Below are 54,971 nucleotides of genomic sequence, written 5' to 3'. Positions count from 1 at the left end.
CCCCCGGTGAGACGCATGTCGACGGCACGTTCGGTGCAGGGGGCTATACCCGCGCGATGCTCGGGCGGGGTGCCAAGGTCATCGCCTTCGACCGCGATCCCGATGCCATCGCCAATGGTCAGGCACTGGTTGCGGCCGAGTCGGGGCTGACCCTGGTCCACCGCGAATTTTCAGGTTTGGATCAGGCGCTCGACGCGCGCGTTGACGGTGTGGTGCTGGATATCGGGGTATCCTCGATGCAACTCGACCAGGCAGAGCGCGGCTTTTCCTTCCAGGGTGACGGTCCGCTCGACATGCGCATGGCGCAGGCGGGCGAGTCGGCGGCGGATTTCCTCAACACCGCCGACGAAGCCGCCATCGCCGACGTCCTCTATCATTATGGCGAGGAGCCGCGTTCGCGCCGCGTGGCGCAGGCGATCGTCGCCGCGCGCCCGCTGACCCGCACGGGCGAGCTTGCCGCCGTCGTCCGGCGTGCGCTCGGGTATCGCCCGCATGACAAGAAGGACCCGGCGACCCGGACCTTCCAGGCGATCCGCATCCATGTGAACCGCGAACTGGACGAGCTGGCCGACGGGCTGGCGGCAGCCGAGCGCGCGCTGAAGCCGGGTGGTCGCCTTGCGGTGGTGACTTTCCACAGTCTGGAAGATCGCATGGTCAAGCGCTTCTTCCGCGAGCGCGCCGGGCAGATGCCGGGCGGATCGCGCCACCTGCCCGAACAGGCGGCGGCGCGCGCACCCAGCTTTGCGCATGTCGGCAAGGCGGTGCGGGCCGGGGAGGTCGAGCTGGCCCGCAATCCGCGCGCGCGATCGGCGACGCTGCGTTTTGCGACACGTACGGAATCTCCCGCCTGGTCGGCGGGGAAGGGAAGGGCGCCGGGGGGCGAGTTGAGTCAGGAGTTGGGCGTATGACGGCGGCGTATCGGTTAAAGGGGATCGGGTGGTTCGGGAGCTGCGTCGCAGTCGTCCTGGGCTTTTACCTGGTGTCCTTGCAGGTGGCGGCGGAGCGCAAGAAGCTCGACGACGTCAACGTCCGCATTCAGACCGCCGAGCGCGACATCCGCGCGCTGGAGACCGAGTTCGACACTCGCGCCAACCTGGTCCAGCTGGAAAAGTGGAATGGCGATACGCTGGCGCTGACCGCCCCGATCGCGGGCCAGTTCGTGGGTGACGAGGCACAGCTCGCCTCGCTCGACGTGACGCGCGGCCCCGCAACCGGCGCGGTGCAGACCGCCGCCCTGCTGGTCCCCTCCCAGCCTGCTCCGGTCGTGCCCCTGCCGGATGCCGCCCCGACCCAGACCGCTGCCGCCGCCAAGCCCAACGCACCCGCCCCCGTCGTGCGCCTCGCCAAGGTCGACCTGCCCAAGCCTCAGGTCGTGAAGGCCGTGTCCGAGCGTGTCGTCGCCACCAAGACGCCCAAGCCCGCCCCGATCGCCACGGTGCGCACCGCCGCCGCCGTCGCCAAGGTCCGGCCGGAAGCCGTGGCGATGCTCGACCGCCAGCTGCTTTCCGACACGACGCTGGGTGACATTCTGAAAGGCGCCAAGTCCGAATCGCGGCGGCGGCGTTGAGCGTCCTGGTCGCGCGTCCCGCCGGAACGCAGCGTACCGCCGGCCAGCGCCACGCGCTGGTCGCGACGACGCATATGCGTCTGATGATGCTGATGATGCTGTTCGGCGCGGCCGTGCTGGTCGTGATCGGACGGTTGATGCTGCTGGCCGTGTTTGCCGGACCCGCCGATGCGGCCGCGCGGACCGCGACGTTGGCGGCGCGGGGCGATATCGTCGACCGCAACGGCGCGCCGCTCGCTCGCACGATCGACAGCTGGACGATCGCGGTCCACCCGAAAAAGCTGATCGGCGATCCGATGGAGATCGCCGCGCGCCTCGCCGCGCTGATGCCCGATCGCGGCGATCAGGCCTGGTTCTACAACCAGCTGACCCGCAAGGCGAATTTCGTCTATCTGCAGCGCCGCGCCAGCCCGACGCTGGTCGAGCAGGTCAACGCCATCGGCGAGCCCGGGCTGGTCTTCGACCGTGAGACGCAGCGGCTGTATCCGCAATCCTCGCTCGCCGCCCATGCCCTGGGCTTCCTGTCGACCGACGGGCACGGGATGAGCGGTATGGAGCGCGTGCTCGACCAGCGGCTGCTCGATCCGGCGCAATCGGGCAAGCCCGTCGCCCTGTCGATCGATACCCGCGCCCAGGCCGCGCTGGAGAGCGAACTCGGCCGGGCGATGAACACCTTCTCCGCGCGGGGCGGTGGCGGCATCATCCTGGACGTCCACACCGGCGAAGTGATCGCGATGGTCTCGCTGCCCACCTTCAACCCCAACCGGGTCGGCATGGCGGGCACCGAGGAGCTGCGCAACATCACGACGCAGAGCGTGTTCGAGCTGGGTTCGACCTTCAAGCCGATTACCATGGCCGTCGCGATGGAGAATGGTGTCGTCACCTCGATGGCCCGGCGCTTCGATGCAACCCACCCGCTGAAGGTCGGCGGCTATACGATCCATGACGAACAGGGCGATCCGAAGCGTTGGCTGAACATGGCCGAGACGCTGATCTATTCGTCCAACATCGCCACCGCGCGGATCGCCGACGAGATCGGGCCGCAGCGGATGCAGGCCATGTTCAAGAAGCTGGGCTTCGATACCAAGCCGGATATCGAGCTTCGCGAAAAGGGCCGTCCGCTGCTGCCGACCTATTGGGCGCGCACGACGACGATGACAACCGCTTATGGTCACGGCATTGCGGTGACGCCGCTGCATCTGGCGTCGGCCTATGCCGCGTTGGTCAATGGCGGCATCTGGCGTCCGGCGACGTTGATGAAGGTCGCGCCGGGTCATGCGGCGGCCGGCCGGCGGGTCATCAGCGAGGCGACCAGCTACAAGATGCGGCAGATGTTGCGCCTGATCGTGATGCGCGGCACGGGTCGCAAGGGCGATGCGCCGGGCTACCGCGTCGGCGGCAAGACGGGCACCGCCGAGGCGGCGGTGGCGGGCGGCTATGATCGGTCGCGCAACGTCGCTACCTTTGCGGCGGCGTTCCCGATGGATGCGCCCCGCTATGTGGTTCTGGCGATGCTCGACTCGCCAAAGGGTACGAAGGAGACCGGTGGGTGGAAGACCGCAGCCTGGAACGCCGCGCCCGTGGTCGGGCGGACGATCACGCGGGTCGGCGCGATGCTGGGCGTCGTGCCGGACGCGAACAAGGATATCGACGAGTCGGACATCCTGCCGACCCTGTGGCAGGATCCGAAGTCGCCGCCGGTGGATGGACGATGAGGCGCGCGGCATGAAGCTGAACCAACTGACCACAGATATTCAGGGCGAGGGCGGTGACGCCCTCGTCTCCGGTTTCGCGATCGACCATCGCAAGGTCGCGCCCGGCACCATTTTCGGCGCGTTCCAGGGCGCGCGGGTGAATGGCGAAGACTTTATCGCCGATGCGGTGCGCAGCGGTGCGGTGGCGGTCGTCGCGCGACCGGGCGTGACGGTCGAGGGCGCGGTCCACATCGCCTCGGACGAACCGCGTGCGACCTTCGCTCGGCTGGCGGCGGCGTTCTTCGCGCCCTTCCCGGCGACGGCGGTGGCGGTGACCGGCACCAATGGCAAGACCTCCACGGTCGAGATGACGCGCCAGCTCTGGCGCATGGCGGGGCATCACGCCGCCTCGATCGGGACGCTGGGCGTCACCACCGCCGACGAGCGGACCTATACCGGCCTGACCACGCCCGATGTCGTGACCTTCCTGTCCAACGTCGCCGGGCTCGCGCGCGAGGGCGTGACGCATCTGGCGTTCGAGGCGTCGAGCCACGGCCTGACCCAGTATCGCACCGAAGGGCTGGAGGTGTCGGCGGCGGCCTTTACCAACCTGTCGCGGGATCACCTCGACTATCATGGCGATATGGGCGCCTATCTCGCGGCCAAGATGCGACTTTTCTCCGAGGTGTTGTCGCCGGACGGCACGGCGGTCGTCTGGGCGGATGACGTCGAGAGCGGCCGTGTCATCGATCTGGCCCGTGCGCGCGGCAACAAGCTGGTGACGGTCGGCACGCGCGGATCGACCCTGAAGCTGGTCGAACGGCATCCGACCCTGCTGGGGCAGGGGCTGGTGATCGAAGACGAGCACGGCGTCACCCACAAGGTGCAGCTGCCGCTGATCGGTGCCTATCAGGCGGCCAATGCGCTGGTATCGGCCGGGCTGGTACTGGCGACCGGTGGGGATATCGCCACCACCATTGCGAACCTCGCCCGGTTGCAGCCGGTGCGCGGGCGGCTGGAGCGTGCCGCGATCGCGAAGAACGGCGCGCCCGTCTATGTCGACTATGCCCACACGCCCGATGCGATCGAGGCGGCCATTGCCGCGCTCAAGCCCCATGCGGGCGGGCGGCTGATCGCGGTGCTGGGCGCAGGCGGTGACCGCGATCCGGGCAAGCGCGAGGCGATGGGGCAAGTCGCCTCGATGCACGCCGACCGGGTGATCGTGACCGACGACAACCCCCGGACCGAGGACCCGGCCGCCATCCGTGCGCAGGTGATGCGCGGCGCAACAGGCGCGGTCGAGATCGGCGACCGTCGCGCCGCCATTGCGGCGGCCATCGCCGAGGCGGGCGAACAGGACATCGTGCTGATCGCGGGCAAGGGGCATGAACAGGGGCAGATCGTCGGCGATCTCGTCCTGCCCTTCGACGACGTGACCGTCGCGCGGGAATGTGCGGCATGAGCAGTCACGCGACGACCAAGACGCCCTCGGGGGCGCAAACGGAAACTTCGCAGCCGGAAGCGCCCGCACGGCCGCGCCCCAAGCTGTCGCTGCATTATGGGGCCAAGCCGCCCGAGGCGCGGAAATGAGCCTGTGGACCGCGCAGGAGATCGCGGCCGCGACCGGCGGCACGGCCTCTGCCGACTTCGCCGTATCGGGCGTCACCTTTGATAGTCGTGAGGTCGGCCCCGGCGACCTGTTCATCGCCATGACCGGCGAAGCGACCGATGGGCACCGTTTCCTCGATCAGGCCTTTGCACAGGGCGCGGCGGGCGCGCTGGTCAGCAATGCGACCGATCATCCCCATGTCCGTGTCGCCGACAGCTTTCGCGCGCTGGAGGATCTGGGCCGGGCCAGCCGCGCCCGCACCGACGCGACGATCATCGGCGTCACCGGTTCGGTCGGCAAGACCAGCGCGAAGGAAGCGCTCTACGCCGCGCTCGAACGTGGTTGGCGCGGGAGCGTGCACCGCTCGGTCAAGAGCTACAACAATCATACCGGCGTGCCGCTCAGCCTCGCACGGATGCCCCGCGACGTGCGGGCTGGCGTGTTCGAGATGGGCATGAACCATGCGGGCGAGCTGTCCGCGCTGACCGCGATGGTGCGTCCGCACATCGCCATCGTCACCGCCATCGCGCCCGCGCACACCGAATTCTTCCCCGACGAGTCCGCCATCGCCGACGCCAAGGGCGAAATCTTCCAGGGGCTCCAGCCCGGCGGCACGGCGATCGTGCCCTATGACAGCCCGCACCGCGAGCGCCTGATCGCCGCCGCCAAACCCTATGCCGAGCGGATCGTGACCTTCGGCTTCGACCCCGCCGCCGATGTCCGCGCGGTCGAGGCAATGCGCGGCCCCCAGGGCGGGAGTTTCGTGACCGCAAGACTGGGCGACAAGGAACTGAACTTCACCCTGTCGCAGCCGGGGCAGCATTGGGTGTCCAATGCCCTGGCCGTGCTGGCCGCCGTCGATGCAGCGGGCGGCGATTTGGGGCTGGCCGGACTGGCGCTGGCCGAGCTGGGTGGGCTTGCCGGGCGCGGTGCGCGGTTCCGGGCCGCGAATGGCGCGCTGGTGATCGACGAGAGCTACAACGCCAATCCCGTCTCGATGCGCGCGACACTGGCCGTGCTGGCCGAGGAGCCGGGGCGCCATGTCGCGGTGCTGGGCGAGATGCGCGAGCTGGGCGAGGACTCGGCCGACTATCACGCCGGACTGGCCGAGCCGATCCTGGCGGCGCGCGTCGAAAAGGCGCTGCTCGTCGGCGAATCGATGGCACCCTTGGCCACTGCGCTTGAGGGGCGGGTCGATTTCGTCCATGTGGCGGATGCGAAGGCCGCGCGCGAGGCGCTGGCCGCTATCATCGCACCCGATGACGTGGTGCTGATCAAGGGGTCGAACGGGGTTGGGCTGTCGCGTGTCGTGGCGGCCCTGCGCGGCGATACCCCAACGGGCGGGGCGTGAGTTAGATGCTGTACTGGATCGCGGAGCATCTCGGTTTTCCGGGGCTTCTCAATCTCATCCGTTACCAGTCGTTCCGCACCGGCGCGACGGTGGCGACCGCTTTGTTCATCGGCCTGATCATCGGGCCGCGCTTCATCGGCTGGCTGCGCGTCCGCCAAGGCAAGGGACAGCCGATCCGCGCCGACGGGCCGCAGACCCACCTCGCGAAGCGCGGCACACCGACCATGGGCGGGCTGATGATCCTGACCAGCATGACGCTGTCCATCCTGATCTGGATGAACGTTTTCAACCCGTTCGTCTGGGCGTGCCTGTTCGTGACGCTGGGGTTCGGCGCGATCGGGTTCCTTGACGACTATGACAAGGTGCGGAAGGCCTCGACGGCGGGCGTGTCGGGCAAGACCCGGCTGCTGCTGGAGTTCGCCATTGCGGGCGTCGCGGCGTGGATCATCATGGGGCAGAACGGGCCGCATCTGTACCTGCCCTTCACCTCGCGCATGTATATCGACCTGGGCTATTTCTATCCGCTGTTCGCCGCCTTCACGATTGTCGCGTTCGGCAATGCGGTGAACCTGACCGACGGGCTGGACGGCCTGGCAACCATGCCGGTCATCATCGCCAGCGTCGCGTTCATGGTCATCGTGTATCTGGCAGGTAACGTGAAGTTCGCCGATTATCTGGGCATTCCGCATGTGCCAGGTGCGGGCGAGCTGGCGATCTTCTGCGGCGCGGTGGTCGGCGCTGGCCTCGCCTTCCTGTGGTTCAACGCACCCCCGGCGGCGGTGTTCATGGGCGACACCGGCAGCCTCGCGCTGGGCGGCGCGCTGGGCACTATCGCGGTCGTCGCGCATCACGAGATCGTGCTGGGCATCATCGGCGGCCTGTTCGTGGTCGAGGCGATGTCGGTCATCATCCAGGTCTTCTTCTACAAGCGGACCGGCAAGCGCGTATTCCGCATGGCGCCGATCCACCATCATTTCGAACAGCTCGGCTGGTCGGAGCCTACGGTTGTGATCCGCTTCTGGATCATCGCCTTCGTGCTGGCGCTGGCGGGCCTGTCGACGTTGAAGCTGCGATGATCGTCGCCAGCGACTGGGCGGGGAAACGTTACGCGGTGCTGGGGCTTGCACGCTCCGGCGCCGCGACCGTTTCGGCGCTGCTGGAAGGCGGGGCGAGCGTGGTGGCGTGGGACAGCGATCCCGCTAAGCGCGAGGCCTTTGTCGCGCATGGCCGGCTCAGCATCGTGCCGCTCGACGATTTGTCCGGTTTCGACGCGCTGGTCGTATCGCCGGGCGTGCCGCTCAACACCCATCCGCTTGCCGCCGCCGCGCGGGCGGCGGGGGTGCCGGTCATCGGCGACATCGAACTCTTCGCCCAAGCGCGCAAAGACCTGCCGCCGCACAAGGTCGTCGGCATCACCGGCACCAACGGCAAGTCGACCACGACCGCGCTCGTCCACCACATTTTGAAGACGGCGGGCGTGCCGACCCTGATGGGCGGCAATATCGGCCTGCCGATTCTGGGGCAGGAGCCGCTGCCCGAGGGCGGGGTCTATGTGCTGGAGCTGTCCAGCTATCAGATCGACCTGACGCAGAGCCTGGATTGCGACGTTGCGGTGCTCCTCAACATCACGCCCGACCATCTCGACCGTTATGATGACTTTTCGGGCTATGCGGCGTCCAAGGCACGGCTGTTTGCGATGCAGTCCGCTGGGCATGTCGCGGTCGTCGGCACGGGCGATGAGGCCTCGGCCCATATCGCGCAAGGGCTCGCCGGGAGGACCGACGATCTCGTAACCATCGCCGCCAGCGGGATCGACCAGAGCCGCTGGCCCGCGCTGCAAGGCCCTCACAATGCGCAGAACGCGCAGGCCGCCATCGCCGTGGCGCGAGCGCTGGGTATTGGCGAGGATGTGATCGAGGCGGGCCTTGCCAGCTATGCCAGCCTGCCGCACCGGATGCAGCATGTCGCGACCCGGAACGGCGTGGCCTTCGTCAACGACTCCAAGGCGACCAACTCCGAATCCACTGCACCCGCGCTCGCGGCTTTCCCGCGCGTCCACTGGATCGTCGGCGGCAAGCGCAAGGGCGACGACCTCGACGCCTGCGCCGCGCATCTGGATCACGTCGTCGCAGCCTATACCATCGGCGAGGCAGCCCCGCTGTTCTTCGACCTGCTGAAGGACAAGGTCCCCGTGGTCGAGCAGTCGGGCACGCTGGAGGCGGCCGTCGCCCATGCCGCCGCCGCCGCGCAGCCTGGCGATACGGTCCTGTTATCCCCTGCCTGCGCCAGCTTCGACCAGTTCCGCGACTACGAAGCGCGGGGCGAAGCATTCCGCGTCGCCGTGGAGGCGCTGGCATGAGTGATCGCGCAACCAAGACCCCGCGCCCCGGCCTGATCGGATCGATGAAGGGCCGGGGCGGGCGTGGCGATCGCTCGCCCCTCGGCACCTGGTTCTGGGATATCGACCGGGTGCTGCTGCTGCTCACTTTGTTCCTGATCGCGATCGGCCTGATCGCGGTCGCTGCTGCCAGTCCCGCCACGGCGATGCGCTATTCGGGCGAGCACCGGAAGTTCGCGCCGCTTTATTATTTCTGGCGACAGGTGATGTGGGTCGGCGTGTCGCTGCCCGTGTTGTTCGTCGTCTCGATGTTGCCCGTCGTCACCGCACGGCGCATGGCGGTGCTGGGGACGGGGGTGCTGATCGCGATCCTGGCGGTCACGCCCTTTATCGGGGTGGAGATCAACGGCGCGCGACGCTGGATCGGATTCGGTTTTGCCCAGTTCCAGCCGTCCGAGTTTCTGAAGCCGATGTTCGTCGTGACGACCGCCTGGCTGCTGTCGCTCAAGGCCAGGGAGCGTGACCTGCCGGCCACGCTGATCACCATGGGGCTGACCGGGCTGGTCGCGGGGCTGCTGATGATGCAGCCCGATTTCGGTCAGACAATCGTGTTCTGCGTCATCTGGGCAGCGTTGCTGATGATCTCCGGCACGCCGATGCGGATCTTGCTGGGGCTGGCGGCGATGGTGCCGGTGGGCCTGACCGCAGCCTATATGTTCTATGGCGTGGCGCGCAGCCGCATCAACGCGTTCCTTTTCCCCGATGTCGATGGCGAGGGTGCGGCCGACCATTTTCAGGTCAATGCCGCGCACAATACGCTGACGGCAGGCGGCTGGACGGGCACGGGGCCGGGCGGTGGCTCGGCCAAGTTCGGCCTGCCCGAGGCGCATACCGACTATATCTTCTCGGTGATCGGCGAGGAGTTCGGGCTGATCGCCTGCTCGATCATCGCGCTCGTCTTCCTGGCGATCGTCGTGCGCGTGTTCGTGAAGCTGCTTGACGAACAGGACGAGTTCAAGCTCTACGCCGCCTCCGGGCTGGCGGTGCAGTTCGGCGCGCAGGCGCTGATCTCGATGGCGGTGAACACGGGCCTTGCCCCGTCCAAGGGGATGACCCTGCCGTTCATCAGCTATGGCGGCTCGTCGATGATCGCGCTGTCGATCGGGATGGGGTTGTTGCTGGCATTCACCCGGCGCAATCCGTTCCTGACGCGCAGCCCCTATGTAGTCAGGTGGAGCGGGCAATGAGCCGTCACTTCGTCCTCGCCGCCGGGGGAACCGGCGGTCACATGGTTCCCGCTGCTGCGCTCGCGGCCGAGTTGACCCGGCGCGGCCACCGCGTCGCCTTGGTGTCCGATGCGCGCGGCGTGCGCTTTCCGGGGCTGTTCGAGGATATCCAGACGCATGTGCTGCCCGCCGGGCGCTTTGCGGGCGGGCCGGTCGGCTGGGCGAAAGCGCTGCGCGAGATGTGGCGCGGCCGGGCGATGGCGCGCGAACTCTACAAGACGTTCCGCCCAGCGGCGGTGATCGGTTTCGGCGGTTATCCGGCGATGCCCGCTTTGCTGGCGGCGTTTGCGGAGGGCATTCCGACCGCCATCCACGAGCAAAATGCGGTGCTCGGCCGGGTCAACCGGCTGGTGGCGGGCAAGGTCGATGCGATCGCGCTGTCCTATGAGGATACGCAGCGGCTGAGCGGCAAGCATGCGGCCAAGACCCGGCTGATCGGCAATCCGGTACGCGACCAGGTGCTGGCGCTTCGCGCGCGGCCCTATCCGCTGCTGGAGGAGGACGGCATCTTCCGCGTCCTCGTCACCGGCGGCAGCCAGGGCGCCAGCATCCTCAGCCAGGTCGTGCCCGATGGCCTCGCCATGCTGCCCGTCACCTTCCGGCGGCGCTTACAGGTGACGCATCAGGCGCGGATCGAGGATATCGATGCGGTGCGCTCCAAATATGCCGAGCATGAGATTCCGGCCGAACTCGCCACCTATCTGCCCGACCTGCCCGAGCAGCTCGCCTGGGCGCATCTGGTGATCGCGCGGGCGGGCGCCTCGACGCTGGCCGAGCTGACGGTCGCGGGTCGCCCGGCGATCCTGGTGCCGCTGCCATCGGCGACCGACGATCACCAGACGGTGAACGCGCGCGAGATGACAAAGGCGGGCGGCGCGCGGACCATCGTGCAGGGTGACTTCACGCCCGTAGAACTCGCCAAGCAGATGCAGAAGCTGGGTCTCGACCCGGCGGCGCTGGAGAATGCGGCGGGCCGCGCACGGAACTGCGGACGGCCCGAAGCGGCGAGCGATCTGGCCGATCTGGTCGAGAGCCTCGATTCGCCGCGTATGGTGTTGCCGGTCGGCAAGGCACAGAGGAAAACCAATTTGGCGGGAGCAGGCGCATGAAGGGCGTCGCCACGGATATCGGCACGATCCACTTCGTCGGCATCGGCGGTATCGGTATGTCGGGTATTGCCGAGGTGATGAAGAATCTCGGCTATCGGGTGCAGGGCTCCGACGTGGCCGAGGGCTATGTGGTGCAGGGCCTGCGCGACAAGGGCATTCCGGTCGCTATCGGCCATGCAGCGGACAATCTGGGCGATGCGGCGGTCGTCGTCACCTCGACCGCGATCACCCGGTCGAACCCCGAAGTCGAAGCCGCACTAGAACGCCGCATTCCGGTGGTGCGCCGGGCGGAGATGCTCGCCGAGCTGATGCGGCTGAAGTCCACCGTCGCGGTGGCAGGCACGCATGGAAAGACGACGACGACCTCGATGGTCGCGGCGCTGCTGGATGCGGGCGGGGTGGACCCGACCGTCATCAATGGCGGCATCATCAACAGCTATGGCTCGAACGCGCGCCTGGGTGCCTCCGACTGGATGGTCGTGGAGGCTGATGAGAGCGACGGCAGCTTCCTGCGCCTCGACGGCACGATCGCGGTCGTGACCAATATCGATCCCGAGCATCTCGACCATTATGGCTCGTTCGACCGGGTGAAGGACGCGTTCGTCGAGTTCGTCGAGAATGTGCCCTTTTACGGTGCGGCGTTGCTCTGCCTCGACCACCCGGAGGTGCAGAACATCCTGCCGCGCGTCCGCGACCGGCGCGTCGTGACCTATGGCTTTTCGGCCCAGGCGGACGTGCGCGGCGTCAACGTCACGCCGATCCCCGGCGGCAACCGGTTCGAGGCGATCATCCGCCATCGCGACGGCTCCAGCCGGTCGATCGAGGGGATCGAGTTGCCCATGCCCGGCCGTCACAATGTCCAGAATGCGTTGGCCGCGATCGGCGTGGCGCTGGAGCTGGGCATCGAGGATGCGACCATCCAACAGGGCTTTAGCCAGTTCGGCGGGGTCAAGCGCCGCTTCACCAAGGTCGGCGAGATCGCGGTCGATGGCGGCACGGCGACCGTCATCGACGATTACGGCCATCACCCGGTCGAGATCCGCGCGGTGCTGGCCGCCGCCCGCGAAGGCGCGCGCGGTCGCGTGATCGCGGTGGTGCAGCCGCACCGCTTCACCCGGCTCGGCAATCTGATGGAGGAGTTCCAGACCGCCTTCAACGACGCTGACCGCGTGCTGGTGACGCCGGTCTTCGCGGCGGGCGAGCAGCCGATCGAAGGCGTCGACGCCGACGCGCTGGTGGAGGGGCTGAAGCGGCGCGGGCATCGCTCGACCGCAACCGTGGCCGACGCCGATGCGCTGGCCGAGGAACTGGCGGGTTCGATCCGTGCGGACGACATGATCGTCTGCCTGGGCGCGGGTGACATCACCAAATGGGCGGCGGGTCTGGCGAGTGCGATCGAGGCGCGCCGATGAACCTGCCTGACACCGCCGGCCGATTGACGCACGCCGCGCCGCTGGCGCCGCTCGTGTGGTTCAAGGCGGGCGGACCGGCTGAATATCTGCTGGAGCCTAAGGACACCGATGACCTGTCGGCGTTCTTGCGGGCGCTCGGGGTCGACACGCCCGTCATGGCGCTGGGGCTCGGATCCAATCTGATCGTGCGCGACGGCGGCGTGCCAGGCGTCGTAATCCGTCTCGGCAAGCCGTTCAGCTATGCGCGGGCAGGGGAGGGGCACCTCATCACCTGTGGCGGCGGCACGTCGGGCATCCTCGTCTCGTCCAACGCGCGCGATGCGGGCATCGGCGGGCTGGAGTTTCTGCGCTCGATCCCCGGCACGGTCGGCGGCTTCGTGCGGATGAACGGCGGCGCCTATGGCCGCGAAGTGGCGGACGTGCTGGTCTCCTCCACGGTCGTCCGGCGGGACGGCACGGTCGAGACGTTGGGCGTCGCCGATCTGGAATATACCTATCGTCACTCCAACCTGACCGACGGAACGGTGGTGGTCGAAGCGACCTTCCGGGGCCATGCCGCCGAACCCGCCGACATCCAGGCCGAGATGGACCGCATCGCCGCCGCGCGTGAGGCGTCGCAACCGCTGCGCTCCAAGACCGGTGGCTCGACCTTCAAGAATCCCGACGGCCACAAGGCCTGGGCGCTGGTCGATGCGGCGGGCTGTCGCGGGCTGACCCTGGGCGACGCGCAGGTGTCGGAAAAGCATTGCAATTTCCTGCTCAACCTCGGCAACGCCACGGCGGCGGAGATCGAGGCGTTGGGCGAGGAAGTCCGGACGAAGGTGAAGGCGCAGTCAGGCGTTTGCCTCGAATGGGAAATACAAAGAGTGGGAATCGCGAAGTGACCGACAATCTGCATATCGCGGTTCTGATGGGCGGCTGGTCGGCGGAGCGGCCGGTGTCGTTGATGTCCGGTGCAGGCGTCGCCGACGCGCTGGAGCGGAACGGCCACCGCGTCACCCGGATCGACATGGACCGCGATCTGGCGGCCAAGCTGGTCGAAACCAAGCCCGATATCGTCTTCAACGCGCTGCACGGTTCGCCCGGCGAGGACGGCACGGTGCAGGGGATGCTCGACCTGATGGGCATTCCGTACACCCATTCGGGCCTCGCCACCTCGGTCATCGCGATCGACAAGGTATTGACCAAGCAGGCGCTGATGCCACACGGCATCCCCATGCCCGGCGGTCGCATCGTGAAGTCGGAGGATCTGTTCGCCGCCGACCCGCTCCCGCGCCCCTATGTGCTCAAGCCCGTTAACGAAGGCTCCTCGGTCGGCGTCGCGATCGTCACCGAGACCAGCAATCACGGCAACCCGATCGCGCGCGATGCCGCCGGTCCTTGGGCCGAGTTCGAGGAATTGCTGGCCGAACCCTATATCCGGGGTCGCGAGCTGACCACCGCCGTCCTCGGCAACCGTGCGCTGGGCGTGACCGAGTTGAAACCCAAGAATGGCTGGTACGACTTCGACGCGAAATATACCGACGGCCTGACCGAGCACGTCTGCCCTGCGCAGATTCCCGACGACATTGCCGAGGCGTGCAAGTCGCTGGCACTCGAAGCGCATCGGATCCTGGGCTGTCGCGGGGCGTCGCGCTCCGATTTCCGCTGGGATGACGAGCGCGGCGTCGATGGCCTCTTCCTGCTGGAGGTCAACACCCAGCCGGGTATGACTCCGCTCAGCCTCGTCCCCGAACAGGGCCGCCATGTCGGCATGGATTACGACACGCTGGTCCAGGCGATCGTCGACGAGGCGCTGGACTGGTACCGGGCCAATCCGACCGAGCGGGAACGCGCGGGTTGAGCCGCACGATCAAGCGCGGCCCCCCACCGCGCCGTCCGGCCCCGCGGCGCCGCCAGCCGGTGAAGCGCGTCACGCTGGCGCAGCGCCTGCTGGCCAAGGTGCCGGTCAGCGAAGAGACGATCAAGAAGGCCGTCACCTGGACGATCCTGGGCGGCGCGGGCGCGGCGGTGCTGGCGGTCGCGACCTATGTCGGCGTGCCCGGCATGATCGGCACTGCGATCGCCGAGCAGGCGGGCCATGCCGGTTTCCGTGTCCAGCAGATCGAGGTGACGGGCCTGAAGCGCATGGACCGGATGACCGTCTATGCCGTCGCGCTCGACCAGCAGAGCCGGGCGATGCCGCTGGTCAATCTGGAGGATGTTCGCGGCAAGCTGCTCCGCTATGGTTGGATCAAGGACGCGCATGTCTCGCGCCGCCTGCCCGACACGCTGCTGGTCGATATCGAGGAACGCAGCCCGGCGGCGGTGTGGCAGGACAATGGCCAACTGACCCTGATCGACGCGAGCGGCGTGCTGCTGGAGCCGGTACGGCCCGAGGCGATGCCCGACCTGCCGCTGATCATCGGGCCGGGCGCGAATTTGCAGGAGCCCGCTTATCAGGCGCTGCTCTCTGCTGCGCCTGCGCTGAAACCCCGCGTGAAGGCGGCGACCTGGATCGGCAATCGCCGCTGGGACCTGACCTTCGACAGCGGCGAGACGCTGGCGCTGCCCGAGGATGGGGCAGGGGCCGCGCTTATGAAGTTTGCCGCCATGGACGGCTCACGGCCGCTGCTCGGGCGCGGCTGGCTGCGCTTTGATATGCGCGACCCCACGAAGCTGGTTGCGCGGAAGCCCGGTTTGAATCAGAATCATGCGCTGGCCGAACCGGCGCAGGCCGGAGGAGGCACCGGGCCGGAGGGCAACGCCACAGAGGCGTCCGGCACTGGCGAATCACAGGGGTAGGACCATGGCGAAAATTGCGCCCGAAGGGCTGATCACCGCCCTGGACATCGGATCGTCCAAGGTGTCCGCGCTGATCGCCCGGAAGGGCGATGGCGGCGAACTGATCGTGCTGGGCACCGGCCAGCGCGAAAGCCGGGGCGTCAAGCGCGGCTATATCGCCGATATGGGCGCGACCGAGGCGGCGGTGCGCGAGGCGGTCGAACAGGCCGAGCGCATCGCGGGGCTGAACATCGAGAATGTCTGGGTCGGCTTCTCGGCCGGGGGGCTGGTGTCCGACGTGGCCGAGGTCGAGTTCGAGCTGGGCGGCCACCGCGTCGAACAGGGCGATATCGACGCGCTGCTGGCGGCCGGGCGTAACTCGATCGATCCGCAGGGGCGCATGGTGCTGCACGCGCAGCCCGCGCTCTATACGCTAGACGGGCTGACGGGCGTGAAGAAGCCGCTGGGGCTCTATGCCGACCGGCTGGGCGTGCACATCCATGTCGTGGCCGCTGACGGATCGCCGGTGCGCAACCTCGACCTGTGCGTCCGGTCGGCACATCTGGAGGTCAAGTCGATCATCGCGGCTCCCGTGGCGACGGGGCTGGCCTGTCTGTCCGACGAGGAGCGCGAGCTGGGCGTCGCGCTGGTCGAGATGGGGGCGGGGATCACCAATGTCTCGCTGTTCGCGGGTGGGATGCTGGTCGGGCTCTGCTCGCTGCCGATGGGCGCGGCGGACATCACCGACGATGTTGCCTCGGCCTTCGGGACGCGGCGGCAGATGGCCGAGCGGATGAAGTGCTTCCACGGATCGGCCAATGCGTCGCCGCGCGACAATCACGACATGATCCAGGTCACGCCGATCTCGGCCGAGGATGGCGGCGACACGATGCAGATTACCAAGGCGCAGCTGATCGGCGTGATCCGCCAGCGGCTGGAGCATCAGATGGGCGAGATTCGCAAGGCGCTCCAGCATCTGAAGTTCGAGGGGCCGGTTGGGCGTCAGGTCGTGCTGACCGGCGGCGGGGCGGAGCTGAAGGGCATTGCCGATTATGCGCAGCAGGCGCTCGGTCGATCGGTGCGGATCGGGCGACCGCGCGGGCTGACCGGCCTGCCCGATGCGCATGGCGGCCCGGCTTTCGCGACGCTGGCGGGTCTGGCTTTCTATGCCGCGACCGATCCCATCGACCTGCGGACGATCGCACCGACGAACCAGGCGGTGCACCGGCCCAGCGGCATGGGACTGTTCCGGCGGCTGATTCAGGCCGCAAAAGCAAATTATTAGGGAAAAGCGCGGCGCATCTGACGCTTTTCGGTTGGCACTTGGCACAGGTCTGGTGCACTAACGGTTAATTCAGGGGCCCGGTCTTTGCGTACCGACCGGGAACGGCGGAGTAGAATTGGGATGAGCATCGAATTCATCGCACCCGAGGTCGACGAGCTGACGCCGCGTATTGCGGTGATCGGTGTCGGCGGTGCCGGCGGCAATGCGATCGCGAACATGATGCGCGCCGAGGTACAGGGCGTGGATTTCCTCGTCGCCAATACCGACGCGCAGGCATTGAAGCAGTCGATCGCGCCGCAGCGTATCCAGCTGGGCGCGAAGATCACGCAGGGGCTGGGCGCGGGCAGCCGTCCCGAGATCGGTCGCGCCGCCGCCGAAGAGACGATCGACGATCTGTCGCGTCTGCTTGAGGGCAGCCACATGTGCTTCATCGCGGCGGGCATGGGCGGCGGCACCGGCACCGGTGCGGCCCCGGTCATCGCCAAGGCGGCGCGCGACATGGGCATCCTGACCGTTGGCGTCGTGACCAAGCCCTTCGCCTTTGAGGGCAATCGTCGCGCCAAGTCGGCCGATGGCGGCATCGAAGAGCTTCAGAAGTACGTCGACACCCTTATCGTCATCCCCAATCAGAACCTGTTCCTGATCGCCAACGCCAACACGACCTTCAAGGAAGCGTTCGCGATGGCGGACGAGGTGCTGCAGCAGGGCGTGCGCGGCATCACCGACCTGATGGTCATGCCGGGCCTCATCAACCTCGACTTCGCCGACGTCCGCTCGGTGATGCAGGAGATGGGCAAGGCGATGATGGGCACCGGTGAAGCCACCGGCGACAATCGCGCGATCGAGGCGGCGCAGAAGGCGATCGCCAACCCGCTGCTCGACGGCGTGTCGATGCAGGGGGCCAAGGGCGTCATCATCTCGATCACCGGCGGCGACGATATGCGCCTGCTCGAGGTCGACGAGGCGGCGAACCATATCCGCGAACTGGTCGACCCGGACGCGAACATCATCTGGGGATCGGCCTTCAATCCCGAGCTGGAAGGCCGCATCCGCGTGTCGGTCGTCGCGACCGGCATCGATGCCGACCTCAAGGTCGCACCGTCCCCGTCGGAGGCGAATCGCAGCAGCGGCTTCAGCATGGGTGGCATGGCGCGCAAGAGCGACGATACGCCCAGCTATCGCCCCAGCGAACCGGCCCCCGCTCCGCAGGCGAGCGTGACGCCCGCCGCGCCGGTCGAACAGCCTGCTCCGGCCGCGCCCGTCGCGGCCCCGGTGACTTCGACCGTCAGCGCGACGATCACCACGCCCATCGCCAAGCCTGCTCCGGCCCCCGCGCCGGCGGCTCCGGTCGCCGATGACGAGCTGGTGCTTGGTGCCGACACGATCGTCCCCGCTCCCCCGGCCCAGTCCGCCCCGGCCGCTGCGGTCGAACCGGCTCCGGGCAGCGAGGAAGCGCGTCGTCGCTGGCTCGCCCCGGGCAGCGAAGCCGGTGAAGCCCCCGCACAGCCTGCGCCGCGCGTGAAGCTGGGCGGTACGCTGTTCGAGCGTATGTCGAATGCCGCACGCGGTGCGTCGCGCGACGACGCCGCGCAGGGTGGTACGGACTCGTCGCTCGACATTCCGCGCTTCCTGCATCGCCAGAACAATCAGTAATCGCTTCGCCCGGTATTCCGGGTGACGGCTGGACAAGAGGCCCGCGCGAGACGCTCGCGCGGGCCTTTTTGTGTCCTGCCGGTGGGGGATTTGGCTTTTCACGCGAAGCCGCGATGACGCGAAGATTTGCTGGCGCGGAGGTGTCTTGCTTGCCGCGTCAACGGACCTGTCACCTCAACCGATGAATAGGTTAAAAGCGTTGCTCCGCATTTTGATGCTCCGCGCCTCCGCGTGAAACAAGGATCTAAGCGGGGCTGTCATCCTGCTGCAAAACAAGGAGGATGGCTCGCGCAGAGGCGCGGAGGACGCAGAGGAGAAGGTGGGCGTAGGAGCTTGCCCAATTTAAGCGATCTGCCGCAACGGCTTGGCCAAGCTGCAAAGTCTCTGCGCCCTCTGCGCCTCTGCGCGAACAAAATTGGCATCCTCGCGGCGTCGCTCGAACCAATGCAACCAATACCCTCGATCCTGTTGGTCGACCGTCCAGAGCGCTCGGGCGCGTGGGATGTGCGAGGGCCATTGCCGTGCGCGCCGAAACACGCTTTATGAGCCACGGTCCCATGACGTTCGCATTCTTTCCCCGCGCTTCGCTGGCGCTCGCCCTGGCCCTTGCGGCCGCACCCATGCCCCTGTTCGCGCAAGAGGTGGTTCAGCCGCTTCCCGGCACGACCGACGCCGACAAGCTGGGCGATGTGATGCGCCGCGTCGCGCAGAACCCGCGCAATGTCGATGCGCTGGTCGAGGCGGCGGATCTGTCCATTCACCTCGACGATCTGTCGGGCGCGGCATCGCTGCTCGCGCGGGCGGAAAAGGTCGATCCGCGCGACCCGCGCGTGAAGGCGGGCATGGGGTCGATCCTGGTCCGCTCCGAGCGGCCGGGCGAAGCGCTTCGCTATTTCTCGCAGGCCGAGGCAGCGGGGCTGCCTGCCGCGAAGTTCGCAGGGGATCGTGGCCTGGCCTATGACCTGATCGGCGATCAGGCGCGGGCGCAGCGCGACTATCGGCTGGCGCTGGCCAACGGTGCCAGTGACGAGATCGTGCGCCGTTATGCCCTGTCGCTCGGCATTTCGGGCCGCAAGGACCAGGCGCTGGAACAGCTCGACCCGCTGCTCCGCAAGACCGACCGCGCCGCGTGGCGCGCGCGTGCCTTCATCCTGGCGATGGGTGGCGACCTGCCCGAGGCGACGCGCATCGCCTCGACGATGATGCCGCCGCAACTGGCGCAGGGGCTGCAACCCTTTTTCCAGCGCTTGCCGACGCTGCCCGCGATCGACCGCGCCTTTGCCGTGCATTTCGGCGAGACGCGCGCCACGCCCGAGCGGCTGGCCGATGCGCGACTGGCGCCGAACCTGCCGCCGCTGACGCCCGAGGCGCCGGTCGCGCTCGCATCTGCAACGCCGGTGACGGTGCCGACGACCCAGCCCGTGCGCGAGGATCGTCGTCGCGGCAGTCGCCAGCCGATGCGGGAGAATCGGGGCGTCGCCCTGGCCGCGGCCGTACCGCAGTCCGGCGTCCGTACGCCGATCCCGACGACCGTGACGCCTGCCCCCGTGGCGAGCGCCCCCACCCAGATGGCGAGCGCAGTCCCCGTGCCTGCAACGACCCCGCGCGTGGTCGCGGCGACCTTGCCGACGCGGACGGCGCAGCCGCAACCCGGCTTCAGCAGCACGCTGCCTGCCACGACGCCGGTGCCGGACACCCGCGCGCCGGTCGCCATGGCTTCCACCGCGCCGGTGCCGATGGTGCAGCCGCTGCCCACCGCGTCCCAGCCATCGCCTGCCGCCACGACGGCGATGGTCCAGCCTTTGCCGTCGACCGCGCCCGTCCAGACGGTTCAGGCCGAGCCGAGCCCCGCACCGGTCGCGACCACGCCGCCGCCGACCGCCCTGGCGATGGTCCAGCCGGTGCCGAGCCAGACGGCCGAACCCGCGCCGGTTGCGCCTGCACCCCGCGCCACGCGCTCCGGCGGACGTCGGCCCTCGCTGGCGGCGGCGCATGCGGTGCGAGAGGACTCGATCCTCGCCCGTATCGTCGCCAACCTGTCGATCCCGGCCTCCGAACTGGGCGTGGAGGGCCCCGAGCGTCCCGTTGTGGTCGCGGCGGCCACCCCGGTCACGACCGGCTCGCAGCGGGTGCTGGCCGAAGCGCGCGCCAAGGCCGAGCGGGATCATGAGGCGCGCGAAAAGGCGGCCGAAACGATCGAGCCGAAAAAGACGGAGCCCAAGGCTCCGACCGCCGCCGAGCGCAAGGCCGCCGCCGCCAAGCTGGCCGCCGAGAAAAAGGCTGCTGCTGCTAAAAAGGCGGAGGCTGCGGAGAAGGCGCTCGCCGCCAAGGAAGCGCTGGAGGAAAAGAAGCGCGCCAAGGCGAACCCCGAGCGAATCTGGGTCCAGGTCGCGGGCGGCGCGAACGAGGATGACCTGCCCAAGGCCTGGGCCGCGACAAAGGCGAAGGCGCCTGAGCTGTTTGCAGGCCACAAGGGGTATAAGACCCCGCTGCGCGCGACCCACCGCGTTCTGACCGGTCCGTTCAAGACCGATGCGGAGGCCCGCGCCTTCGTCAACCAGCTGGCCAAGAAGGGCATCTCCGCCTTCCCGGTGACCAGCGATGCCGGGCAGTCGGTGACTCGGCTCGACGCCAAGTGAGCCGTTTCGCCCCCTGGGCGTCCTATCCCGAACACAGCCGGGGGCGTCGCCATGACGAGGCGACGGCATTGGCGCGCGGGCCGCGCGACGCATTCCAGCGTGACCGCGACCGGATCATCCATTCGATCAGCTTTCGACGGCTGCGGCACAAGACCCAGGTCTTCATGGCCCCCGATGGCGACCATTTCCGTGTCCGCCTGACCCACAGCCTGGAGGTCGCGCAGATCGGCCGCACCATCGCGCGGACGCTGGGGCTGAACGAGGACCTGACCGAGGCGCTGTGCCTGGCGCATGATATCGGCCATCCGCCCTTCGGCCATGCGGGCGAGGACGCGCTGAAGGCCGCGCTGTCGGACCATGGCGGCTTCGATCACAACGGCCATACGCTGCGCACCCTCACCGAGATCGAGCGGCCCTATCCGCGCTGGGACGGATTGAACCTCAGCTGGGAAACGCTGGAGGGATTGGCCAAGCATAATGGGCCGATCCGCCATCCCGGCTGGGCGCTGGGCGAGGCGGATGCGGGTTTTCCGCTCGACCTGGACAGCCATGCCTCGCTGGAGGCGCAGGTCGCGGCGCTGGCCGATGATATCGCCTACGACAATCACGACATCGATGACGGCCTTCGCGCCGGGTTATTGACGCTGGATCAGCTGCTGGAAGTGCCGCTGGTCGCGCGTGGCTGGGACGCAGCGCGGGCACAATTTCCAGAGGTCGCCCCGAAGCGGCTGGCTAGCGAGCTTATCCGGTCGCAAATCGGGGTGATGGTCAACGATCTGGTGGCCGAAACCCGGACCCGCATTGCCGAGAGTGGGGTAGGGGATGTCGCTGATGTCCGCGGCGCAGGTCGCGCCTTGGTCGGCTTTTCGGATGCGATGCGGGTGGAGGAGCGCGATCTGAAGCGCTTCATGTACGCCAACCTTTATCATCACCCGCGCCAGCTGGCGGCGGCGGATGCGGCGCATGGGATCGTCCAGGGCCTGTTTACCGCCTATCGCGCGGACCCTTCGCAACTCCCAGAGGAATGGCGTGAGCGTTTGCCGGAAGAGGAGCCTGCGCGCAGTCGGCACATCGCCGATTTTATCGCGGGCATGACCGATCGCTATGCGATCCGCTGCTACCGCGATCTGCTGGGGAATATCGACCTGCCGGAAGGGTTTTAAGACCCCTCCGGCAGGATCGGCATGGATCAGGCCTTCAAGGCTTTCGCCATGTTGAGATGGGCGGTCACGGTCGGGATCAGGCCGGTCGCGAACGTCTTGAGCGGCGCGGAGTCGCCGGTCGCCGCATACGCCTTCAGCGTGTCGAGCGTCTGCTGATGCCCGGCGGTCTGTTCGGCGATATAGGCTTCGTCGAACGCCTTGCCGGTCAGGCCCTTCAACTGGTCCAGCTTCTGCTGCTGCTCGGCATTGAGCGTGGGATCGGGCGTGATAGCCGGGCTGGCCGATCCGGCCGCCGTCTTCAGCTTCGCGGTCGAGGCGGTGTGCGCCTCGATCATCTTGGCGGCATAGGCCTTAACCGAGGCGGATGCGCCCTTCGTGGCGGCGAGCTTCGAGGTTTCGATCTCGAAGGCGTCGCTGGCCGCCGCCGCATTGGCGAAGCTCTGCGCCGCACTGGTTGCGACCGGCGTCGGCGAGGCGGTCGCCATATCGTTGGTCACCATCATATTGTCGGCGGTCGTGGCCTGGTTCGTCTCACCGCTTCGGTTACAGCCCGCCAGCGCGAGAAGGGCGGAGGTCGCTAGGATAGTCGCTCTGATCGTCATGTCGTTGAACCCCTGACAGAAAACGCAACCCTGCATAAGCGCGTCGGGTCGACGGACGTTCCCGCCAAGTGCCAGCCGATGGGACCCGAACGGCCATCGCATCGTTGGTCCGGCATCCCGCCGCCCGGCGGATCAAGAAGGGAAGCGACGCAAATGAGCATCTTCGGCAATATTCTGGGCAAGATCTTCCATCACGGTGCCGCCAAGCCGGCGCCGTCCACGATCCAGGCCGACCCGAGCCCTCAGCCTGCGCCCGCCGCACCGCAGCCTGCGCCGCAACAGGCCGCCCCCGTGGCCGAAGCCGCACCCGCCCCGCAGGCGGTCGATGTCGGTGCGGTGCTTAGCGAAATGGCGGCGATGAAGAATGGCGGCGGCAATTATCAGAGTTCGATCGTCGATCTGCTGAAGCTGCTGGACCTGGATTCCAGCCTGACCGCGCGCAAGGAACTGGCCGACGAACTGGGCGTCCATGCGGGCGAGGATGGCTCGGCCGAGCAGAATATCGCGCTTCACAAGGCGGTGATGGATAAGCTTGCCGAAAATGGCGGCATCGTGCCGGACAGCCTCCGACAGTAAGGCGGCGCGTCAATGCAAAACGGCCCGCATGTCCCCCTCGGACATGCGGGCCGTCCCACCGAACAACGTGTCGGTTAGCGGGCGCTGGTTTCGACGCCCGCGCCCAGCGCGCCACGCGCCTGGTCGGTAGTGAACGAGACTTCGGTGTTGCCGGTCGTGCCGGTCACGCGGTGGCCCTTGACCACGAAGCGGAACGGCTCGCCGCCCGGATAGCGGTGGCCCTGGATCACGGCGCGGCCGTTGTCGTTGATCCGGGTATAGACATAGGTGCTGCCTTCATGGACGAAGCTCTGCTCGCCCTCGGCGGCGATGGCCCCGATGGTCGGAATGGCGGTGGCGGCAATGGCGGCCAGGATCAGAATGGTCTTGCGCATGATCGAAACTCCCGCGTGATGGCGTTGAGCCGGATCAGGTCCTCTCGCGCCGTTTTCGACGCTATAACTTTCGTATACGGATTTATTGCGCTGCAGCATGGCCCGCAACTGCAAAGGCGTTTGGCTAGATTGCATTCCATGCAATCGTCCGGCGTTGCGGATCAGGCATGATTTGAAGCGAGCGCCCGATTTCGCTAGAGCGCCACGCTTTGCTACCCCGATCGGACGATGTGATGACCCTCTACACCCGCTTTGCCGCGCATATCGACGCGGCGCTGGACACGCTGGTCGCCGCCGGCACGCTGCCCGGCGGGCTGGATCGCCGCAACGTGACAGTCGAACCGCCGCGCGATGCCAGTCACGGTGACCTCGCCACCAATGCCGCCATGGTGCTGGCCAAGCCCGCAGGCACCAATCCGCGCGCCCTGGCCGAGGCGATCGCGGCGGAGCTGGGCAAGCTGGACGAAGTGGACAGCGTGTCGGTCGCGGGGCCGGGCTTCCTCAACATGCGGCTGACCGATGCGGCGTGGCGCGACGAGCTGGCCGCCATTCCGCAGGCGGGGGCCGATTATGGCCGCTCGACGCGGGGGCAGGGCGTCACCGTCAATATCGAATATGTCTCGGCCAATCCGACCGGGCCGATGCACATGGGCCATTGCCGCGGCGCGGTGGTGGGCGATGCGCTCGCCACCCTGCTGGAATTTGCGGGGCACAAGGTCATCCGCGAATATTATGTCAACGATGCGGGCGGGCAGGTCGACGTCCTCGCCCGCTCGGCCCATCTGCGCTACCGCGAGGCGCTGGGCGCGACGATCGAAATTCCGGAGGGCCTGTATCCGGGTGAATATCTGAAGCCGATCGGCGCGGAACTCGCGGCCGAATATGGCGACAAATATGTCGACGCGCCCGAAAGCGAGTGGCTGGTCCTGTTCCGCACCCGCGCGGTGGCGGCGATGATGGCGATGATCCGCGAGGATCTGGCGCTGCTCGGCATCCATCACGACCTGTTCTCTTCCGAAGCCGAGCTGCAAGCGGCGGGCAAGCCCGAAGCGGCCGAGGCCGAGCTGCGCTCGCGCGGGCTGGTCTATGACGGCGTGCTGGAAGCGCCCAAGGGCGAGACGCCCGAGGATTGGGAGCCGGTCGAGCTGCCCTTGTTCCGCTCCAGCCAGTTCGGCGACGACCAGGATCGCCCGATCAAGAAGTCGAACGGCGCCTGGACCTATTTCGGCGCCGACCTGGCCTATCACTATCAGAAGGCCCAGACCGCCGATCAGCTGATCGATATCTGGGGCGCCGACCATGCGGGCACCGTCAAGCGCATCGTCGCGGCGGTCGAGGCGCTGACCGGCGGCAAGACCAAGTTCGACGTGAAGCTCGTCCAGATGGTCCGCCTGCTGCGTGGTGGCGAGCCGGTGAAGATGTCGAAGCGCGCAGGCAATTTCGTCACCCTGGCCGATGTCGTTCGCGAAGTCGGCAAGGATGTGGTGCGCTTCACCATGCTGACCCGTCGCTCGGACGCGCAGATGGATTTCGACTTCGCCAAGGTGGTCGAGGCGTCGAAGGACAATCCGGTCTTCTATGTCCAATACGCCCATGCCCGCATCGCCTCGCTCAAGCGGCGTGCGGCCGAGGCAGGGATCGCAGAGGGCTCTGCCGACCTGTCGCTGCTCGACGCCGAGGATCTGGCGCTGGTGCAGCTGGCCGCGCAGTTCCCGCGTATCGTCGAGACGGCGGCGGCGGCGCGTGAGCCGCACCGAATCGCCTTTTATCTCTATGACCTGGCGGCGGCCTTCCATGCGGCCTGGAATGTCGGCAACGATCGCCCCGATCGTCGCTTCCTGATCGCGGAGAATGCCGAGGTGACGCGTGCCCGTCTTTTCCTCAGCGACGGGATCGGGCAAATCATTCGTAACGGTTTGGCGCTCATGGGTGTCGAAGCGGTTTCGGAGATGAAGTGATGGCGAACGATATGGATCTGGGGCGTGGATACGACCAGCAGGAGGAGGATCGGCTCCCCTGGCTGGAAACCGTCGAAGCCGACGAACCCGAAGGTGTCGGCATCGGCAAGGTCGTGGCGCTCGTCATCGTCGGCCTGGCCATCCTCGCCTTTATCGGCTTCGGTCTCTACAAATGGCAGGCGCATCAGGCGGCGGCGGACGGCGACGGCGCGGTGATCGCTGCGCCCGAGGGCGATTACAAGGTGCGCCCGGCCGATCCGGGTGGCCTGAAGGTCAAGGGCGAGGGCAACACCGCCATCGCGACCAGCGCGGGCAAGCCCGGCGGCACCGGCGCGATCGACCTGCGTGCCGTGCCCGAAGCGCCGATGAACGGCACCCGCGTCGTCCAGAAGCCCAGCGACGCCGGTGGTGGCCGCAACGCCGTGGCGCAGGTCCCCGAATCGGGCGGCAAGCTGGTCGCGCCCGCGCCGGTCACCGCCGCGCGGGCGCCCGCCGCCGCGCCGAGCGCCAGTGGCGCAATGGTGCAGCTGGGTGCCTATCCCAGCGAGTCCTCGGCCAATGCCGCTTGGGATCGCTTCTCGAAGCGCTTTTCCTATGTGGGCGCGCTGGGCAAAGTGGTGCAGCCCGTCGCGTCGAACGGCAAGACGCTCTACCGCCTGCGCGTGAACGCCGGTTCGGCCAACCAAGCCGCTGATATCTGCGGCCGCCTGCGCGTGGCGGGCGAGAGCTGCTTCGTCGCCAGCTGATCGATCAGGCCCCCTGCTCGCCGTGGCGGGCAGGGGGTGGAGTATCTCGTCCATGATTCCCGTCATTTTCGGCCTGTCGGGCCCGGTGCTGACCCCCGATGAGCGGGCGTTCTTCGCCTCGGTCGAACCGGCGGGCTATATCCTGTTCAAGCGCAACATCGTCGACCGGGCGCAGGTGCGCGCGCTGACCGACAGCTTGCGGGAGTTGGCGGGGCGGGATGACCTGGCGATCCTGATCGACCAGGAGGGTGGCCGCGTCGCCCGGATGGGGCCGCCCGAATGGTCCGCTTTCCCGGCCGGGCCCGTCTTTGCCAAGCTCTATGAGACCGCGCCGATGTCGGCGATCCAGGCGATGCGCGCCAATGGCCAGGCGCTGGGCCTGATGCTGCGCGAGGTCGGCATCACCGTCGATTGCGCGCCGTTGCTCGACGTGGCGCAAGAGGGCACGACCGAGGCCATCGCCTGCCGCGCTTATGGTGCCGAGCCGATGCAGGTCGCCGCGCTCGGCCGGGCGATGCTGGAGGGACTGGCGGCGGCGGGCGTGGTCGGCGTGGTCAAGCACATGCCGGGCCATGGCCGCGCGCTGGTCGATTCGCACCATCTGCTGCCGACCGTCACGGCCAGCGAGGCGGAGCTGGCGGTCGATCTCGAACCCTTCCGCACTCTCGCGAACGCGCCGATGGGCATGACCAGCCATATCGTCTTCGAGGCGTGGGACGCCGAGCGCCCCGCGACCCTGTCGCCCGTGGTGATCGACCGGATCATTCGCGGCGCGATCGGCTTTGACGGCCTGTTGATGACCGACGACATCGACATGAAGGCGCTCAGCGGTACGGCAGGCGAGAAGGCGGCGGGGGCACTGGCGGCGGGATGCGACCTCGTCCTCGACTGCTGGGCGCGGATGGACGAGATGGTCGAGATTGCCGGGCGGGTGCCCCCGATCAGCGACGCGGCCCGCGACCGCCTAGACCGCGCGATGGCGAGTGTGGGGGCAGGCGAGGGGCACTTCGCCGAGCTGATCGCCCGCCGCGACGCGCTGCTGGCGCTGGTTGGCTAAGCGCCCTACCGACCGCTGCTTCGCGATGGTCGAGGAGTAAGGCAGACCTGCCATGCCTCCTTTCACGCCCCGTCGACACGTTCGCGGCCGGAAAGATGGCCCGTCCCGTCTCGCCAGAACCCCATATCGCCGCTAAGCTTGCCTGCGATGACGGGGGAACAGCTGACGCTCGATCTGGATGGGTGGGAAGGACCGCTGGACGTGTTGCTGTCGCTGGCGCGGTCGCAAAAGGTCGACCTGCGCCAGATTTCGATCCTGGCCCTGGTCGAGCAATATCTGCGTTTCATCGACCGGGCGGACCGGATGCAGCTGGAGCTGGCGGCCGATTATCTGGTGATGGCGGCGTGGCTGGCCTATCTCAAATCCTCGCTGCTGTTGCCACGCCAACCCGATGAGGAGCCGGACCCCGAGGATATGGCGCTGCGCCTGCAACTCCGGCTGGAGCGGCTGGCGGCGATGCGCGAAGCGGGCGCGCGGTTGATGGCGCGCGACCGGCTGGGCCGCGACGTCTTTCCGCGTGGCGCGCCCGAGGGGTTGGCGGTGCAGCGCAAGGCCTTGTGGCAGGCGGAGCTTTATGACCTGATCGCCGCTTATGGCCGGATCAACGCCCGCACGCGGCCGGTGATGCACGTCGTTGCCGATCGTCAGGTCATGACGCTGGAGGCGGCGCTGGAGCGGGTGTCGATGCTGGTCGGCAGCCGGATCGACTGGTCGGCGATCGAGACCTTCCTGCCCGATGGCAGCGAACGGCTGCGGCGTTCGGCGCTGGCGTCGAGTTTCCTGGCGGTGCTGGAACTGGCGCGCCAGGGCAAGGTCGAGCTGCGCCAAGCCGCGCCTTTCGCTCCGCTGATGATCCGCCAGCCGCTATGAGCGAAATGGACCCGACCGTCCGCGCGGTGGAGGCCGTGCTGTTCGCCTCGCCCGAACCGATGAGCGTGGATTCGATCCGTGCCCATGTCGGGGTGGGCAAGGGCGCCAGCGACATCCGCACCGCGCTGGAGACGCTGGAGGCCGAGTATCGCGGGCGGGGCATCGCGTTGGTCCGGCGCGGCGACCGCTGGCATTTCCAGACCGCGCCCGATCTCGCCCATCTGCTCCGCCGCGACCGCGAGGAAGCGCGACGCCTGTCCCGCGCAGGCATCGAGACGCTGGCGATCATCGCCTATCACGAACCGGTCAGCCGCGCCGAGATCGAGGCGATTCGCGGCGTCGCCATTTCCAAGGGCACGCTGGACGTTCTGATGGAGGCGGGATGGGTACGCCCGGCCGGGCGGCGCGAGGTGCCGGGGCGACCGCTCATCTATGCGACGACGCCCGCGTTCCTCCAGCATTTCGGGCTGACCAGCAGGCGCGACCTGCCGGGCATCGAGGATTTGCGCGCGGCGGGGCTGCTCGATCCGGTCGATCTGGCGCTGGAGCGCATGGAAGAAGAGGAAGAGCGGGAGGGGGCGGCCGATCGCGGCGAGGGCGATTGAGCGCTTTCCTTTGCGTCACGGCCGCGTCACAATGGTCCGTCACGGCTCCTTATCCCCAATTGGGGGCCGGATCGCATCGCCGACACCATTGCCGCTGGCGATGCCAAGGCCTAGATAGACAGACAAATTCCAGGAGACGTGCCATGGGCAGCTTCAGCCCGATCCATCTTGTCGTCCTCGCGATCGTCGCGATCCTTCTGCTCGGCGGCGGCCGTTTCTCCAGCCTGATGGGTGACGTGGCCAAGGGCGTGAAGAACTTCAAGAAGGGCATGGCCGAAGAGGACGAGACGCCCGCCAAGCCTTCACCGCGTATCGAGGCGCAGAAGTCGGCCGAGCCCGCCTTCGACCGTGACGGCGAGCGCGTGCGCGACGATCGCTGATCCGGCCCGTCTAGACCCAGTACCGGACCTCCATGTTCAACATCGATTCCAGCGAGTTCTTGCTGGTCGCCATCGTCGCGCTCGTCGTGATCGGTCCCAAGGACCTGCCCAAGGCGATGCGCGTCGTCGGCTATTGGGTGGGCAAGGCGCGCGGCGTCACGCGCCAGTTCCGCCAGGGCTTCGACAATATGGTCCGCGAGGCCGAGCTGGAGGAAATGGAAAAGCGCTGGGCGGCGGAGAATGAGCGCATCATGCGCGAGCATGCCGCCGATGCACCGCCGGTCACGCCGACCGATGGCGCGCATCCCGTGCCGCCTGCGCTCCCCGACCCGGCCCATCCGGCCGTGACGGCCGATACTCCGCATCCCGATCATCATCCGGCCGACCACCAGCCGGACACCCATGCGGATCATAGCGACCAGCCGGTCATGGTCGAAAAGCCGGTGGTCGCGCCCGCACCGTCGACCGAGCATCCCCATCGCGGGACCGAGGGGGCGGTGTCGTGAGCGAACATGACGAGATCGACGCCAGCCGCGCGCCCCTTCTCGAACATCTGATCGAGCTGCGCCGCCGGCTGCTCTACTGCATCGTCGCCATCGCGCTGGCCTTTGGCGTGTCGATGTATTTTTCGGAGTCGATCTTCGGCTTCCTCGCCAAGCCGCTGCTGAAGGCGGGGCAGGGCACGCTGGTCTATACCCAGATCTTCGAGGCGTTTTTCGTCCAGGTGAAGGTATCGTTCTTCGCCGCGATGATGATTTCCTTCCCGGTGATCGCCAACCAGCTGTGGCAGTTCGTCGCGCCGGGGCTGTACCGCAAGGAAAAGAAGGCGCTGCTGCCTTTCCTGCTGGCGACGCCGGTGCTGTTCCTGATGGGCGCGGCGATGGCCTATTACATAGCCATCCCGATGGCGCTGCACTTCCTGCTGGGCTTTGACGGCATGGTGGGCGGCGTGAAGCGCGAGGCGCTGCCCGCGATCGGCAATTACCTGTCCTTCGTCATGCAGTTCCTGTTCGCCTTCGGCCTGGCCTTCCTGCTGCCGGTGCTGCTGATGCTGCTGGAACGGGCGGGCATCGTCACCCGCAAGCAGCTGATTGCCTCGCGGCGCTATGCCATCGTCGCAGCGACCGCCATTGCGGCGGTGCTGACCCCGCCGGACCTGATGTCGCAGGTGCTGCTCGCGGTGCCGCTGATCATCCTTTACGAGCTGGCCATCATCGGCATCTGGTTCACCGAACGCTCCCGCGCCAAGCAGGCGGCGATCGAGGAGGACGAGGACGCCGAAGCGGCGGCCTGATAGGGATTCCGGTTCTGTGAAAGGGGGCTCCGGCGGTCGCCGGGGCTCCCTTTTTCCTGGGAGCGACGTCGAGGTCCGAAAACTGCTTCCAGAACAGAAAAGGGCCCCGGCGGATACCGCCGGAGCCCTTTTGCGTGTCAGCCGGGTGAAGGGCTTACTTCGACTTGTCTGCCGTCTTGGCAACAGTGTTGCCAGCCGAGCTGACATCCTTGCCCATGCCTTCGACGGTGTTGCAGGCGCTGACCAGCAGTGCACCAGCGACGATCGCCAGACCCATCAGCTTACGCATTCTCTGTCTCCTCTGTGAAAACCTTGACGGCCCAATGCGCCAGCACTGCATTCGTTCCGGCCGTGTCACGGCCGGGCGTGCGCGAGTGGCGAAAAAGATTAAGGCCTGGAAGCGTCACCGGGGGGGGGAGGGTGGACGCTTCCAGGCCTATGGCTTGGACAGCGAGAGCGGGGGGGCATAAGTTCGCTATCCGAAGAGCAGAACACGCTGCAAAGGCAGGGGTTCCCGCCTTTTCCCGCCTCTCGCGAATCTTTTTTCGATTCAGTCGCGCCCGACGATCGGCACCGCGATTTCATAGGCGCCGGTGAGCGGATCATGGTGCAACGGCGCGCGAAGCTGGCGGGCCAGGCCTTCCATCACCCGGCCGTACCGCTTGCTGATCAGATGGCGCGATTCGTCCGTCTCGACCAGCGCGCGCGAGACGACACGCACGACCGCGCGACCTTCCTGCTCGGCGGGCTTGATCGCCACGCGGATCTGCGCGGCGGGATCGCAATTCATAGCCAACTCGATCGTCTCGGTGACCAGGAAGGCCACGGCGACCGCGACGTCCTGATTGACGAGCAACGGCGCGACGTCGAGCGAGATGCCGATCCCGGCGGCGTTCTCGGGCGCGGTGGCGCGGATGTTCGCGGCCAGCTCGCCGATCATGGTGCGCAGGTTCAGTCCGCGATTTTCCTCCAGCTCGGCGAAGTGGTGGCGATGGACCACCGCCAAGGCATCGACCCGTCGCTGGATCGAGGAATAGGCGGCCATCGCCTCCGGACCCGTCGCGCCGCGCGCATGGAAATTGATCAGGCTGGAGATGACCTGAAGATTGTTCTTGACCCGGTGATGGACTTCCCGGGTCAGCTTGGTCTGGCGCACCAGCCCTTCGGCTAGTCCCGCCTCGTGGGTGGCGACGGTACGGGTGATCGCCTCGAACGTATCGGTCAGGTCACGGATTTCCTGCGCCGGCGCCGCCTCGACCCGCGAGATGTCGAGCACCTCGCCCGGTTGATAGGCCGCGACCAGTCCACGCAGCTGGCGCAGCGGCCGGATCAGCAGCCGGTCTACGATGAACCATCCGAGCACGACCGCCGCCAGCCACATCAGCAGCGGCAACGCCAGCGCGACGATCAGCGACGAAGTGATCGGTGCGCTGGGCGTCGACGTGCGCAGGACCAGCCCGGCGATGCCGAGTTCCGTCCGCATCGACTTCTTCCGCTCCAGCGGGCCCTGGCGGACCAGCGAATGGAGGGGCAGCAACTCGCCATCGAGTTCCAGCACCGATTCGATCGTGCTGGCGGGCGGATGCTGATCGACCAGTGATTGCAGGAAGGGCAGCGGGAAGAAGGCACGGGCCTGCGCCCGGCCGTCCTGGCTCGACACCGACAGGACGAGACCCCGGCCGGGCAGGATATCGGCACCGATTGGCGATCCGTCGCTGGCCACCGGCAGCGCGGCGGGCAGGGGATCGCCGCACAGCGTCTTGCCCGCGCGATCGGTGATCAGGAAGCGCGCGCCGGTCAGCGATTGCTGCGCGAACACGCCCTGCGCCCGCGCGCAGCTCGGCATGTCGAGGGGGTCCTGACCCATTGCACGCACCGCGACGCGCAGCGCGGTCATGTCGCCCATCAGCTCGGTGGCGATGGCGCGGGCATCCTCATTGGCGGCGATGCGCAGGCGGCCGCTGGCCTCGCTATCGGCGAGGCGGGTCGTTTGCAATGTGGCAAAGACCGCGATGGCGGCCAGGATGAACAAGGTGCTTCCCAGCACCAGAACGAGCTTCGCGCCCGTCGCGAGACGCGGCGGGGCGGGACGGAGGCGTTCGAGCGCCTCGACGTCATCGGGGAGAAGAGTGGCCATGCGGCCGGACGTCAGCCCAGCTTGCTGAGAAGATCAAGCATCTCGTCGGGGATCTTTTCGTCGACGGTCTTTTGATACGCCTGGCGAAGCGCCGAGCCCGCATCCTTCTCACCACCTTTTTGCGGTGAGGTGGACGGCGTCTTCTTCGTCTTGTTGCCCAAACTCAAAATATCCCCCTGCAGGACCCACTAGCGGGGCAACCGACGCAATGGCGACCCGTGGCGTCGCCGGTCGGCCTGACGCCCAGAGCCTATAGTTGATGTGGCGATGAAACCAAATTCGATCTGGTTGGTTCCCGATGCGATACGAAAAATCCGTGAGTCCCGCATTCGTGGCGTGGCGGACGGGGTTTTCGTGAAACGGCATTGAAAACAGACGCGGGGGCCAGCACATCAGCTGTCCGCCAATACCTCAGGGAGTGATCATTACCCATGTCGCTTGGACAGCAGCTTGCGCCCCATCTTCCCTTCCTGCGGCGCTATGGCCGGGCCCTGACCGGCAGCCAGATGCACGGCGACAAATATGTCCGCGCCACGCTGGAGGCGATCGTCGCGGCCCCGGACCAGTTTCCGCGTGATGTCGATCCCCGCCTGGGCCTGTACCGCATGTTCCAGGGCATCTGGTCGTCGGCCAATTACGATGAATTGGACAATGACGGTACGGATGCCGATGGCAACGAAGGCGTGGCGCGCGCCCGCCTCGCGCGGATGACGCCGCTGTCGCGTCAGGCGCTGCTGCTGACCGCGATGGAAGGCTTCACGCCCGAAGACGCGGCCTATCTGATCGATGTCGAGCCCAGCGAGGTCGAAAATCTCGTTTCCGAGGCGCTGGCCGAGATCGAGAAGCAGACCCGCGCCCGCGTGCTGATCATCGAGGACGAGCCGATCATCGCGATGGATATCGAGACGATCGTGCGTGACCTGGGCCATGAAGTGACCGGCGTCGCCGTCACTCGTGATGAAGCCGTGGCGCTGGCCATGGAGGATCGTCCCGGCCTGGTGCTGGCCGACATCCAACTGGCCGATGACAGCTCGGGCATCGATGCGGTCAAGGATATCCTGGCCGAGTTCGAGGTGCCCGTGATCTTCATCACCGCCTTCCCCGAGCGCCTGCTGACCGGCGAGCGGCCCGAGCCGACCTTCCTGATCACCAAGCCGTTCCAGCGTTCGACCGTGAAGGCGGCGATCAGCCAGGCGTTGTTCTTCGATCAGAGCACGGTCCCGGCGGAGTAACGGCCGGCCAAAAGCGAGGGCCGATAAAGCGTATCGGTTACGGACCCAAAACGGTTGATAGACGTTGAGGATGACATGGCTGACCCTGATGAACCGATCCATGTCTCCAAAGAGGATGTAAGGGCAGGTTCTACGCCGCATGTTACGCGGTATGTCCTGCCCATATCCTTGGTTCTCGTGATCGTGATCTTCGCCTATCTGGTGTTGCGCTGACACGGTAAGGGTTTGATTTGGCCTTGGCATGGCTGGCAATTCTGTGCCAGCCACCCTATGTTTCGAGGCGGTCGCGGGTTCGACCGTTTCCGATGATCGGATTTTCATGACGCAGCCACTAACGCGGGACGAGATTGAGGACGATGCGGCCGAAGCGCCCGTCGAACACGTCGCGCTGGATGATTCCGAGTTCAAGACGGAACTGGCACGCGTGATCCCCCATCTGCGCGCCTTTGGTCGTTCTCTTTCGGGTAGCCGCGATCTGGCCGACGATCTGGTGCAGGAAACGCTGCTCAAGGCATGGGCCGCGCGCAAGCGGTTCCAGGCGGGCACCAACATGCGGGCCTGGACCTTCATCATCCTGCGCAACCTCTATCTGTCGCAGATGCGTCGTGCGCGCTTCAAGGGCGAGTGGGACGACTTGGTCGCCGACCGCATTCTGGCGGCTCCGGCCAGCCAGGATCGCCATGTCGAACTGGGCGATATGCAGCGCGCTCTGATGCACCTGCCACAGCCACAGCGCGAGGCACTGATCCTGGTCGGTGCTGGCGGCTTTGCCTATGAAGAGGCGGCCGAAATCTGCAACGTGGCAGTGGGTACGATCAAGAGCCGCGTGGCTCGTGGCCGTGTCGCGCTCGAGACCATCCTGAACGAAGGGTCGCTGCCCTCGCGGCGTTTGCATGAGACTGACAGCAGCAAGACCGCGCTCGACACGATCATGGGTGATGTCGATCAGTTGAGCGGCGGGCGTTAACGCAAGGTCCCCGTCGTCGAGCGGTCGCTGCGTTCTTCCGGACGTGGCGGCCGTTTTTTTATCGGCGATCAAGATTGCGGCACGGTCTGGCCGATCGGTAGCGCCGCGTAGCCCAGCGACGGCAAAACTCTTCTAGCCTTGCCTGTTCGATCGGATTGTTCAGCTCGGCCCTAGCGGCGATCCGGCTATCGACGCCCATAGTAGGCTAGACCAATGGATCATGCGCTTCCTGTCCAAAATCTGGGCGGAGAAAAACTGCTCAAATTCTATAGTTCCAAGCGCTTCAGCACGGTCAGTCCCTCAGTGCCGATGAACCGGCTCATCCAACCGAGCAAGCAACCGCACCCAATGATCGGGTAGCCTTATCGGCTCCGAAAAGGCCGAACGCAACGCGCCGCCGATATCGTCCGTGCGGGTCGGCGCGCGGACGATGCGGATATCGCTGATCGTCGGTTCGGTGCTCATCATACCAACATAACTGTGCAGGTCTTGACAAGTTGCAAAAATTCTGAAGCGGCAATGTTAATCCTATGGAAAGCCTTTTGTGCAGGGGCCTAGCGCGCGATACAAGCACGGCCATGAACGCTCCGTCCTCCCCGCTGTCCGATGCCGTGGCGCGTGCGCGTCGGCATTCGTCCTTTCTCGCCATGATCCTGGACCGGGAGCCGGATATCGAGGCACAGGCGCTGGCGGGGCATCTTGTCGAGCCGCAGCCGTTGGAGGCGGACTTGCCGGTCGGCGTCGCGCTGCGCCGTGAACGCCGCGCACTGGCCTTGACCGTGGCGCTGGGCGATCTGGCCGGGATTTATGATCTGACCCAGGTCACCCACCGGCTGACCGACTTTGCCGACCGCGCGCTGACCCGGGCAATTCATGCCGCGATCGAGGAGCGTACACCGGGCGCCGAGCCGGTCGGTTTCGCCGCGATTGCGCTCGGCAAACAGGGCAGTCGCGAACTCAACTATTCGTCGGATATCGATCCCATCCTGATCTTCGACCCCGACATCCTGCCCCGCCGCCCGCGCGAGGAGCCCGAGGATGCGGCGGTGCGGATCGGCAAGCGGGTGGTCGAACTGCTCCAGGCGCGCGACGGAGAGGGCTATGTGCTGCGCGTCGACCTGCGCCTGCGCCCGTCGCCCGAAGCCACGCCGATCACGATCCCGGTCGAGGGGGCCATCGCCTATTATGAAAGCCAGGCGCTGACCTGGGAGCGGGCGGCGTTCATCCGGGCGCGGGCGGCGGCGGGGGATCTGGCGCTCGGCCAGCGTTTCCTCGATGCGATCCGACCGTTCGTCTGGCGGCGCGCGCTTGACTTTGGCGCGGTCGGTGAGATTCGCGACTTGACCCGTCGCATCCGCGATCATCATGCGCAGGGTCAGGCGATGGGCCCCGGCTATGACCTGAAGCGCGGGCGCGGCGGCATTCGTGAGATCGAGTTCTTCGCGCAAATCCATCAGCTGATCCATGGCGGTCGCGACCCCGCTCTTCGGGTGCCCGCCACGCGTGATGCGCTGGCGGCGCTGGCCGAGGCCGGGCGGATCGATCCGGGCGAGGGGCAGATTTTGTCCGACGCCTATGTCCTGCTGCGCACGATCGAGCACCGGGTGCAGATGATCGACGACCGCCAGACCCATCAACTGCCGCTGGGGGAGGGGACGACGCGGGTCGCGCAGTTGCACGGCCTGACCGATGGCGATGCGCTGGTCGGGCTGCTGGCGCCGGTGACCGCGCGGGTCGGGGCGCTGTACGACGCGCTCGATGCCGATGAGCGGCCGCGCCTGCCGCATGATCCGGTGCTGCTGAACGAGCGACTGGCGGCGGCGGGCCTGCGCGATGTCGAGGCGGCGGCGCGGCGGATCGCGGCGTGGCGTGGCGGCGATTATGCCGCGCTGCGCAGCCCGGCGGCGCGCGAGGCGCTGGACGCGGTGCTGCCCACTCTGGTCGAGGCGTTGGCCGAAGCGCCCGACCCGGATGCCGCACTGTTGAAGCTCGATTCGCTGTTCGAGCGGATGACGAGCGCGATCAACATCTTCCGCCTGCTGGAGGCGCGGCCGGGGCTGGCCAGTCTGACCGTCGCGATCCTCAGCCATGCCGCGCCGCTCGCCACCGAACTGGCGCGGCGGCCCGCCTTGCTCGATGGGCTGATTGACGCCTCGGCGTTCGAGCCGCTGCCTGCGGTCAAGTTCCTCGAACGCGCAATGCGGGGCGGCGAGACGGGGCAGGATTATCAGGATCGGCTCGATCATGTTCGCCGTGTCGTCGGCGAGTTGCGGTTCGCCCTGGGCGCGCAGATCGTCGCGGGGCGCGCCGATCCGCTGGAGGTGGCGGGGGGATACGCACGCGTCGCGGAGGCGGCGGTCGGCGTGCTGGCGCAGGCGACGGTGGACGAATTCGTCGCGGCGCATGGCCGGGTTCCCGGCAGCGAGCTGGTCATCCTGGCGCTGGGGCGGATGGGCGGCGCGGCGTTGACCCACGCCTCCGACCTCGATCTCGTCTATCTGTTCACCGGCGATTTTTCCGCCGAGTCCGATGGTCCCAAGCCATTGGGCGCAACGCTTTATTACAACCGGCTGGCGCAGCGGGTGACGGCGGCGCTATCGGTGCCGACCCAGGCGGGGCCGCTCTATCCGGTCGACACGCGGTTGCGGCCGTCGGGCACGCAGGGGCCGCTGGTCGTCTCGGTCGAGAGTTTTGCGCGCTATCAACGCGAAGACGCCTGGACCTGGGAGCATATGGCTTTGACCCGTGCGCGGCCCATCTACGGCTCGGCGGCGGCGCGGGAGGCGGTGGCAGCGATCGTCGCCGATGTGCTGAACGGGAACCGACCCGATCGCGACGTGGCGACCGAAGCGGGCGAGATGCGCGCCGAGATGGCACGGCACAAACCGCCGCAGGGGCCGCTCGACGTAAAGCTGCTGCCCGGCGGGCTGGTCGATCTGGAGTTTGCGGTGCACCGGGCGCAGCTGGTCCATCGTGCGGGCTTCGACCCCGATCTGGGCCGGGCGATCGGGCAACTGGTCGCAGGCAGGCTGCTGCCGCCGACGATGGCGGAAGCGCATGACGTGCTGACCCGCGCACTGGTCGCCTTTCGCCTGCTGGTGCCGGATGGGCAGGAGCCGCCCGAGCCAACCCGGCCGTTGATCGCGCGCGCGATGGGGCTGCCCGACTGGACGGCAGTGGTTGCCACGCTGGAGGCGACGCGGCAGGAGGTCGCCCAGGTCTGGAAAGGAGAATAGGCGATGGAACAGGGTGATGCGATTCCGGCGGTGACGGTGAAGACCGCGCAGGACGAGCCGCTGGCGCTGGGCGATCTGTCCGGGCCGCTGGTCGTCTATTTCTATCCCAAGGACGACACGAGCGGCTGCACGCGCGAGGCGCAGGACTTCACCGCGCTGGCCGGGGAGTTCACCGATGCGGGCGTACGGGTGATCGGCATCTCGAAGGACAGCCCGGCCAAGCACCGCAAGTTCAGCGAGAAGCATGCGCTGACCGTCGAGCTGGTCAGCGACGAAGAGGGCGCGGCGTGCGAGGCGTTCGGCGTCTGGGGCGAGAAGCAGCTCTACGGCAAGACCTATATGGGGATCGAGCGGGCGACCTTCCTGTTCGGCCGCGACGGCACGCTCGCCAGGAGCTGGCGCAAGGTGAAGGTTCCCGGTCACGCGCAAGCGGTGCTGGAGGCGGCGCGCGCGCTTTGACGACGATCGCGCAAGGCTGTGCGGCGGTGCTGCGCGAAAGCGAGCCGCTGGCCAAGGTCCGGCGGGCGAGGGCGGTGGCGCGCGCCTGGCGTCGCGGCGCTCTGGCGCATGACTTCGATGTTGCCATGCCCGATGCGCCGGGGCGGCCCGAGCGGCCCGAATTGCTGCCGCCCAACCGGATGCCCAAGCGCGGGCGCGGTGGTTCGGAAAAGGGGCGGATCGCGCTGCTCCACGCGCTGGCGCATATCGAGTTTGCCGCGATCGACCTGGCCTTTGACGCGGCGGGGCGGTTCGGAGGGCAGTTCCCGCGCAGCTATGTCGATGACTGGATTTCGGTCGGCGCGGATGAGGCGATGCACTTTGCCGTGCTGAACCGGCGGTTGAAGGCGCTGGGGTCGGGCTATGGCGAACTGCCCGCTCATGCGGGCCTCTGGGAATCGGCGGAGGAAACCGCGCATGACGCAATGGCGCGGCTTGCCGTCGTGCCGATGGTGCTGGAGGCGAGGGGGCTCGACGTCACGCCGGAGACGGTCGCGCGTGTCCGGGCAGGGGGTGACGAGACCTCGGCGCGCATTCTCAACCGCATTTATACGGACGAGATTCGGCATGTCGGATTCGGCGCGAAATGGTTCGGATATCTCGCCGCCGGGTATGACATCGAACCCGCCAAGCAGTGGCAGATGCTGGTCCGGCGCCATTTCCGGGGGCTCGTTAAGCCACCGTTCAACGTTTCGGCGCGCGAGACAGCCGGTCTGACGCGCGATTTCTATGAGCCCCTTGCGGACATGGAACCCATAAAGGCACAAGCTGACCGTCTGTAACGCGGTGGGGCTGCGACACAGCATAGGATGAACGAAGCCGGGCTTTTCCGACTGCGGGATCGTTCGGCGACAAGGGTTCGGGGTTCGATGAATCAACTGCTACTCTCGGGTAAATCGATTGTATCGCGTGTCCGATCCGTCCTTTGCACCGTCGCCGTCATCGGCATGACCACGCCGGCCGCGATCGCCGCCCCGGCACCCCCGGCACCGCCCGCTCCCAAGGCATCGTCCCACAAGCCGAGCTCGGTCGGGGGCGAGTTCATCCCCGCCAACAGCGCCGAAGCCTCGGCCGACCTGCGCACCGACCAGCAGTTCCGCACTCTGTTCCAGACCTGGAAGAAGATGGATGCGCGGCCCAATGGCGTGATCGCGATCCCGTCGGTCCATCCGGTCGAGAAGCTTCAGTTCACCAGCAATTTCGGTATCCGCACCGACCCGTTCCGCGGCACCGCCGCGATGCATGCCGGGGTCGATATTCCGGGCCCGGTCGGTACCCCCATCTACGCCACCGCCGACGGCATCGTCGATCATGCCAGCTGGCAGGGCGGCTATGGCAACATGGTCGAGATCAACCATGGCAAGGGCATTGCGACCCGCTATGGCCATTTGTCGAAGATCCTGGTCGCCGACGGCGCCCGCGTGACGCGCGGCCAGCTGATCGCGCTGATGGGTTCGACCGGCCGTTCGACCGGCTCGCACCTGCATTACGAAGTCCGCATGGACGGTCACGCGGTCAATCCGGTGCCGTTCCTGACCACCGGCGACTATCTGACCGCGTCGCAGGACCATGCGATCCACCAGATCCCCGTCTCCTCCGACGGCCCCGCCGCGCAGGACTGACTTTCGATCCTCCCCGGCACGGGGAGGGGGACCGCTCGCAGAGCGGTGGAGGGGGATGGCGGCCAGACGCACCCTTTGAGGAAGCCCCCTTCGTCAGGCCTTCGGCCTGCCACCTCCCCTTGCAGGGGAGGAATAATATGGGTGGGATTGCCCCGTTCGCCCCCCGCGCCTATCTGAACATCATGGCCACCAGCATTTCCGAAATCGCGCTGACCCCGGCCGCCGCGGCGCGTGTCGCGGCGATCGCCGAGCGGCAGAACAAGCCCGCCATCCTGCGCCTGTCGGTCGAAGGCGGCGGTTGCTCGGGCTTCCAGTACAAGTTCGGTCTGGCCGATGCGCCCGCCGAGGATGATGCCGTCGCCCAGACCGATGGCGTCCGCCTCGTCGTCGATAGCATTAGCCTGGACCTCGTACGCGGCGCGCAGGTCGATTATGTCGAATCGCTCGGCGGCGCGGCGTTTCAGGTGAAGAATCCCAACGCGGCCTCGGGCTGCGGTTGCGGCACCAGCTTCTCGGTCTGACGTGAAGATCACCACGTACAACGTCAACGGGATCAAGGCCCGCCTTCCGCGCCTGCTCGAATATCTGGCCGAGGCGGATGCCGATATCGTCTGCCTTCAGGAACTGAAGGCCAGCGATGAGACCTTTCCGGTCAAAGACATAGAAGCGGCCGGTTATGGCGCGGTTTGGCATGGCCAGAAGAGCTGGAACGGCGTCGCCGTCCTTGCGCGCGGCACCCAGCCGGTCGAGCGTCAGCGTGGCCTGGCGGGCGAGGAGGAGGACGAGCATAGCCGCTATCTCGAATGCGAGGTGAACGGCTTGGTCGTCGCCTCACTCTATCTCCCCAATGGCAATCCCCAGCCGGGGCCGAAATTCGATTACAAGCTCCGCTGGATGGAGCGGCTGGCGACGCGCGCGCGCGAATTGCTGGCCGAGGAAGTGCCTGCCGTGCTGGCCGGGGACTATAATGTCACGCCCAATGACGATGACACCTTCTCGGTGCCTGCGATGGCGAGTGACGCGCTGATGCAGCCGGAGAGCCGTGCGGCGTATCGCCGGTTGCTGGCGCAAGGATGGACGGACTCGCTGCGGACGCGCGCGCCCAAGGGCGGCGTGTGGACCTATTGGGATTACCGTGCGGGTGGATGGGAGCGCAATGACGGCTTCCGCATCGACCATCTGCTGCTCAGCCCGCAGGCCGCCGACCGGCTGGTCGATGCGGGCGTCGACAAGAGCTATCGCGGGCGCGAAAAGGCCAGCGATCATGCGCCGACCTGGGTGAAGCTGCGGGACTGATAAGTCCTCCCCGGAACGGGGAGGGGGCAAGCCAAAGGCTTGACGGAGGGGTGTCACGGCTAGTGATGGCTCCATTGCGGGCGGTTACACCCCTCCACCACCGCTTCGCGGCGGTCCCCCTCCCCTTACAGGGGAGGAATTTTTGGAACAGAGACCGTTCATGCGCCGTGCCGTTTCCCTTTTGTTGCTGACCCTCGCACTCACCGCCTGCGACCAACGCGGCAGCGCCGACGCGCGGCTGGCCGATGCCGATGCGCAGGAGCAGGCGCGGCAGGAAAAGGCGGCGAAGGAGATGGTTGCCCAGACCGAAGATCAAGTCCGGGTGAAGATGCTGGAACAGCGTCTATCGGCGCTGGAGGCGCAGGTGGCCACGATGCAGGCCGATCGCAAATTGCTCGACGCGCATCTGGTCGAGCAGCGTCTGACCCAAATCGAGGCGGCCAGGATCGATACAGGCGGGGACACGCCAGTCAAACCGGCAGCGACGCCGACACCGGCCGCGGCGCAGGGCAAGGCTAGGTCACCGAGCCCGGCCCCGACACCGTCCACACGCAAGCCGCTGGTCCTGGACCTGCGATAACGGCGCGCGGACGGCGAAGGTAGCGCCCCGGCACGGTGGCCGGAGCGCCGGAGAAGATTACTTCTTCAGGTGTGCCGAGATGAACTTGTTCATCTCGAACATGGTGCACTTGTCCTTGCCGAACACCTTCTTCAGCTTGTCGTCGGCCAGGATTTCCCGCTTGTTCTCGGGGTTCTGCAGGTTGTTGGCCTTGATGTAATCCCACACCTTGCTGATGACCTGGCTACGCGGCAGCTTCTCGTTGCCGACGATCGCGCCCAGTTCCTCGGACGGCTGAACCGGTGCGTGGATGCCGGTGCCCGTGGTTGCGGTGGCCATGTTATTCCTTCCCTTAATCCTTCTGCGCCCCGACCGTTCGGTGGGTCGCGCGTGAATCACGCCTTCTTAAGCGCGTCCGCCTTGTGCGCCGCCTTTCCGCCATTGTCACTCTCTACTATGTATTGCGGCTCATCCTTCGATGCGCGGACGGTATGGCCCTTGATGGTCGTGTCGCTGGTCTGCTTCTTGACGACCTTGCCCTCGGCCGTGCCGCCATGGCTGTTCCATTCGACATGATCGCCTTTTTTGAACTCGGTCATCGTCGCTCTCCTGGGGTTGTGATCGGCATCAATCCCCCGTCGCGTTCATTGGTTGCACCAGCGCTCGCCTCGGGGCATCAGGGCGCCCGAAGCCCAAGGAGACAGGAACCCATGAAGACCCGCGCCGCCGTCGCCTTTGAAGCCAAGAAGCCTCTCGAAATCGTCGAACTCGATCTGGAAGGCCCCAAGGCCGGTGAGGTCCTGGTCGAGATCATGGCGACCGGCATCTGCCACACCGACGCCTATACGCTCGATGGCCTGGACAGCGAGGGCATCTTCCCCAGCGTGCTGGGCCATGAAGGCTGCGGCATCGTGCGCGAAGTCGGCGCGGGTGTGACGTCCGTGGTGCCGGGCGACCATGTCATCCCGCTCTATACCCCCGAATGCCGCCAGTGTAAGTCGTGCCTGTCGGGCAAGACGAACCTGTGCACCGCGATCCGCGCGACCCAGGGCAAGGGCCTGATGCCCGACGGCACGACCCGCTTCAGCTACAAGGGCCAGCCGATCTTCCATTATATGGGCTGCTCGACCTTCTCGAACTTCACCGTTCTCCCCGAGATCGCGGTCGCCAAGATTCGTGAGGACGCGCCGTTCGACACCAGCTGTTATATCGGCTGCGGCGTGACGACGGGCGTGGGCGCGGTGGTCAACACCGCCAAGGTGCAGCCGGGCGAGAATATCGTCGTCTTCGGCCTGGGCGGCATCGGCCTGAACGTCATTCAGGGCGCGAAGCTGGCGGGCGCTGGGCGGATCATCGGCGTCGACATCAACCCCGACCGCGAGGAATGGGGCCGTCGTTTCGGCATGACTCACTTCCTCAATTCCAAGGGGCTGAGCCGCGAGGAGACGATCGCGAAGATCCTCGAACTGACGGACGGCGGCGCAGATTACAGCTTCGACGCGACCGGCAATACCGAGGTGATGCGCACCGCTCTGGAATCCTGCCATCGTGGCTGGGGCACCTCGATCATTATCGGCGTGGCCGAGGCGGGCAAGGAGATCAGCACCCGGCCGTTCCAGCTGGTCACGGGCCGCAACTGGCGCGGCACCGCGTTCGGCGGTGCGCGCGGGCGGACCGACACGCCCAAGATCGTCGACTGGTATATGAATGGCAAGATCCAGATCGACCCGATGATTACTCATCGCCTGACGCTGGAGGAGATCAACAAGGGCTTCGACCTGATGCATGCGGGCGAGAGCATCCGCAGTGTGGTGATTTTCTGATGTTCAGCCATGTCATGCTGGGCGCCGACGACATCGATGCGGCCAAGCGCTTCTATGACGCGACCTTGGGCGTGCTGGGCGCGGCCGAGGGAGTGGTCGATCCGCTGGGGCGGCTGATCTACAGCCACAATGGCGGCCGCTTCCTGATCTCCAAGCCGATCAATGGCGAGCCTGCGACTTACGCCAATGGTGGGACGCTGGGCTTTGCGATGGCCTCACCCGAGCAGGCCGATGCCTGGTATGCGGCGGGCCTCGCCCATGGCGGCACGGCGATCGAGGACCCGCCTGGCATCCGCAACGTGCCTGTCGGCAAGGTCTATCTGGCTTACTTGCGCGATCCGACCGGCAACAAGCTGTGCGCCCGGCATCTGGTGGAGGCGAACTGATGTACACCCATATCATGGTCGGATCGAACGACATCGCGCGGTCCAAGGCCTTTTACGACGCGTTGTTCGGCGCGCTCGGTGGCCAGCCGGGGATGGAGGCGGGCGAACGCCTTCTCTACCGGCACAATGGCGCGGTCTTCATCGTCACCCGCCCGATCGACGGTGAGCCGGCGACCCATGCCAATGGCGGCACCATCGGCCTGGGCGCGACCGATCCCGCACAGGTGGAGGTCGCGCATGCGGCAGGGGCTGCTAACGGCGGCACCGCGATCGAGGGGCCGGTCGGCGAGCGCAATACCGGCCTGGGCCCCGCTTATCTGGGCTATCTGCGCGACCCGGACGGCAACAAGCTGTGCCTGGGCTGTCGCCTGCCTGCCCCCGCACCGGCGGCGTGAGCGGCAGCGGCTATATCCTGACGCTGGCCTGCCAGGACCGGGTCGGCATCGTTGCCGCCGTGTCGGGCGCGCTGGCGGGGATCGACGGCTTCATCCTCGACAGCCAGCAATATGCCGATCTGGAGACGGGGCGCTTCTTCCTGCGCATCGTCTTCACCGGCCAGGGTGCGCGGTTCCCCGCCTCGGTCGACGGGGTGAGGGCGGCGCTGGCCGAGCCTGCTGCGCGCTTCGGCTTCGACTGGCATGTCGCGCCCGCGACCGAGCGGCCCCGGATGCTGATCGCGGTGTCCAAAGGCTCGCATTGCCTGAATGACCTGCTCCATCGCTGGCGGACCAACACGCTGCCGGTCGAGATCGTCGGGGTCGTGTCCAACCACGACTCCTTGCGCCCACTGGTCGAATGGCATGGCCTGCCCTGGCATCACTTGCCGGTCGACAACGGCAATCGCGCCGAACAGGAAGCGGCGGTGCTCGCGCTGATGGAGAGCACCAAGGCCGATTACCTCGTCCTCGCCCGCTATATGCAGGTGCTGGGCGAGCGGCTGGTCGCGGCCCTTCCGGGGCGGTGCATCAACATCCATCACAGCTTCCTGCCCGGCTTCAAGGGCGCGCAGCCCTATCACCGGGCGCACGCGCGCGGCGTCAAGCTGATCGGCGCGACCGCGCATTTCGTGACCGCTGACCTCGATGAAGGGCCGATCATCGAACAGGCGGTCGAGCGCGTGGATCACCGCGCCAGCGTCGACGACCTGATCCGCATCGGCCGCGATATCGAGGCGCAGGTTCTGGCCCGCGCCGTCGCCTGGGTGGGCGAACGGCGGGTTTTCCTCAATGACAACCGGACGGTGGTGTTCCGATGACGATCGAGACGATTTCGACCTCCAAGGCGCATGGCGGCGTGCAGGGCGTCTATGCGCATCAGAGCAGCGCGACGGGCACGCGCATGACCTTCTCGGTCTTCGTGCCGGAGCATGAGGAGGGGGAGACGCTGCCCGTCCTATGGTATCTGTCGGGCCTGACCTGCACCCATGCCAATGTCACCGACAAGGGCGAGTATCGGGGCCCGTGCGCCGAACACCGGGTGATCTTCATCGCGCCCGACACCTCGCCGCGCGGAGAGGGCGTCGCCAATGACGATGCCTATGACATGGGGCAGGGCGCGGGCTTCTATGTCGATGCGACGGAGGAGCCCTGGGCGAAGCACTTCCAGATGCGGACCTATATCGAGCAGGAACTGCCCGCGCTGATCGCTGAGCATTTCCCGGTCGCCGATATGGTCGCGCAAGGCATCACCGGCCATTCAATGGGCGGTCACGGCGCGCTGACCATCGGGCTTCGCAACCCCAATCGTTTCCGCAGTGTGTCGGCCTTTGCGCCGATCGTCGCGCCGGGCCGGGTGCCGTGGGGCGAGAAGGCGTTGGGCGGCTATCTGGGCCAGGACCGGGCGGCTTGGCGTCAGGCGGATGCCGTCGCGCTGATCGAAGATGGCGCGCGGGTGCCCGACCTGCTGGTGGACCAGGGCGATGCCGACCAGTTTCTGGCCGAGCAGCTGCGTCCCGAATGGCTGGCCGAGGCGTGCAACACGGCGGGAATTGCCCTGACGCTGCGGATGCAGCCTGGCTATGACCATAGCTATCACTTCATCTCGACCTTCATGGCCGATCATGTCGCCTGGGCGGCGAAGCGGCTGCGGCCCTGAACTCCGCCTCCCGACCAGCCTGAACGGACTGGCGGGCGGCGGGTTTTGCACCCCGGCAATCGATACGCTAACGCACCGGCTTTGAAGTGAAGGACAGGATATGAGCTGCGCCCATGGCGACCCGGAGGATGGCGACCTGATCGGCGAGGACGGCAAGATCGCCGTGCCCGATGAGGTGGCTCAGGCCATCCGCACGCTGATCGCCTGGGCGGGCGACGATCCCACCCGCGAAGGGCTGGTCGATACACCCAAGCGCGTGGCGCGGGCCTGGGCCGAATATTGCGCGGGCTATGGCGACGATCCGGCCGTCCACCTGTCGCGGGTGTTCGAGGAGGTCGGCGGCTATGACGAGATCGTGCTGCTGAAGGATATTCCGTTCCAGTCGCATTGCGAGCACCACATGGCCCCGATCATCGGCCGTGCGCATATCGCCTATCTGCCGCGCAACCATGTCGTCGGCATCTCCAAGCTGGCGCGCGTGCTGCATGGCTTTGCGCGTCGCTTGCAGGTGCAGGAACGCCTGACCGCCGAGGTTGCCGACTGCATCTGGGAAAATCTGAAGCCGCTGGGCGTCGCGGTGGTGATCGAGGCGACCCATGCCTGCATGACCGCGCGGGGGGTACGGACGCCGGGCGTCGCGATGGTGACCAGCCGGATGATGGGCGTGTTCCGCGACGACGAGCGCAGCCGCAAGGAAGTCCTGTCGCTGATGGGCTTGGGCGGATGATCCGCCGCACCGTCCTTGTGACCGGCGGCGCCAAAAGGCTGGGCGCGGCGATCGCGCGACGGCTGGTGGCGGACGGGCACCGGGTGGTGATCCATTATAATGGCTCTGGCGAGGACGCCGCCGCGCTGGCGGAGGAACTGGCCGGGGCCATGGTGCAGGGCGATCTGTCGGTGCTGGATGGCATTGACGACCTGTTCGCCCGGGCGCGGCAGGCGGCGGGTGGGCCGATCGATGGTCTGGTCAACAGCGCCTCGGCGTTCCTGTTCGACCGGCCGCCCGAAGCCGATGCGCGCCTGATGGCCAAGCTCTATGCGATCAATGCCGCCGCGCCCGCGCTGCTCGCCTCGGCGCTGGCGCGGCAGGAGGATGTGACGGACGGCGCGGTGGTCGATATCCTCGACCAGAAGCTGGCCAATCCCAATCCCGACTTCTTCGCCTATAGCTGCGCCAAATTCGCGCTGGCGGGGGCGGGCACGATGCTGGCCCAGGCGCTGGCGCCCCGGATCGCGGTCAATGCGGTCGCCCCCGGCCTGACCCTGCAAAGCGGCGACCAGAGCGACGCGGAATTTGCCGAAGTCTCGGTCAAGAACCTGCTCGGCCGTCCGATCGGGGCGGCGGCGGTGGCGGAGGCGGTGTCCTTCCTGCTGACCGCGCGCGGGGTTCGCGGCCAGACCCTGTATGTCGATTGCGGTCAGCGCTTCTGCCTCCGCGACGGCGATGTGATGTTCGAGGGACGGGCGTGACCGCGACCTATACGATCCTGCTCGAAGACATGACGGTCGCGATGCACCTGGGCATCCACCCGCACGAAGTCGCGCCGCAGCCGGTCCGCCTGTCGGTGGCGATGACCGTCACCTACCCGTCCGCGCCCGGTGCGGACCGCATCGAGGAAGTGCTCGATTACGACTTCCTGCGCGAGGGCATCTTGGCGATGGCGCGCGGTCCTGGCTTCGCATTGCAGGAAAGCCTGTGCGAGGCGGTCGCCGCCCTGTGCCTGGCCGACCCGCGCGTGACGGCGGTGAAGGTGCGATCGAGCAAGATCGACATTTATCCCGATGCGCGGATCGGGTGCGAGATCGAACGCACGCGCTGACGTCACCCATTCGTCATCTAAGAGTCATCAAACTGTTGCGGAGCGCCGCGTCGCTGCCCTAAGTCGCCGTCACCAACAGGGTAGGGCGTAGGGCGTGATCAAGGCGAGACTCCATCGGGCCCGTCACGGCACAGCCGTCGCCATCGCGCTGAGCCTGCTGCCCGCACCGGCCGCCGCACAGACGGTCCAGGAGCTTCAGCGCCAGATCGACGAGCTGAAAGCGCAGATCAAGGTGCTGACCGAGGCGCAGAAGACGGCCGCCGGTCCTGTGGTGGTCGCACCCATCGCGCCGCCCCCGACGATGGTGGCCACCGCACCCGTCACCCCTGCCGCTAAGCGCGAGCCGGAGCGGGTGGCGAGCATTCCCAAGCCGCCCTCGTCGCGCACCCCCTGGTATGATCGCCTGCGCCTGCGGGGCTATACCCAGCTTCGCTACAATGCGGTTCTGGATAGCCAGGATGCGCCGGGAGCCAACGGATCGCGACTGCGCTCGGTGCACGACGCCTCGGTCAATGACAATGGTGGCTTCCTGCTGCGCCGGGTGCGGCTGGTGTTGCAGGGCGATATCACCGACCGGCTGCAACTCTATTTCCAGCATGATTTCGGCGCGGCGGTGAACAACCAGTCGAGCACCGAACGGCGCGAGAATTTCGGGCAGTTGCGCGATGTCTATGCCGACTGGTTCCTCGATCCCGAACGCCGCCTTCGCCTGCGTTTCGGCCAATCGAAAGTGCCGTTTGGCTGGGAGAATCTGCAATCCTCGTCCAACCGCCTGCCGCTTGACCGATCGGATGCGATCAACAGCGGGGTGCCGGGCGAGCGGGATGTCGGTGTGAACCTCTATTACACGCCCGCGCCGGTACAGGCGATCTGGGATCGGCTGGCCAAGAACAAGCAGAAGCTGTTCGGCAATTACGGTGCCTTTGGCCTTGCGGTCTATAACGGGCAGGGGACCAACCGGACCGAGCGTAACGGCACGCTGATGAAGGTCGCGATGGCCACCTGGCCCTTCGCACTCGACGGGCTGGGACCGTTACTCCGGGGGCAGGTGCTGGAGGTCGGCGGGTCGGCGATGTTCAACCGTTTCCGACCCGAACTGCGCAGCGGTGGCGTCAGTCCGATCGACTATCGCGATGACCGTGTGGCCGTTCATGCCATTCTCTATCCGCAGCCTTTCGGCATTCAGACCGAGTGGAAGACCGGTTGGGGCCCGCAATATGACGGCTCGCTGGGCGCGGTGCGCAGCCAGCGGCTCGGTGGGGGCTATGTCCAGCTGATGGCGGATATCGGCCATACCCCGCTCGGCCGCGCCATTCCCTATGCCCGGTGGCAACGCTATCGCGGCGGGTGGAAGCCCAATGTCGACGCACCCCGCCTGGAAACCGACGAGTGGGAGCTGGGCACCGAAATCCAGCTGGTCGAAGCGCTTGAGCTGACCCTGGCCTATGCCCGGATGGAGCGCCGCGAGGCCGACGCCCGGCGCACCGGCCGCGCGACCGGCGACCTGATCCGCACCCAGCTGCAATTCACCTATTAAACACGGTGCCCGGCGGGGGGCTCAGTTGCCGTCGTCTGCGCCGCCCGGACCGGTGAAGTCGATGCGGATGCGCACCCATTCGCCCACCATCACCTTGCCGCCGATGCGGGGCGCGCGGACGCGGAACTGCCAGGCCGCCTCGCGCATCGCACGGCCCAGTCCTGAGCCGATCGGGGATTCGGCCAGCATGTGGCAATTCTCGACCCGGTAGTCGGGAATGGTCTTGCAGGCGATCAGCGCCCAGCTGCCGGGCGGCGGCGCGGAGCGGAGATAGCCGTTCAGCTCGGCATTGGTCGGGCGGCGCGGATACCATTCGGCATTGTAGAGCCGCTGGCCGCCCGGCCCCTCGCCGGGACCATAGGCCGAGGCGCTGTCCTGGCCGCGATCATCGCCGTTGCTGGAGCCCACCCCCTTGCCCTCGCCCTTGGGCAGGGAGGCGATGTTGCCGCCCTCGAACAGCGACTTATCCCCCCATTGCCACGGCGTCGGCGGGGAGGTGTCCGCCTGTTTCGGGGTCGGCGGGGTGGGGGTGTCGGGCTGCTTCTGGGGCACCGGTGCCTTGGAACCCCCGGCCGCCGCGGGCTTGCGCGTGGCGGTGCGGGTCTCCGGCACCGGCGCGCCCGCGTCCTGGTCGGAGGGCGAGACTGAGAAGGTGTTGAGCGAGGAGGACGTCTGCGGCTCGATCAGCTTGGGCGCCAGATGGAACAGCAGCCACGCGAGCAGGAGGTGCGCGATCACCGTCAGGGTGATCGACGCCCCCCGCTCGCGCAGTTTCTCGCGATAGCGTTCGGGGATGAACGCCCACCGGCCGGACGACGAAGAAGGAGCGCTCGCCGCCATCGTCGTCGTCTTAGCCGAGAAGCGCCGGGGGGACGTGCATCAGGCCCGGTTGGCGGCGGAGAGCACCGCGCGCACGCTGGCGGTGGCGATATCGGTATCGAGCCCGACGCCGAACACCGTCCGGCCATCGGCGGTCCGCGCCTCGACATAGGCGACCGCCTGTGCGTCCGCGCCGTGGCCGATGGCGTGCTCGTTATAGTCGACGACTTCCAACGCGGGGCCGGTCGTGTCGGCGAGCGCGGCGATCACGCTGGAGATCAGGCCGTTGCCGCGCCCGGCGATCGAACGCTCCTCGCCGCCGACCAGCACGCGACCGATAAAGGTCCGCTGACCCGCCGAGCCGGTTTCCTCATAGTCGCGCAGCACGAAACGATCGCCCTCGCGCGGCAGATAGGTCGCCTCGAACCCGGCCCAAATATCGGCGGCGTTCAGCTCGCGGCTGGTCGCGTCGGCCAGCGCCTGGACATGGCGGCTGAAATCGGCCTGGAGCCGCTTGGGCAGCTTCAGCCCCTTGTCCTGCTCGATCACCCAGGCGACGCCGCCCTTGCCCGACTGCGAATTGACGCGGATGACCGCTTCATAGGACCGGCCGAGATCGGCGGGATCGATCGGCAGATAGGGGACTTCCCACAGATCGTCGTTGCGCGCGCCTTGCGCCGCGAAGCCCTTCTTGATCGCGTCCTGATGGCTACCCGAAAAGGCGGTGAAGACCAGATCGCCCGCATAGGGCGTACGCGGATGGACAGGCAGGTTGGTGCAATAATTGACCGTGTTCACCACCTCGTCGATGTCCGACAGGTCGAGCTTGGGGTCGACGCCTTGGGTGTACATGTTGAGCGCGACGGTCACGAGATCGCAATTGCCGGTCCGCTCCCCATTGCCGAGCAGACAGCCCTCGACCCGGTCGGCACCCGCCATCACGCCCAGCTCGGCGGCGGCGACGCCGGTGCCCCGGTCGTTATGGGTGTGGAGCGAGATGACCACCGACTCGCGGTTCGGGATGTTGCGGCCGAACCATTCGATCTGGTCGGCATAGACGTTCGGCGTCGCGCATTCGACCGTGGCGGGCAGGTTCAGGATCAGCGGATGGTCGGGCGTCGGCTTCAGCACGTCCATGACGGCGGCGCACACCTCGACCGAGAAATCCAGCTCGGCGGTCGAGAAGGTCTCGGGGCTGTACTCGAAGAACCAGTCGGTGTTGGGGCGCTTGGCCGCCTCGTCGCGCAGGATCTTGGCGCCTTCGATGGCGATCTGGCGAACCTCGTCGCGGGTCATGCCGAACACGATCTTGCGCCAGGCGGGGCTGACCGCGTTGTACAGGTGGACGATCGCGGTGCGCGCGCCCTCCAGGCTTTCGAAGCTGCGTTCGATCAGGTCGCGGCGCGACTGGGTGAGGACCTGGATCGTCACGTCCTCGGGGATGCGATCGTCGCGGATCAGGCCGGAGATGAAGTCGAACTCGGTCGCGCCCGCGCTCGGGAAGCCGACCTCGATCTCCTTCAGCCCGACCTTGACCAGCAGGTCGAACATCCGTGTCTTCTTCTCGGCATCCATCGGATCGATCAGCGCCTGGTTGCCGTCGCGCAGATCGGTCGACAGCCAGCGGGGCGCCTGGGTGATCGTGCGGTTCGGCCATTGCCGGTCGGGCAGGGCGATGGTCGGGAAGGGGCGGTATTTCGTCGAGGGATCGCGCAACATGATCGGGTCTTCCAGCATTCTCGGCCGCGTCAGGCCAAGGCGCGGCGGGGACAGGCTTATCGTTTCATTCCGCCCTTAGGGAAGTCGCGCATGGCCACGCCGATCCTCCCCTAAGGGCGGATAAGTCGAAGCGAACGGAGCAGCAGCGCGGCGATCATGATGCAGCGGTTCATGCCGTGTCGGGGCGGCCTTGTCCATATCGAGAATGATGACGTCCGCCTGACGTCACCAACGAAAAAGGCGGGGCCGACGGTCGACCCCGCCTTTCGCGGATGGGAGATGAGAGGGAAAATTACTGCGCGGTGAAGGCCGCGTTGATCGTCAGGTCGACGTCATCGCCGACGACCGGGACATAGGCGCCGACGCCGAAGTCCGAACGCTTGATCTTGGCGGTGGCGCGGAAGCCGATGTTCAGCTTCTTCGACATCGGATTGGTGCCCGCACCGAAGAAGGTCGCGTTCAGCGTGACCGGCTTGGTCTGATCCTTGATGGTCAGGTTGCCGGTGATGACGGCCTTGGTGCCCATGACCTTCACGCCCGTGGAGACGAAGCGCGCGGTCGGATAGGTTGCGGCGTCGAAGAAGTCCTTCGACTTCAGATGGTTCGCGAAGGGCGCGGCGGTGACCGACAGATCGTCGATCTTGAAGGTCACATCGACCTTGGCGTTCTGCGGCTTGGCCGGGTCGATCGTCAGCGTGCCTTCCGACGCGCCGAACTGCCCCTCTAGCATCGAGAAGCCCATATGGTTCACCGACCAGGTGACCTGGGTATGGGCGGGGTCGACGGCATAGGTGCCCGCGACGACGCGCGAGGCGACGGGCGCGCCCGGCTGGGTCTGGGCGATGGCGGGCGCGGCGATGACAAGCGCCAGGGCGGCGGGAAGGACGAAACGCATGGGTAGACTCCCTGTTGGACCAAGCCTTTGTGGTCGGTGCGCATAACGCACGTCAAAGGCCAAGGTCGCAACGATGCGTTTCCGGGTTGGAGTGGGGAGGGGAGGCTCTGCGAGGCCTCTTTGCCCTCCCCCATCCCCTCCCGCCTGCGGGAGGGGAGAGTTTTGGGGCGAGCGTGTCGCCTTTATGGGAACGTCACAGCGGGCTGATAGGTTGAGCGGCGCTTGTAGCATCCACTTGGCATGTCCCTCCCGCAAGCGGGAGGGGATAGGGGAGGGCCGGGTGTCTCACCGAGCCCACCCCCAGCGAAAATCAGTTCTTCGCCTTGTCCACCAGCTTGTTCGCGCCGATCCACGGCATCATCGCGCGCAGTTCGCTGCCGACCTGTTCGATCGGGTGGCGCTTGGCGGCGATGCGGCTGGCCTTCAGTTCGGGCTGGCCGGCGCGGTTGTCGAGCACGAAGTCCTTCACGAAGCGGCCCGACTGGATGTCGGCCAGGACGCGCTTCATTTCCTTCTTGGTCTCTTCGGTGATGATGCGCGGGCCGGTCTTGATGTCGCCATATTCGGCGGTGTTCGAGATCGAGTAGCGCATGTTGGCGATGCCGCCCTCATACATCAGGTCGACGATCAGCTTCAGCTCGTGAAGGCACTCGAAATAGGCCATTTCGGGGGCATAGCCCGCCTCGACCAGCGTCTCGAAGCCCGCCTGGACCAGCGCGGTCGCGCCGCCGCACAGCACGGCCTGCTCGCCGAACAGATCGGTTTCGCACTCTTCGCGGAAGTTGGTCTCGATGATGCCCGAACGGCCGCCGCCGACGCCCGAGGCGTAGGCCAGCGCCACGTCATGCGCGTTGCCGCTGGCGTCCTGATGGATCGCGATCAGGCAGGGCACGCCGCCGCCGCGCACATATTCGCTGCGCACGGTGTGACCGGGGCCCTTTGGCGCGATCATGATGACGTCGATGTCCGCAGGCGGCTCGATCAGGCCGAAATGCACGTTCAGGCCATGCGCGAAGGCGAGCGCCGCGCCGGGCTTCATGTTACCCTTCAGGTCGGCGTCATAGATCGCGGCCTGATGCTCGTCAGGGGCCAGGATCATGAGGATGTCGGCCCAGCCGGCCGCTTCCTTGTTCGACAGGACCTTGAAGCCCGCCGCTTCCGCCTTGGCGGCCGAGGCCGAACCGGGGCGCAGCGCGATCGCGACATTCTTGACGCCCGAATCGCGCAGGTTCTGCGCATGGGCATGGCCCTGCGAGCCGTAACCCAGGATGGCGATGTTCTTCTCGGAGATCAGGTTCAGATCGGCGTCGCGATCGTAATACACACGCATTTCAACTTCCCTTTCGAAATGGCCGGGCCGCTTCGGGCCTCGTAATAGTCAGAAAATGTAAGCGGGTCAGGCCGCTTCGGCGCCGCGTGAGATGGCGGCGATGCCGGTGCGGGCAACCTCGACCAGGCCAACTTCGCCCATCAGTTCGACGAACTTGTCGATCTTGGCGATGGTGCCGGTGACCTCGAACACGAAGCTAGAGATCGTCGCATCGACCACGCGGGCGCGGTAGACTTCGGCCAGGCGTAGCGCCTCGATCCGGCGGTCGCCGGTACCCGCCACCTTCACCAGCGCCAGCTCGCGCTCGACATGATCGCCCAGCACGGTCAGGTCGGTGACCTTGTGGACGGGGACCAGCCGGTCGAGCTGGGCGATGATCTGCTCCATCACCGGCGGCGAGGCGCTGGTAACGATGGTGATGCGGCTGACGGCCTTGTCGGCGGTGATCTCCGACACGGTCAGGCTTTCGATGTTATAGCCGCGCGCGGTGAACAGACCCGCAATCCGCGCGAGGATGCCCGGTTCGTTGTCGACGATCACCGCCAGCGTGTGGCGCTCCACCTTCTCGGTCTTGATGTGCATCGGTCTTCTTTCTGCGCACCCGCGATGACGGGCCGTATATCCTCTCCCCTCCCGCAGGCGGGAGGGGCTGGGGGAGGGAAGGCGAGGG

Annotated in this window: 59 protein-coding genes (1 of these 59 running past the window's edge); 46 read left to right on the top strand and 13 right to left on the bottom strand. The window is 66.9% G+C overall.

Features of this window, described 5'->3' with window-relative positions; translation table 11 throughout:
- The 18 genes from rsmH to SSA01S_RS08240 all read left to right on the top strand — a co-directional run.
- A protein-coding gene (rsmH, locus tag SSA01S_RS08320) for a 16S rRNA (cytosine(1402)-N(4))-methyltransferase RsmH (RefSeq protein ID WP_061780042.1) crosses the window boundary here: on the top strand, window positions 1-908 show its 3' portion. The gene continues 61 nt to the left of window position 1, outside the view; the window shows 908 of its 969 coding nt (coding positions 62-969); its start codon lies off the left edge, out of view; it ends in the stop codon at window positions 906-908.
- Window positions 905-1,567, top strand: a complete 663-nt coding sequence (locus tag SSA01S_RS08315; RefSeq protein ID WP_061780017.1) for a hypothetical protein — start codon at window positions 905-907, stop codon at window positions 1,565-1,567. The genes rsmH and SSA01S_RS08315 overlap by 4 nt, the downstream gene beginning before the upstream one ends.
- A complete protein-coding gene (locus tag SSA01S_RS08310; RefSeq protein WP_061780016.1) occupies window positions 1,564-3,282 on the top strand; it encodes a peptidoglycan D,D-transpeptidase FtsI family protein in 1,719 nt (572 codons plus the stop codon). The genes SSA01S_RS08315 and SSA01S_RS08310 overlap by 4 nt, the downstream gene beginning before the upstream one ends.
- A 10-nt stretch (window positions 3,283-3,292) precedes the next feature.
- Window positions 3,293-4,723 carry a UDP-N-acetylmuramoyl-L-alanyl-D-glutamate--2,6-diaminopimelate ligase gene (locus SSA01S_RS08305; RefSeq protein WP_061780041.1) on the top strand — a complete coding sequence of 477 codons (1,431 nt, stop codon included), beginning with the start codon at window positions 3,293-3,295 and terminating at the stop codon, window positions 4,721-4,723.
- Complete coding sequence (locus SSA01S_RS20160) at window positions 4,720-4,851, top strand: hypothetical protein (RefSeq protein WP_272867550.1); 132 nt, start codon at window positions 4,720-4,722, stop codon at window positions 4,849-4,851. Before SSA01S_RS08305 ends, SSA01S_RS20160 begins: the two co-directional genes overlap by 4 nt.
- A complete protein-coding gene (locus SSA01S_RS08300; RefSeq protein ID WP_061780015.1) occupies window positions 4,848-6,221 on the top strand; it encodes a UDP-N-acetylmuramoyl-tripeptide--D-alanyl-D-alanine ligase in 1,374 nt (457 codons plus the stop codon). The genes SSA01S_RS20160 and SSA01S_RS08300 overlap by 4 nt, the downstream gene beginning before the upstream one ends.
- Before the next feature lie 5 nt (window positions 6,222-6,226).
- Entirely contained in the window at window positions 6,227-7,297 is a 1,071-nt protein-coding gene (mraY, locus tag SSA01S_RS08295; protein WP_061780014.1) for a phospho-N-acetylmuramoyl-pentapeptide-transferase, read from the top strand.
- Entirely contained in the window at window positions 7,294-8,580 is a 1,287-nt protein-coding gene (gene murD / locus SSA01S_RS08290; protein ID WP_061780013.1) for a UDP-N-acetylmuramoyl-L-alanine--D-glutamate ligase, read from the top strand. Before mraY ends, murD begins: the two co-directional genes overlap by 4 nt.
- On the top strand, window positions 8,577-9,806 hold the full coding sequence (locus SSA01S_RS08285; RefSeq protein WP_061780012.1) for an FtsW/RodA/SpoVE family cell cycle protein: 1,230 nt from the start codon (window positions 8,577-8,579) through the stop codon (window positions 9,804-9,806). The genes murD and SSA01S_RS08285 overlap by 4 nt, the downstream gene beginning before the upstream one ends.
- Window positions 9,803-10,954, top strand: a complete 1,152-nt coding sequence (gene murG, locus SSA01S_RS08280) for an undecaprenyldiphospho-muramoylpentapeptide beta-N-acetylglucosaminyltransferase (RefSeq protein WP_061780011.1) — start codon at window positions 9,803-9,805, stop codon at window positions 10,952-10,954. The genes SSA01S_RS08285 and murG overlap by 4 nt, the downstream gene beginning before the upstream one ends.
- A complete protein-coding gene (murC, locus tag SSA01S_RS08275; RefSeq protein WP_061780010.1) occupies window positions 10,951-12,366 on the top strand; it encodes a UDP-N-acetylmuramate--L-alanine ligase in 1,416 nt (471 codons plus the stop codon). The genes murG and murC overlap by 4 nt, the downstream gene beginning before the upstream one ends.
- Window positions 12,363-13,250, top strand: coding sequence for a UDP-N-acetylmuramate dehydrogenase (gene murB / locus SSA01S_RS08270; RefSeq protein ID WP_170171399.1), 888 nt, complete (start codon window positions 12,363-12,365; stop codon window positions 13,248-13,250). The genes murC and murB overlap by 4 nt, the downstream gene beginning before the upstream one ends.
- Window positions 13,247-14,209 (top strand): D-alanine--D-alanine ligase, encoded by a 963-nt coding sequence (locus SSA01S_RS08265; RefSeq protein ID WP_244885627.1) that lies wholly within the window; start codon window positions 13,247-13,249, stop codon window positions 14,207-14,209. The genes murB and SSA01S_RS08265 overlap by 4 nt, the downstream gene beginning before the upstream one ends.
- Window positions 14,206-15,150 carry a cell division protein FtsQ/DivIB gene (locus SSA01S_RS08260; protein ID WP_061780009.1) on the top strand — a complete coding sequence of 315 codons (945 nt, stop codon included), beginning with the start codon at window positions 14,206-14,208 and terminating at the stop codon, window positions 15,148-15,150. The genes SSA01S_RS08265 and SSA01S_RS08260 overlap by 4 nt, the downstream gene beginning before the upstream one ends.
- Before the next feature lie 4 nt (window positions 15,151-15,154).
- Window positions 15,155-16,414, top strand: a complete 1,260-nt coding sequence (ftsA, locus tag SSA01S_RS08255) for a cell division protein FtsA (protein ID WP_061780008.1) — start codon at window positions 15,155-15,157, stop codon at window positions 16,412-16,414.
- Window positions 16,415-16,534: 120 nt separating this feature from the next.
- Window positions 16,535-18,067: a cell division protein FtsZ gene (ftsZ, locus tag SSA01S_RS08250; RefSeq protein ID WP_061780007.1), complete on the top strand. Its 1,533-nt coding sequence runs from the start codon at window positions 16,535-16,537 to the stop codon at window positions 18,065-18,067.
- 557 nt (window positions 18,068-18,624) lie between these two features.
- A complete protein-coding gene (locus tag SSA01S_RS08245) occupies window positions 18,625-20,706 on the top strand; it encodes an SPOR domain-containing protein (protein WP_061780038.1) in 2,082 nt (693 codons plus the stop codon).
- Window positions 20,703-21,869: a deoxyguanosinetriphosphate triphosphohydrolase gene (locus tag SSA01S_RS08240; RefSeq protein WP_061780006.1), complete on the top strand. Its 1,167-nt coding sequence runs from the start codon at window positions 20,703-20,705 to the stop codon at window positions 21,867-21,869. Before SSA01S_RS08245 ends, SSA01S_RS08240 begins: the two co-directional genes overlap by 4 nt.
- Before the next feature lie 26 nt (window positions 21,870-21,895).
- Here SSA01S_RS08240 and SSA01S_RS08235 read toward each other — a convergent pair whose 3' ends face one another.
- Window positions 21,896-22,471, bottom strand: a complete 576-nt coding sequence (locus tag SSA01S_RS08235; RefSeq protein WP_061780037.1) for a DUF4142 domain-containing protein — start codon at window positions 22,469-22,471, stop codon at window positions 21,896-21,898.
- 153 nt (window positions 22,472-22,624) lie between these two features.
- On the opposite strand from SSA01S_RS08235, the gene SSA01S_RS08230 reads away from it, so the two are divergent.
- Window positions 22,625-23,047: a DUF3597 domain-containing protein gene (locus SSA01S_RS08230; RefSeq protein ID WP_061780005.1), complete on the top strand. Its 423-nt coding sequence runs from the start codon at window positions 22,625-22,627 to the stop codon at window positions 23,045-23,047.
- A 74-nt stretch (window positions 23,048-23,121) separates the two neighbouring features.
- On the opposite strand, the gene SSA01S_RS08225 is transcribed toward SSA01S_RS08230, so the two are convergent.
- On the bottom strand, window positions 23,122-23,421 hold the full coding sequence (locus SSA01S_RS08225; RefSeq protein WP_061780004.1) for a hypothetical protein: 300 nt from the start codon (window positions 23,419-23,421) through the stop codon (window positions 23,122-23,124).
- Window positions 23,422-23,654: 233 nt separating this feature from the next.
- Between SSA01S_RS08225 and argS the strand changes: the two genes are divergently transcribed.
- The 8 genes from argS (at window position 23,655) to tatC (ending at window position 30,331) form a co-directional block, all read left to right on the top strand.
- Window positions 23,655-25,379: an arginine--tRNA ligase gene (gene argS, locus SSA01S_RS08220; RefSeq protein ID WP_061780003.1), complete on the top strand. Its 1,725-nt coding sequence runs from the start codon at window positions 23,655-23,657 to the stop codon at window positions 25,377-25,379.
- Complete coding sequence (locus SSA01S_RS08215; RefSeq protein ID WP_240954608.1) at window positions 25,379-26,125, top strand: SPOR domain-containing protein; 747 nt, start codon at window positions 25,379-25,381, stop codon at window positions 26,123-26,125. Before argS ends, SSA01S_RS08215 begins: the two co-directional genes overlap by 1 nt.
- A 52-nt stretch (window positions 26,126-26,177) precedes the next feature.
- On the top strand, window positions 26,178-27,182 hold the full coding sequence (gene nagZ / locus SSA01S_RS08210; protein WP_061780002.1) for a beta-N-acetylhexosaminidase: 1,005 nt from the start codon (window positions 26,178-26,180) through the stop codon (window positions 27,180-27,182).
- Between the two features lie 147 nt (window positions 27,183-27,329).
- Window positions 27,330-28,052, top strand: a complete 723-nt coding sequence (locus tag SSA01S_RS08205; protein ID WP_058715886.1) for a segregation and condensation protein A — start codon at window positions 27,330-27,332, stop codon at window positions 28,050-28,052.
- Window positions 28,049-28,657, top strand: a complete 609-nt coding sequence (scpB, locus tag SSA01S_RS08200; RefSeq protein ID WP_061780001.1) for an SMC-Scp complex subunit ScpB — start codon at window positions 28,049-28,051, stop codon at window positions 28,655-28,657. The genes SSA01S_RS08205 and scpB overlap by 4 nt, the downstream gene beginning before the upstream one ends.
- Window positions 28,658-28,800: 143 nt before the next feature.
- Window positions 28,801-29,037 (top strand): Sec-independent protein translocase subunit TatA, encoded by a 237-nt coding sequence (locus SSA01S_RS08195; protein WP_058715864.1) that lies wholly within the window; start codon window positions 28,801-28,803, stop codon window positions 29,035-29,037.
- Window positions 29,038-29,069: 32 nt separating this feature from the next.
- A complete protein-coding gene (gene tatB / locus SSA01S_RS08190; RefSeq protein WP_061780000.1) occupies window positions 29,070-29,543 on the top strand; it encodes a Sec-independent protein translocase protein TatB in 474 nt (157 codons plus the stop codon).
- A complete protein-coding gene (gene tatC / locus SSA01S_RS08185; RefSeq protein WP_058715862.1) occupies window positions 29,540-30,331 on the top strand; it encodes a twin-arginine translocase subunit TatC in 792 nt (263 codons plus the stop codon). The genes tatB and tatC overlap by 4 nt, the downstream gene beginning before the upstream one ends.
- Before the next feature lie 154 nt (window positions 30,332-30,485).
- Here the strand turns inward: tatC and SSA01S_RS08180 are convergent, their stop codons facing one another.
- The 3 genes from SSA01S_RS08180 to SSA01S_RS19795 all read right to left on the bottom strand — a co-directional run bounded on the left by SSA01S_RS08180 (window position 30,486) and on the right by SSA01S_RS19795 (window position 32,629).
- Window positions 30,486-30,620, bottom strand: coding sequence for an entericidin A/B family lipoprotein (locus SSA01S_RS08180; RefSeq protein ID WP_058715861.1), 135 nt, complete (start codon window positions 30,618-30,620; stop codon window positions 30,486-30,488).
- 261 nt (window positions 30,621-30,881) lie between these two features.
- On the bottom strand, window positions 30,882-32,468 hold the full coding sequence (locus SSA01S_RS08175) for a sensor histidine kinase (RefSeq protein WP_061779999.1): 1,587 nt from the start codon (window positions 32,466-32,468) through the stop codon (window positions 30,882-30,884).
- 11 nt (window positions 32,469-32,479) lie between these two features.
- The gene (locus SSA01S_RS19795) at window positions 32,480-32,629 is read right to left on the bottom strand and encodes a NepR family anti-sigma factor (RefSeq protein WP_170171403.1); all 150 of its coding nucleotides are present in this window, start codon (window positions 32,627-32,629) and stop codon (window positions 32,480-32,482) included.
- A 270-nt stretch (window positions 32,630-32,899) separates the two neighbouring features.
- Between SSA01S_RS19795 and SSA01S_RS08170 the strand changes: the two genes are divergently transcribed.
- From SSA01S_RS08170 to SSA01S_RS08165, 3 genes are all read left to right on the top strand, one after another.
- Entirely contained in the window at window positions 32,900-33,700 is an 801-nt protein-coding gene (locus tag SSA01S_RS08170; protein ID WP_058715859.1) for a response regulator, read from the top strand.
- A gap of 75 nt (window positions 33,701-33,775) precedes the next feature.
- Window positions 33,776-33,913, top strand: coding sequence for a hypothetical protein (locus tag SSA01S_RS19790; RefSeq protein ID WP_167348899.1), 138 nt, complete (start codon window positions 33,776-33,778; stop codon window positions 33,911-33,913).
- Between the two features lie 106 nt (window positions 33,914-34,019).
- On the top strand, window positions 34,020-34,667 hold the full coding sequence (locus tag SSA01S_RS08165) for a sigma-70 family RNA polymerase sigma factor (protein ID WP_058715858.1): 648 nt from the start codon (window positions 34,020-34,022) through the stop codon (window positions 34,665-34,667).
- 300 nt (window positions 34,668-34,967) lie between these two features.
- On the opposite strand, the gene SSA01S_RS19475 is transcribed toward SSA01S_RS08165, so the two are convergent.
- Complete coding sequence (locus tag SSA01S_RS19475) at window positions 34,968-35,135, bottom strand: hypothetical protein (RefSeq protein WP_156477713.1); 168 nt, start codon at window positions 35,133-35,135, stop codon at window positions 34,968-34,970.
- Window positions 35,136-35,245: 110 nt separating this feature from the next.
- Between SSA01S_RS19475 and SSA01S_RS08160 the strand changes: the two genes are divergently transcribed.
- The 7 genes from SSA01S_RS08160 to SSA01S_RS08130 all read left to right on the top strand — a co-directional run bounded on the left by SSA01S_RS08160 (window position 35,246) and on the right by SSA01S_RS08130 (window position 41,899).
- Window positions 35,246-37,903, top strand: a complete 2,658-nt coding sequence (locus tag SSA01S_RS08160; RefSeq protein WP_061779998.1) for a bifunctional [glutamine synthetase] adenylyltransferase/[glutamine synthetase]-adenylyl-L-tyrosine phosphorylase — start codon at window positions 35,246-35,248, stop codon at window positions 37,901-37,903.
- A 3-nt stretch (window positions 37,904-37,906) separates the two neighbouring features.
- On the top strand, window positions 37,907-38,362 hold the full coding sequence (locus tag SSA01S_RS08155; RefSeq protein WP_061779997.1) for a peroxiredoxin: 456 nt from the start codon (window positions 37,907-37,909) through the stop codon (window positions 38,360-38,362).
- Complete coding sequence (locus SSA01S_RS08150) at window positions 38,359-39,183, top strand: ferritin-like domain-containing protein (protein ID WP_061779996.1); 825 nt, start codon at window positions 38,359-38,361, stop codon at window positions 39,181-39,183. The genes SSA01S_RS08155 and SSA01S_RS08150 overlap by 4 nt, the downstream gene beginning before the upstream one ends.
- A 165-nt stretch (window positions 39,184-39,348) precedes the next feature.
- Window positions 39,349-40,023 (top strand): M23 family metallopeptidase, encoded by a 675-nt coding sequence (locus SSA01S_RS08145; RefSeq protein WP_334316367.1) that lies wholly within the window; start codon window positions 39,349-39,351, stop codon window positions 40,021-40,023.
- Between the two features lie 182 nt (window positions 40,024-40,205).
- Entirely contained in the window at window positions 40,206-40,544 is a 339-nt protein-coding gene (gene erpA, locus SSA01S_RS08140; RefSeq protein ID WP_061780035.1) for an iron-sulfur cluster insertion protein ErpA, read from the top strand.
- 1 nt (window position 40,545) lies between these two features.
- On the top strand, window positions 40,546-41,319 hold the full coding sequence (xth, locus tag SSA01S_RS08135; RefSeq protein ID WP_061779994.1) for an exodeoxyribonuclease III: 774 nt from the start codon (window positions 40,546-40,548) through the stop codon (window positions 41,317-41,319).
- A gap of 160 nt (window positions 41,320-41,479) precedes the next feature.
- Window positions 41,480-41,899, top strand: coding sequence for a hypothetical protein (locus SSA01S_RS08130; RefSeq protein WP_156477712.1), 420 nt, complete (start codon window positions 41,480-41,482; stop codon window positions 41,897-41,899).
- Window positions 41,900-41,956: 57 nt separating this feature from the next.
- Here SSA01S_RS08130 and SSA01S_RS08125 read toward each other — a convergent pair whose 3' ends face one another.
- Together SSA01S_RS08125 and SSA01S_RS08120 are read right to left on the bottom strand one after the other, a co-directional pair.
- Entirely contained in the window at window positions 41,957-42,217 is a 261-nt protein-coding gene (locus SSA01S_RS08125; protein WP_007405135.1) for an SWIB/MDM2 domain-containing protein, read from the bottom strand.
- A 56-nt stretch (window positions 42,218-42,273) separates the two neighbouring features.
- Window positions 42,274-42,477, bottom strand: coding sequence for a hypervirulence associated TUDOR domain-containing protein (locus SSA01S_RS08120; RefSeq protein ID WP_056434174.1), 204 nt, complete (start codon window positions 42,475-42,477; stop codon window positions 42,274-42,276).
- A gap of 111 nt (window positions 42,478-42,588) precedes the next feature.
- Here SSA01S_RS08120 and SSA01S_RS08115 point away from each other — a divergent pair, with 111 nt between their 5' ends.
- From SSA01S_RS08115 to SSA01S_RS08075, 9 genes are all read left to right on the top strand, one after another.
- Window positions 42,589-43,701, top strand: coding sequence for an S-(hydroxymethyl)glutathione dehydrogenase/class III alcohol dehydrogenase (locus SSA01S_RS08115; protein ID WP_058715851.1), 1,113 nt, complete (start codon window positions 42,589-42,591; stop codon window positions 43,699-43,701).
- Window positions 43,701-44,087, top strand: coding sequence for a VOC family protein (locus tag SSA01S_RS08110; protein WP_061779992.1), 387 nt, complete (start codon window positions 43,701-43,703; stop codon window positions 44,085-44,087). The genes SSA01S_RS08115 and SSA01S_RS08110 overlap by 1 nt, the downstream gene beginning before the upstream one ends.
- Window positions 44,087-44,482 carry a VOC family protein gene (locus SSA01S_RS08105; protein ID WP_061779991.1) on the top strand — a complete coding sequence of 132 codons (396 nt, stop codon included), beginning with the start codon at window positions 44,087-44,089 and terminating at the stop codon, window positions 44,480-44,482. Before SSA01S_RS08110 ends, SSA01S_RS08105 begins: the two co-directional genes overlap by 1 nt.
- 14 nt (window positions 44,483-44,496) lie before the next feature.
- The gene (gene purU, locus SSA01S_RS08100) at window positions 44,497-45,342 is read left to right on the top strand and encodes a formyltetrahydrofolate deformylase (protein ID WP_061780034.1); all 846 of its coding nucleotides are present in this window, start codon (window positions 44,497-44,499) and stop codon (window positions 45,340-45,342) included.
- On the top strand, window positions 45,339-46,181 hold the full coding sequence (gene fghA / locus SSA01S_RS08095; protein WP_061779990.1) for an S-formylglutathione hydrolase: 843 nt from the start codon (window positions 45,339-45,341) through the stop codon (window positions 46,179-46,181). The genes purU and fghA overlap by 4 nt, the downstream gene beginning before the upstream one ends.
- 100 nt (window positions 46,182-46,281) lie before the next feature.
- Window positions 46,282-46,908, top strand: coding sequence for a GTP cyclohydrolase I FolE (gene folE / locus SSA01S_RS08090; protein ID WP_058715847.1), 627 nt, complete (start codon window positions 46,282-46,284; stop codon window positions 46,906-46,908).
- Window positions 46,905-47,651 carry an SDR family NAD(P)-dependent oxidoreductase gene (locus SSA01S_RS08085; RefSeq protein ID WP_061779989.1) on the top strand — a complete coding sequence of 249 codons (747 nt, stop codon included), beginning with the start codon at window positions 46,905-46,907 and terminating at the stop codon, window positions 47,649-47,651. The genes folE and SSA01S_RS08085 overlap by 4 nt, the downstream gene beginning before the upstream one ends.
- Window positions 47,648-48,001, top strand: coding sequence for a dihydroneopterin aldolase (locus SSA01S_RS08080; RefSeq protein ID WP_244885622.1), 354 nt, complete (start codon window positions 47,648-47,650; stop codon window positions 47,999-48,001). The genes SSA01S_RS08085 and SSA01S_RS08080 overlap by 4 nt, the downstream gene beginning before the upstream one ends.
- Window positions 48,002-48,098: 97 nt before the next feature.
- Window positions 48,099-49,538 carry a porin gene (locus SSA01S_RS08075; protein WP_061780032.1) on the top strand — a complete coding sequence of 480 codons (1,440 nt, stop codon included), beginning with the start codon at window positions 48,099-48,101 and terminating at the stop codon, window positions 49,536-49,538.
- Between the two features lie 21 nt (window positions 49,539-49,559).
- Here SSA01S_RS08075 and SSA01S_RS08070 read toward each other — a convergent pair whose 3' ends face one another.
- The 5 genes from SSA01S_RS08070 to ilvN form a co-directional block, all read right to left on the bottom strand.
- Window positions 49,560-50,378 carry a hypothetical protein gene (locus SSA01S_RS08070; protein WP_061779988.1) on the bottom strand — a complete coding sequence of 273 codons (819 nt, stop codon included), beginning with the start codon at window positions 50,376-50,378 and terminating at the stop codon, window positions 49,560-49,562.
- 39 nt (window positions 50,379-50,417) lie between these two features.
- Window positions 50,418-52,076, bottom strand: coding sequence for a 2-isopropylmalate synthase (gene leuA, locus SSA01S_RS08065; protein WP_061780031.1), 1,659 nt, complete (start codon window positions 52,074-52,076; stop codon window positions 50,418-50,420).
- A gap of 292 nt (window positions 52,077-52,368) precedes the next feature.
- Window positions 52,369-52,971, bottom strand: a complete 603-nt coding sequence (locus tag SSA01S_RS08060; protein WP_061779987.1) for a YceI family protein — start codon at window positions 52,969-52,971, stop codon at window positions 52,369-52,371.
- A gap of 310 nt (window positions 52,972-53,281) precedes the next feature.
- Window positions 53,282-54,301 carry a ketol-acid reductoisomerase gene (gene ilvC, locus SSA01S_RS08055; protein ID WP_056434154.1) on the bottom strand — a complete coding sequence of 340 codons (1,020 nt, stop codon included), beginning with the start codon at window positions 54,299-54,301 and terminating at the stop codon, window positions 53,282-53,284.
- A 66-nt stretch (window positions 54,302-54,367) separates the two neighbouring features.
- On the bottom strand, window positions 54,368-54,883 hold the full coding sequence (ilvN, locus tag SSA01S_RS08050) for an acetolactate synthase small subunit (RefSeq protein WP_058716044.1): 516 nt from the start codon (window positions 54,881-54,883) through the stop codon (window positions 54,368-54,370).
- Between the last annotated feature and the right edge of the window lie 88 nt (window positions 54,884-54,971).

This window comes from Sphingomonas sanguinis NBRC 13937 (assembly GCF_001591005.1).
GTDB classification, from domain to species: Bacteria; Pseudomonadota; Alphaproteobacteria; order Sphingomonadales; family Sphingomonadaceae; genus Sphingomonas; species Sphingomonas sanguinis.
Note: the sequence above shows the minus strand (reverse complement) of the source record. Positions and strands in the feature narration are given on the sequence as shown.

Coding starts and splice junctions, on each gene's coding strand:
- SSA01S_RS08245 (WP_061780038.1), top strand. CDS start 18,625: ATGACGTTCGCATTCTTTCCCCGCGCTTCGCTGGCGCTCGCCCTGGCC.
- SSA01S_RS08085 (WP_061779989.1), top strand. CDS start 46,905: ATGATCCGCCGCACCGTCCTTGTGACCGGCGGCGCCAAAAGGCTGGGC.
- SSA01S_RS08160 (WP_061779998.1), top strand. CDS start 35,246: ATGAACGCTCCGTCCTCCCCGCTGTCCGATGCCGTGGCGCGTGCGCGT.
- mraY (WP_061780014.1), top strand. CDS start 6,227: ATGCTGTACTGGATCGCGGAGCATCTCGGTTTTCCGGGGCTTCTCAAT.
- SSA01S_RS08235 (WP_061780037.1), bottom strand. CDS start 22,471: ATGACGATCAGAGCGACTATCCTAGCGACCTCCGCCCTTCTCGCGCTG.
- SSA01S_RS08230 (WP_061780005.1), top strand. CDS start 22,625: ATGAGCATCTTCGGCAATATTCTGGGCAAGATCTTCCATCACGGTGCC.
- SSA01S_RS08115 (WP_058715851.1), top strand. CDS start 42,589: ATGAAGACCCGCGCCGCCGTCGCCTTTGAAGCCAAGAAGCCTCTCGAA.
- leuA (WP_061780031.1), bottom strand. CDS start 52,076: ATGTTGCGCGATCCCTCGACGAAATACCGCCCCTTCCCGACCATCGCC.
- SSA01S_RS08145 (WP_334316367.1), top strand. CDS start 39,349: ATGACCACGCCGGCCGCGATCGCCGCCCCGGCACCCCCGGCACCGCCC.
- erpA (WP_061780035.1), top strand. CDS start 40,206: ATGGCCACCAGCATTTCCGAAATCGCGCTGACCCCGGCCGCCGCGGCG.
- scpB (WP_061780001.1), top strand. CDS start 28,049: ATGAGCGAAATGGACCCGACCGTCCGCGCGGTGGAGGCCGTGCTGTTC.
- murD (WP_061780013.1), top strand. CDS start 7,294: ATGATCGTCGCCAGCGACTGGGCGGGGAAACGTTACGCGGTGCTGGGG.
- SSA01S_RS08110 (WP_061779992.1), top strand. CDS start 43,701: ATGTTCAGCCATGTCATGCTGGGCGCCGACGACATCGATGCGGCCAAG.
- SSA01S_RS19790 (WP_167348899.1), top strand. CDS start 33,776: ATGGCTGACCCTGATGAACCGATCCATGTCTCCAAAGAGGATGTAAGG.
- murG (WP_061780011.1), top strand. CDS start 9,803: ATGAGCCGTCACTTCGTCCTCGCCGCCGGGGGAACCGGCGGTCACATG.
- folE (WP_058715847.1), top strand. CDS start 46,282: ATGAGCTGCGCCCATGGCGACCCGGAGGATGGCGACCTGATCGGCGAG.
- murB (WP_170171399.1), top strand. CDS start 12,363: ATGAACCTGCCTGACACCGCCGGCCGATTGACGCACGCCGCGCCGCTG.
- SSA01S_RS08120 (WP_056434174.1), bottom strand. CDS start 42,477: ATGACCGAGTTCAAAAAAGGCGATCATGTCGAATGGAACAGCCATGGC.
- fghA (WP_061779990.1), top strand. CDS start 45,339: ATGACGATCGAGACGATTTCGACCTCCAAGGCGCATGGCGGCGTGCAG.
- SSA01S_RS08070 (WP_061779988.1), bottom strand. CDS start 50,378: ATGGCGGCGAGCGCTCCTTCTTCGTCGTCCGGCCGGTGGGCGTTCATC.
- ilvC (WP_056434154.1), bottom strand. CDS start 54,301: ATGCGTGTGTATTACGATCGCGACGCCGATCTGAACCTGATCTCCGAG.
- SSA01S_RS08315 (WP_061780017.1), top strand. CDS start 905: ATGACGGCGGCGTATCGGTTAAAGGGGATCGGGTGGTTCGGGAGCTGC.
- SSA01S_RS19475 (WP_156477713.1), bottom strand. CDS start 35,135: ATGATGAGCACCGAACCGACGATCAGCGATATCCGCATCGTCCGCGCG.
- argS (WP_061780003.1), top strand. CDS start 23,655: ATGACCCTCTACACCCGCTTTGCCGCGCATATCGACGCGGCGCTGGAC.
- SSA01S_RS08155 (WP_061779997.1), top strand. CDS start 37,907: ATGGAACAGGGTGATGCGATTCCGGCGGTGACGGTGAAGACCGCGCAG.
- murC (WP_061780010.1), top strand. CDS start 10,951: ATGAAGGGCGTCGCCACGGATATCGGCACGATCCACTTCGTCGGCATC.
- SSA01S_RS08305 (WP_061780041.1), top strand. CDS start 3,293: ATGAAGCTGAACCAACTGACCACAGATATTCAGGGCGAGGGCGGTGAC.
- SSA01S_RS08225 (WP_061780004.1), bottom strand. CDS start 23,421: ATGCGCAAGACCATTCTGATCCTGGCCGCCATTGCCGCCACCGCCATT.
- SSA01S_RS08130 (WP_156477712.1), top strand. CDS start 41,480: ATGCGCCGTGCCGTTTCCCTTTTGTTGCTGACCCTCGCACTCACCGCC.
- SSA01S_RS08105 (WP_061779991.1), top strand. CDS start 44,087: ATGTACACCCATATCATGGTCGGATCGAACGACATCGCGCGGTCCAAG.
- ilvN (WP_058716044.1), bottom strand. CDS start 54,883: ATGCACATCAAGACCGAGAAGGTGGAGCGCCACACGCTGGCGGTGATC.
- ftsA (WP_061780008.1), top strand. CDS start 15,155: ATGGCGAAAATTGCGCCCGAAGGGCTGATCACCGCCCTGGACATCGGA.
- tatB (WP_061780000.1), top strand. CDS start 29,070: ATGTTCAACATCGATTCCAGCGAGTTCTTGCTGGTCGCCATCGTCGCG.
- SSA01S_RS08060 (WP_061779987.1), bottom strand. CDS start 52,971: ATGCGTTTCGTCCTTCCCGCCGCCCTGGCGCTTGTCATCGCCGCGCCC.
- SSA01S_RS08125 (WP_007405135.1), bottom strand. CDS start 42,217: ATGGCCACCGCAACCACGGGCACCGGCATCCACGCACCGGTTCAGCCG.
- SSA01S_RS08165 (WP_058715858.1), top strand. CDS start 34,020: ATGACGCAGCCACTAACGCGGGACGAGATTGAGGACGATGCGGCCGAA.
- SSA01S_RS08175 (WP_061779999.1), bottom strand. CDS start 32,468: ATGGCCACTCTTCTCCCCGATGACGTCGAGGCGCTCGAACGCCTCCGT.
- SSA01S_RS08300 (WP_061780015.1), top strand. CDS start 4,848: ATGAGCCTGTGGACCGCGCAGGAGATCGCGGCCGCGACCGGCGGCACG.
- nagZ (WP_061780002.1), top strand. CDS start 26,178: ATGATTCCCGTCATTTTCGGCCTGTCGGGCCCGGTGCTGACCCCCGAT.
- SSA01S_RS08285 (WP_061780012.1), top strand. CDS start 8,577: ATGAGTGATCGCGCAACCAAGACCCCGCGCCCCGGCCTGATCGGATCG.
- SSA01S_RS08180 (WP_058715861.1), bottom strand. CDS start 30,620: ATGCGTAAGCTGATGGGTCTGGCGATCGTCGCTGGTGCACTGCTGGTC.
- SSA01S_RS08205 (WP_058715886.1), top strand. CDS start 27,330: ATGACGGGGGAACAGCTGACGCTCGATCTGGATGGGTGGGAAGGACCG.
- ftsZ (WP_061780007.1), top strand. CDS start 16,535: ATGAGCATCGAATTCATCGCACCCGAGGTCGACGAGCTGACGCCGCGT.
- SSA01S_RS08195 (WP_058715864.1), top strand. CDS start 28,801: ATGGGCAGCTTCAGCCCGATCCATCTTGTCGTCCTCGCGATCGTCGCG.
- SSA01S_RS20160 (WP_272867550.1), top strand. CDS start 4,720: ATGAGCAGTCACGCGACGACCAAGACGCCCTCGGGGGCGCAAACGGAA.
- SSA01S_RS08215 (WP_240954608.1), top strand. CDS start 25,379: ATGGCGAACGATATGGATCTGGGGCGTGGATACGACCAGCAGGAGGAG.
- SSA01S_RS08170 (WP_058715859.1), top strand. CDS start 32,900: ATGTCGCTTGGACAGCAGCTTGCGCCCCATCTTCCCTTCCTGCGGCGC.